Below are 57,671 nucleotides of genomic sequence, written 5' to 3'. Positions count from 1 at the left end.
AGTATCTGGGCAAGGATGTCCGTTCCCCCGGTGTTCGCCCCTGAGCGCATGACAATACCGATGCCGCTGCCCAGCAATACGCCTCCGAAGATGGCGGAAAGCAGGGTGTCCATCCGGTCGACGTAAGGGAGAAATCCTTGGTAATGGGTCAATTGTCCGAACAGACTTACCCAGAAGCTGAGCAACAGGGTTCCAGCCAGACTCTTGAACCCGTAGGTACCGCCGAAGATGGACATCCCGATCAGAAACAGCGGGAAGCTGATCAGCAGCATCACCAGACCGGTATCCCAACCGGTCAGGTGATAGGTGATGGTTGCGATGCCGTTCACCCCTCCACTTGCAATTTTGGCCGGTGTGATGAAGGCGGCGATGGCAAACCCGGCAAGGGCGGTACCCCCGAAAAGATAGAGCGCCTCACGGGTGAGGCGCTTGAACTTAGGTTCGTGCATATTCTCTCCGAATGCACACAGTATTCATCAGTGCACGTACTTGCGCAAGGTCTCTCGCACGGCATGTCTGCCTGCGATCAACTCGGCAAAATATGCCTTGACCAGATCGGCCATGCCGATGCTCTCCAGATTGACCCCGAAAATGGTCTCATCGGCAAGCAGTCCATCCAATGCATCAAACGGTCCTTTGTCCCCGATGGCGATTCCCTGTACATATGCCTGGGATTCGGCGAGGCGTGGGTCAGAGCTTGGGGTGAAACTGTTCAGTTCATCATCAAGGCCCATCAGGTAGCGCAACCACCCGGCGAATACCAGGGGAATGAGCTTCAGGTTCTTAACATCGAGATTGGGATCCGCCAGATATGCCTTGATCGTCTCGCCGAATCGAATGGCCAGCTTCTGGCTGGTGTCGGTGGCGATGCGCTGCGGTGTGTCCGGCATGAACGGGTTGGGGAAGCGTTTGTTCAACACTTCATCAATGAACGCTCGGGGGTCGAGAATCTTCGGGTCGACAACCACGGGCATCCCCTCCACATTTCCGATGACATGGACGAGTTGTTTCAGTTCGGGATCCTGCATCTCATCGCTGATCAACGTATGCCCAAGCAGGCAACCGTAGATGGCCAGAGCAGTGTGCAGGGGATTCAGGCAAGTGGTGACCTTCATTCGCTCGACCTTGTTGACGGTGTCGCGATCGGTGAAGTATACGCCGGCTTGCTCGAGTTTCGGTCTGCCGTTGGAAAACAGGTCCTCGATGACCAGATATTGTGATTCCTCGGCATTGACAAAGGCTGCGGTATAGGTGTTCTTGTCGGTGATGATCAGTTCGGTATCAGCAAACCCATCGGCTTTGAGCATCGCTTCCACCTTGGCATCAGGCCGCGGGGTGATCTTGTCGATCATGGACCAGGGGAAGGTAACCTTTTCGTTCAGATAGGCGCAAAAACCGGTTTTGACCAGATTGTGCTTTTCCCATTCCGTGGCGATGGTGATGACCGCATCATACAGTTTCTGACCGTTGTGCGAGCAGTTGTCCATACTTACCAGGGACAACGGCATGGCGCCCGCCAAATACCGCTCATAGACCAGAGCGGTGAGCTTGGAAAGGAACATGGTCGGCTTGGCCGGACCTTGTGAAAGATCCTGTTCGATGGCAGGATAGAAGGCTCCGTTTCCTCCGCGCAGCGAATACCCTTTCTCGGTGATGGTGAAACTGACCATCTGGAGCGAAGGATTTTTGAATGTCTGCTTGAAGAATTCCCATTCATCGGCGAACTGGGGGTCGCATTTGTAAGCGCCTGCCACTGACGCGATGACTTCCTTGTTGATGCTGCCGTCGCTCTTGAGTGTGACCATCAAGGTAAGGTTGTCATGCTTCTGATAGACCTTGTCGATGATTTGATAATCAAAACCTTCTCCGACGATGATCCCGCTTTTCTCAATGCCTTGGTTGAGCAGTTTCTGCTGCAAGGCGGCGGGGAATACCCGGAAAATATTGCCTGCACCGAAGTGCACCCAACTCGGATGCTCCTTGGTGTGCTTGATCATGGCACTGCGGTCATAGGAGGGGAGGGTGTACCCTTTTTCTTCCCATGCCTGTTTGGATTTCAGTCCTTCATTGCTGAGGTTCATCTCAATACTCCTATAGATTGACGATGCGAGCTTGCAGTCCAGTTTGTACGGACTCCTGCTTGAAATATCCGGGATAGCGTTGGAACATGGATTCGGTTTCCTGAAGCAGTTTGGAGAGATGCTTGTCTTCCAGTCGGAGGATGCTGTCCATCTGCTTGTACCTAAGCGCCTCCACCATCTCCTTGTGTTGGTCGATGATGTTTGCAAGTACGTTCTTCTCGTAGAAGGAGAGAAGCCGGATCCGATGATGATTCCCGCCCTGGGCCTTGATGATCTTCCAGATTCTGGTCATCCCGATGCCTTCGAAGATGATTGAATGAAACAGGTCGTCCGCTTCCAAAAAGGAGACAAAATCGTTCTGTTTCATGCTTTCTGCCTGTTCGCTGATGGTACGTTCCATCCGCTCGTAGTGTTCTTCCCTGGCTTGGTAGATGAATTTCTTGACGGCACTTTCCTCCAGGCTTTTTCTGAGGAATCGCTCCTCCTCGACCTGTCTGAGATTGATCAAGGAGACGCGGGTTCCTTTTTGGGGGAAAATATCGACAAGATTGTCACTGCTGAGGCGCATCAAGGCATCTCGTACAGGGCTCCGACTGACCTGCAACTGCGAAGAAAGCAGTTGCAGGTTCATTTCCTCTCCCGGTTTGAACCGAAGCGAAAGGATCTCGGCTCTGAGTGTCTGATAAATCTCCTCTGAAGCGGTGACACGGACAATAGTGGCCATCTTACTTCCTTTGATCGTTCTTCTGGATCGCTTCATACAGTCCAAGGATGTAGGAAGCTCCGAGAGCGCGGTCATACAGACCATATCCAGGCATCGCCACCTCACCCCAGATCATGCGTCCATGGTCGGGACGGGCGGGGCCTTCGAAGCCGATGTCATAGAGAGCCTTGACGATCTCATAAAGGTCGAAGGAACCATCGCTGGAAAGATGGGCAGCTTCCTCGAACACTCCGCTCTCGAAATGATGCAGGTTGCGGATGTGGGCGAAATGGATGCGGCCGGGAAGAGCGCGGATGATGCCGGGAAGGTCGTTCTTCGGGTTGGTCCCGAATGAACCAGCGCAGAAGGTAAGGCCATTGAACGGTGCATCGACGGCCTTCATGACCTTCAGGATCTTTTCCTTGCTGGTGATGATGCGGGGAAGATTGAATACAGGCCAAGCTGGGTCATCAGGGTGGATGGCCATCTTGATGCCCCATTGCTCACAGGTCGGCTGGATGGCCTTGAGGAAGTAAATCAGGTTGTCGAACAGCTTTTCTTCGCTGACATCCTTGTAGGCATCGAACAGTTCCTTCACCTTCGCCAAACGCTCGGGTTCCCATCCGGGCATCTCAAAGCCCTGGGAGCTGGAATTGGTCCGGTCGAAAAAGGTCTGCGGATCGATGGTGTCGACCACCTTCTGGTCGTATGCCAACACGGTCGAACCGTCACTGCGCATCTTTGCAAGGTCGGTCCTGGTCCAGTCGAAGACCGGCATGAAGTTATAACAAACGGTGGTGATTCCTTCCTTGCCGAGGTTCTCCAAGGATTCGATGTAATTCGCGATGTATTGGTCGCGGTCGGCGTTTCCGATTTTGATTGCATCATGGATGTTGACGCTCTCGATGCCCAGGACCTTCAATCCTGCTGCCTCAACCTCTGCTTTCAGATCCTTGATCCGCTGTTGCGGCCAAACCTGGCCTGCGGGGATATCATACAAAGTGGTGATGACGCCTTCCACACCGGGAATCTGTTTGATCTGCTGAAGGGTTACGGTGTCGTACTTGGAACCGAACCAACGAAGGGACATATGCATCATGACTGGTGCCTCCATAGCTGTTTTGTACTAATACTCTAGCATACTAATATATTAGAAGCAAGAGGGGCATACCCATGCTTTGCACGATGTTTTTACTTATTTGTTCAACGACGGTCGCCCATGATGAGCATGGAAGCGGGGCGGTCAAGCAAGAGTGCACATTCTTTCTTCGTCCGTAACGCCGCACATGGGGCATAGACTGAGATCTGATCGTACATGCACATGGCCACAGCCCTGGCTTTCCGTTGGTCGGGAACCGAGCAAATGAGGCTCTTTGCTTTGAGTATCTGGCGAACCGACATCGTGATGGCTTCGCGTGGCACTTCCTCAAGGGTGGGGAACCATCCTTCGCTTACCTGTTGGCGTCGGCTCCTCTCTTCCAGTTCCACGATGATATACGGGTCGTTGGTCTCGAAATTTGCAGGGGGGTCGTTGAAGCCGATGTGCCCGTTCTCCCCGATTCCCAGGAAGGCAACGTCGATTTCCTTTTCCTTGATCAAGGTGTTCAGGCGTGAAAGCTCCGCATCAAGATCCTCTGCATCACCGATAATCTGGTGGAATGCGCCGAGTTTCTCAACTTTCTGGACGAATCGGTTGTTCAGATAATAGCGAAAACTCGAGGGGTGGGTGTCGGGAATGCCCACATATTCGTTGAGCCCGAATGCCTCAACCTTGCTCCAGTCGAGATCCGCTTTTCCCAGATGGGCATACAGGGAGAACTGGCTCAACCCGGTTGCAACCACAATGTTGGCGGAACCTTTCTTCTCTATCGCTTCCTTGATGAGCGTAATGCCAAGTTTTGCGGCTTGCAGTCCCATATCATGTTTATCTTCGCAAATGGTTATACGCATGGTTGTTTCGCACCTCTTTTTTATTGGTAGTGTATCCGATGAGCCTCTTTGTTTATAGGGGGCTAGAGAAATGCTTGTTCAGAGCTGGGGTGGGAGGCATTCCAGGTCCTGGTCGCCATCAAGAGTTGGCTGCCCATCGGTTGTGCCCCGTATGGCATGAATAGCCGTTGCAGACCCAGATAGTCACCTGCGAGTGTGATGATGATCCTCGGGTAATGCGAACGGGCCATGTGTCTGCAGAATGAATCGAACAACAGACGGAAAAGCCCCATGCCCCGATATTCATTGTTCACCCCGAAGTAGGGTACCTCTACCAGGGATTCGGAAAGCGGCAAATAGGCAAGGAATGCGGCAAGGGTCCCATCCTGCGTTCGTGCAAGATGAAAATGCTGCAATTCTTCGGTTTCCAAGCGCCTGGAAAGCAACATCGCCGCCACCTTGCTTTCCTCGGTACCTTGTTCGAGCTGGGTGAACAGGAAGTCCATCAGGTCCTGGATTTCCTTGGTCGCCTTTCCTTCATAGGTTTCGAAGGTGAAATCCTCAAGCAGGATGTCCTCGGTCAGGTCTTCGTGTTCCAAGGGAAGTTGCTCCAACTCGATCACCCCTTCCTGTTCACGATACCAACGGATTACCTCCCGCTTGAGTTGTTCGTCCTTGAAGGAAAACCACTTGCGTTCAAGCACCGGGTTTTCTGCAATGGTATCCTTGAATTTGCGGAAGACGCCTTTCCCGCTCTGCAGGGCATCGAGCAACCGCTGTCGGTACAGCGGGTTGCGCACACGGTTTGCAAATAATTCCATTAGACGGAAGCCATCGGAGGGTTGCCAATCGGGAAGGGGGAGAAACCGCTGGTCATGTTCATCTTGGCTGATTCCCTCCTTTTCCAAAAATTCCAGTTCGTCCTCTCGGACGACCAAGGCTTCTGCCAGGTCGAGAAAATAGAAGTTGGCCTGATCCTCCATGGAAAAGATGATGGAGCCGAGAAGGTCTTCTGATAACACGGGAAGCCGAGAGGGGGTGTTCATTGATTCCATGCCCCTATGATAGCCTTCATCAATGCATTTGGCTAGAGGAAGTGGAATGCAAGGAAACTTCGACGGGGAAACAAGTTTCAAGGCAACGAACCCCCTTCTCGGTTTACCGCCCCGTTCTCTTGGTTGCCTTGACATAAGCGGTAAAAGATACGAATATATCTGTTGTTGTTTAATACCAGAAATTAGGAGTGTATTCATGAGCATTATTGAATTTATCGAAGCCAGGGAAATCCTTGACTCACGTGGGAATCCCACCGTTGAAGTAGATGTCATTCTTGAGGATGGTTCCATGGGCCGTGCAGCGGTTCCCTCCGGTGCATCCACAGGTGTCCATGAAGCAGTCGAACTGCGGGATGGGGACAAGAGCCGCTATCTGGGCAAAGGTGTGTTGAAGGCTGTAGACAACGTCAACAACATCATCGCTCCTGAGCTTGAGGGCATGGATGCTTTGGATCAGGTCGCCATCGACCGTGCCATGATCGCCCTTGACGGTACTGCAAACAAAGCTAAACTTGGTGCGAATGCCATTTTGGGTGTTTCCATGGCTGTGGCTCGCGCAGCAGCCGATTATCTTGGACTGCCCCTGTACAAGTACCTGGGTGCATATCATGCATGTGTTCTCCCCGTTCCGATGGCCAACATCCTCAACGGCGGTGCACACAGCGACAACAAGGTAGACTTCCAGGAATTCATGGTCATGCCGATCGGAGCTCCTTCCTTCCGCGAAGGTTTGCGCTGGACCGCTGAGGTATTCCACAGTCTCAAGGCTGTCCTCAAGGGTCGCAAGTACAATACTTCCGTAGGTGATGAGGGTGGTTTCGCTCCCGACCTGCAGTCCAACGAAGAGGCTCTTGAGGTCATCATGGAAGCCATCAAGAAGGCTGGTTATACCACCGGACGTGATGGGGACTTCATGATTGCGCTCGATCCCGCTTCCTCTGAGCTCTATGACGAGAAAACCAAGACCTATACCCTCAAGTGGACCACTGGTGAGAAGCTTACCAGCGCTCAGATGGTCGATCTGTGGGAAGACTGGGCGAACCGCTATCCGATCATCTCCCTCGAGGACGGCATGGCTGAGGACGATTGGGAAGGCTGGAAGATGCTTACCGATCGCATCGGCGATCGCGTTCAGCTCGTAGGCGACGACCTGTTTGTCACCAACGTAGAGAGACTGAAGATGGGTCTGGAGAAGGGTGTTGCCAACTCCATCCTGATCAAGGTGAACCAGATCGGTACCCTTACCGAGACCTTCGAAGCCATTGATCTGGCAAAGCGCAACGGCTATACCGCCGTCGTCTCCCACCGCTCCGGCGAGACCGAGGACAACTTCATTGCCGACCTCGTGGTCGCACTGGAGACCGGCGAGATCAAGACCGGCAGCATGAGCCGCTCCGATCGTCTTGCAAAGTACAACCAGCTGCTTCGCATCGAGGACTACCTCGGCGATACGGCCAAGTATGCAGGACGTGACGCATTCCGCGTACTGTAAATTTAGGTACAGCATTCTTTCGGGGCCATCGCAAAAGCGATGGCCCTTTTTCAGTATGACGGGTATGTCATCATTCTTGGGTGAAAGTCCCAAGGGACGTAATTGCCGACGAACACGATAGCGACTTGCAAGTTTCACATCGCGAGGTGCCGGAGAGAAATCGGGGAGAAGACTCGGCTTTGGCTGGAAAGCCGATACTGTTCAATTCTTGTGGGTGCGGTGTGGTAGTACGAGTGATACCAAGGCGATGCTGCACATCAGTTGCACCAAATCGAAGACGGTTCCCACCGGCCGTGTGGTCTGCCAGATCGGCAGGCTTGGGAGCGAGGATCCTTGGTAGTTGCATACCACCGCCACGAAGAGGTTGTTTGCTGCGTGGATGGCCAATGCCGGTTCGAATCCACCCTGTTCCAAACAGAGCAAGGTGACCGACAAGCCGAAGAGCGCATAATAGGCGAGTACAAGGAAGCGGCTGTGTGCCTGCTGTACTTCATGGTTGGAAAGATGCGGAACGGTGAACAGGAATGCGATGAAGAGACTGGTCAGCACCGTGGGTAAAAGACCGCGCTGCAGTCTTGTCCTCAGCAGGACCCTGCTGGGGAGGATGCGGAAGGTGATTTCCTCGCACGTAGTCTGCAAGGGGGTGAACATCAGGATGAGGACGAATAGGAAGACTTTGCTGAGCAACGGATCCGCCGTCTTCGTGTAGTAGTATGGCTGTGTAGTCAGGCCGTAGAGGAGAAAGACTGTCGCCATTCCCGTATAGGCCAGAAATGATCGGGTGAAACGGGAGAAGTTGAATGCATGCTCATCGGTTACCCAGACGATGAAGGGTTGCTTCACCAGAGCATATCTGGCGAGCACAATGCCCAGGGCCATGGCAAGAAAGGGCGCATTGGCAGTCAGGTAGGGAAGATGGAATGGCTGCAGCAATATTGTGAAAGTCGGTCCGAGCGAAAGCCACAAGGTGAGGGCCAAGACTACCGAAAGGGAGCTTGCCAGCGGCGATGCTGCATAGGGTTCCTGAATTTTGCGCTCTTTTTCCATGACGTACGCTCATCGTACACACAATCATGGTATACTGCAATCCATGGGAAGAAACAAACAAACCTACGTACAGCAAGCCTTCGATGAAGGGTGGATCTGTGTATTTCCCACCGAGGTGGCATCCAGATCCCATCTGCTTGACTACGCCCTGCAGAGTGAACAGGGTGCGATCCTCTCCTCCCGAGCCATCTCCTTTGATACCTTCCGTTCGTTTTTTTTGGTGCATCATGCTTCATTGCAACCGGCGAATACTTTGATCCGTCAGCTCTTCATTCAGCAGATTCTCGATCAAAATGTACCTCTGCAATATTTTCTCAGGGATGATTACCCCGAATCGAGGACCAGACTTGCCGGTTCTTTACCCGGCATGTTGCCTGCGCTCAAGGATGCAATACAAGCTCCCGTACTCTCGGTGCTTCCACCGGACTTGCAGCGGGATGTATTGGTGTTGTACCAGCTGTACACCCAGTTTCTCGAGGAACATCAACTTTTCGAACCACGCTTCGAGCAAATCAGGGAACCGGATGATTGGGATGCAACTAAACGGTATTGCATCCTCTTCTCCGACACGATTGCCGAGGCCCGGACGCTGTACGATCAGCTGGGCAAGCCCTCCTATCTGGAGCTTCGGCCGACTCCCTCGGTACAGCGGATTCCGGACATGGAGGTATTCTCCAATCATATCCAGGAGATCAGGACCTGCCTGAGGAGAGTCCGCTCGCTTCTGATGCACCAGGTTCCGGCCCATTCAATCATCATCGGTTGTGCAGCGCCCGATCAGTTGCTCCCGGTTCTGGAGGAGGAAGCCCGCCTGTATGATGTTCCCTTGGTGGTCAGGGAAGGAAAATCTGCACTGGCTTATTCAAGTGGAAGGTTCCTCTCCCTGCTTCAGGAAGTCTATGTACAGCAATTCAGCCTGGAAAGCCTCAAATCGCTGCTGCTTGACCCGAGCATTCCGTATTTGGATCGGGATTTCCATCTTCGTTTCATCCGCAAAGCGGTGGACCGCTCGATCCTCCAGGGTTCCTTGCAGCAAGCCGACCAATTCACCGATCGACTTGCAGACCCTGCTTTGGTGGATTGGTACCGTCGTTTCAAGCTGAGCATCCTCGATATCATCGCTTCAACGCAGGTGGATGAACTCAGGCGAAAGCTGAACCATTTCCAGGATACCTATTTCATTTCCACCCAATGGGTGGGAGTCCAAGGCGAGGATGTCTATGCATTCTGTCTCGATTCCTTGGACCAGATCGAAAAAGCCCTGCAGCAGGTCGACCGGCGTTCCTACCCCCAACTGTATTCCTTCTGGCTTTCCTATCTGAAGACCAGAAGCTATGTTCCGCAGCAAAAGGTCGAAGGAATCTCTGTATACGGTTGGCCGCAGGCCTCCGTATTGAAAACCGAGCACCTGTTTGTATTGGGGTTGGACCAGGAAAGCAGCAGCTGTGTATCCAAACCCCTGTCTTTCCTTCCTTCGTATCTCCAAGGGGAGGTACGCAAGGAAATTGATACCACCAACGCACAGTTTTGCGCCGTCTTTCTCCAAAGTGATGATTTGCACCTTTCCTGCCATTTGGGCCGTTACGAAGCCGAGTTGCTTCCCCCTGCATTCTTCCTTGAGCAGGAGGCGCTGATTGAGCAAAGCGAAAGTCCCAATCTCCATGAGGATCCCTACCTCGCCGAATTATCACTGTATCGGGGAAACCCGATCGGATCCGTACGACGTACGGAATGTCAGAAGCAATGGTTCGAGCAGGCACGGAGCACCTCCCTTTCGATGCGCAACGATGATTACGCCCGTTATCCCATGGCTTGTTCGCCGAAGGAACGGCTTCAGCATGCGCACGGACAAGCCATGCTGATCGATCTGAGTGCAACCGGTCTCGATTGGTTCAGCAGGTGTCCGTATGCCTATCTGTGTCGGTATGTGCTGGGGGTGAGCAGACAGGATTACGATGTGCAGTTGGTAGACCACCGGCAGATCGGGACACTGCTACACCGTGTCTACCAACGGTTTTTCAGCAGCCTTGATGCCTTCGATCCGATGCAACTGCAAGCCTACCGTAAGCAGTTGCACCAGATCTTCACCGAGACCTTGGAAGAGCTGTACGGCAAACAGGGACCGAGACATTCGATCCATATCTGGATCGTTTCCGAATTCTCCGAATTGATCACCCGTATTCTGGAAGAGGAATCGCGATTGTTCCCGTTCGCCCGTTCCATTGGGTTCGAAAAGCAGTTGGAAATGGAGTTTGGGCCCCTGTTCCTTCAGGGAAGAATCGATCGGATCATCGCCCTCGAAGGTTCGCAGCAAGCATTGTATGCGATCATCGACTATAAGAAGAGCGAGGTACCGTTCAAGAAGGTGAAGACAGGCATCAAATCGTATCAGCTGCCGCTGTATCGGCTTTTGGTGGATTCCGTGCTCCAAAAACGGGTTGCGAACGGTTCGTATTACAGCATTAAGGATGCTCGATATTACAGCCTCTGGGATGGTGATGCATCCGAGGAAGCTCTCGTATGCGACCAAGCTCTCGAAGAACAGCTATCCCGCTTTATCGAGGCGGTGGAGACCGGATCCCTGATGGCGACTCCTTCCAAGGAACATTGTGCTGGATGTGAGTACCGTTCGCTTTGCCGAAGGAGATATGCAACCCTATGATCGGATTCGATGAGGTACTTTCCCGTACCGGGACCCAATTGGACGAGAACCAACGTAAGGCGGTCTTTGCCGACACCAACTGTGTCGTCAGAGCCGGTGCAGGCTCCGGCAAGACCACCGTGCTTAGTTATCGGTTCCTTCGGCTGGTCTTGGAAGGCAAGGCACGCTTCGACCAAATCCTGACGCTGACTTTCACCCGCAAAGCAGCAAGAGAAATGCACCAAAGGATTCACCGCCAGCTTCTGCTGTGTAAGGATGATCCCGACATTGCAGCGCAGTTAGCCTCTTTCAGCGAAGCTTCGATCGCCACACTGGACAGCTTCTGCGCAACCATTGTACGGACCAACTGTCTTGCCTATGGGATTGCCCCGGATTTCGTCATTGATGACGAGCAGACGTTGCAGAATATCCGCCTTTGTGCACACGATCTGCTTGATGCGGACCCGATGAGCGAGGGTGCCAGAATCCTGTCCACACTGTATGCTCCCGAAATCCTGGTCGACGAGGTGCTGGTCGATCTGGCCAATCATGCATATCCCTTGGGACATGCCGTACCTGTCGATGCTTCGCTTCGAATCCGAGATGCGGTGAGAGCGCAATATGAAAACTTGCTGCAGCAATTTCTCTCACTTCTGGGCGAGTATGCAGCTTTCACCGAACCCACCAAAGGGGTGCAGGGAGCGAAAGAGGATGCCGTCCTGCTGCTGAAATCCCTTGAAGCGTGCAGAAGCGATGCCCAGTATCTGGAGGTGTTGGGATCCTCGCTTGCATACCGCCGAAGACCCGGGGCGGGGAAGGGACAGGAGCACCAGTATCTCAAAGAGACCCTGGACACTTACTATTCACTTCGCCGATCACTTTCCATCGCCTTGTCGGTCCTCACCGGATTGCATCAGCTTGAAGCGGTGCTGTCCTTTGTTTCCTCCTTCATTGCGGCGGTGCACAATCAGAAGCGTTCTTGTGCAATCCTGACCTTTGCAGACGTTGCCTCTCTTGCAGTCCAGATGCTTTCCACTGATACGACCTTGCGTTCTTTTTTCAAGGCAAAGTACCGCTATATCATGATCGATGAGTTTCAGGACAACAATGCACTGCAGAAAAACCTGTTGTATCTGCTTGCCGAGCGGCGGGACCGAAACCAGGAAGGCATCCCGCAACCCGGTGACTTGGAGCGGGACAAGCTCTTTTTCGTCGGGGATGAGAAACAGTCCATCTATCGGTTCCGTGGTTCTGATGTACGGGTATTCAAGCAACTGGGAAACGAGCTGTCCAAGATCGGCGGTGAATGCTTGGAATTGGAGACCAATTACCGTAGTGAACCGGATTTGATCCGTTGGTACAACGCCTTGTTCCCCACAGTCATGCAGAACAATGGACAATCCTATGAGGCGGATTTTCGTACCTTGGGGCATCGTCAGGCGAAGGAAGGGGTGCAAAGCAGTTGCACACTCTTGATCAAACCGTTTCAAACCAACCGGGAGGAAGGAGAGGGAGAAGAAGCAAGAGACGTCGATGCCGAGGCATATGCAGTGGCATCATTGATCCAAAAGATGCTGTCCACAGACGATTATCTCATCCCGTCAAAGAGCGGTCCGAGACGTCCGCTGAGTAGCGACATTGCCCTGTTGCTTCGGTCCACCAGCAATCAGCTGAGTTTTGAAAAGGCCTTTCGCAGCTTCGATATCCCCTACACGGTGCAGACCGCCCGTTCGCTGATGCTCGAAGCTCCGGCGAACGATCTGTATGCGATGCTGCAACTGGCTCTCTATCCTGATGACAAGCATGCCTATGCAACGGTGTTGCGCTCCCCGTTCTGCAATCTTAGTGATCGAATTCTTGCCGAGGTGCTTGATTGCGCTTTGTTCACCGCCCCGTCTTCGCTTTCAGCTGAGGATTCGCAACGTTTGGCGACCTGTAAGGCGTTCTATACCTCCTTTGTTGCCCAAGTCGGGTCGGCTTCGCTCAGCAGTCTGGTTGATAGGATGTGGTACGACAGTGGGTATTATCTTTCTTTGGTCGCCCATCCCAGATACCAAGTCTACACCGAACATTATACGTTCCTCCATCGGCTGGCCGAGATGCAGCAACAGATGGGAAAGAGTGTCAGCCAATTCCTTGATTTTCTGCGGGAGAATCTTGCGCAGAATGAGAAGATTGAGGATCTGACGGTCATCAAGGAACAGGAACAAGGGGTACAAGTCATGTCGATCCACAAGTCGAAGGGGCTTGAGTTTCCCATCGTTGTGGTTGCCAATACCGGGTCGAAAGGAAGGTCCGGTTCCTCCAATCTTTCGGAATGTGATGGTATCATCACCCCACACTACCTTGATGCAACCTTCTTTGTTTCCGAAACAAAACAGGAAAAAGCCCGCCATGCCGGTCAGTTGTTTGAGCAGGATCAGGAGGCATCGATGGATCGGGCGGAGCTGAAGCGGCTGTTGTACGTCGCGCTCACGCGAGCCGAAACCCATTTGGTGGTAAGCGGATGTTTTGGGAGAGCAAACCGGAGTCTGGATGGGGAAGGTCAGGCCCAAACCCTGTTGTTGATGCTGACCAATGCGTTGGAAATCGATCCCCAGGAACCTGTATTGGGACGAGGGTTTCCCCGGCTTCAGATCATCGAGGGCATAAGCGAGCAGATGCTGTACGGTTCAGCCGAGCAACTTAGGCTGAATATCGAAGAACAGAGTTGGTATGAAGCCGAGTGTCTCGACTATGATCTGAGGCCGATCAGGTATGCGGTTACCGCTTTGCATCCGCTCGAGGAACAAGGCCTGGCACCCAACCTCAGATTATACCAAAGCGATGAAATCCTCAGTCGATACGCCGATGCCCAAACCGCCGGCTTCGGGACATTCGTCCATTCCTTGTGTGAAGAACAGGTGCTGGGAAAAGAAATACCCGATCCTTCGGCATTCCTGCCCGAAGCACTTGCATCCGTCCTGACCAAGCAGGAATTGACGGTTCTTGTCCGTGATGCCATGCTGTTATGTAGGCAACTGATTGACAGCGCTTGGTATAAAAAGGAAATCCTGCCGTATACGAAGGCGTGCGAAGTAGCGTTCCTGAGTGCCGTCGAGCAGGAAGGCAGGAAGGTGGTGGCCGAAGGCTCCATCGATGTATTGGTGGATCGGGGCGATCATCTTTTCGTGATAGATTTCAAGACCGACCGAAGAAAAGAACCGGAGATGCACCGTTTCCAAGTGCAAACCTATATGGACGCAATGTTTAAAATCCATCGCCGCAAGGTGCTCGGATGTGTCCTTTATCTTCGGGATCCGGAACATCCTGTGGTCTGGGAGCAAGGAGAATACCTATGATACGGATACCGTTCGAACAGATGCAGCAAGTGTTTGTCCAAGTTTTGACCAAACGCGGGATGAGCGACTCTGATGCCCAGCTGTGCAGCTACCTGATCGCCGAGACTTCCTTGGAAGGAGTCTATACCCATGGCGCAAACCGCTTTCCCGCCTTGGTCAGAAATATTGACGAGGGCTACGTGGATGTACATACGCATGCCGAGATGGTGTATCGGTTTGGGGCAATAGAACGGTGGGATGGAAAACGCGGAGTGGGCAATCTCAATGCCTATGCTTGCATGCAGCGATCCATCGCACTCTCCAAGGAACACGGCATCGGCTGTGTGGCGCTTGCCAACACCACCCACTGGATGCGACCGGGTACCTACGGTCTGCTTGCAGCAGAACAGGATTGCATCGGAATCCTGTGGACGAACACCCTGCCGTTGATGAGTGCCTGGGGTGGGGTGGATGCAAAACTGGGAAACAACCCGCTGGTGCTTGCGGTCCCGGCACAAGAAGGGCCTGTTTTGGTGGATGCGGCGATGAGTTTGTTCAGCTATGGGAAATTGGAAACCTATGCCCGTGAACAGAAACCGCTTCCGGTTCCTGGCGGGTATGACAGTGAAGGGCGGTTGACCACTGATGCCCAGTCTATTCTGGAAACCAAGCGTCCCCTTCCCATCGGATTCTGGAAAGGAACCAGCCTTGCGCTCGCCTTGGATTTGATCGCGGCAACTCTTTCCGGTGGACGGACCACCCGCTCCATCGGCACCTTGGGCAAGGAAGGGGAGGTAAGCCAGGTCTTCCTGGCTTTTGACCTCTCTCATTTCCCTGACCGGGATCGATTGGAACAAGAGATAGCGGCGAGCTTGGCGGACTTGAGGCAATCGGTGCTCGCCGATCCTTCGATACCGGTGCGTTTTCCCGGTGAACGGCGAAAAGAGATCCGAAAAGAGAATCTTGCGCGGGGAATCGAGGTGGATCCAAACGTCTGGAATGAAATTCTCAATCTTCTCTAGCGATAGGCGAACAGCGGGGGGAAGATGAGTACTACGATGAGAAACCACACCCCATAGACCAGGAAAAACCGTGCCATCAGGGAATCGGTCGGTTTGTTTCTGCTCAGTTGGAATGCAAGGAAGGCCAGATTCAGGGCAAGCAGCAGGTTTTCTCCGAGCACTGCGGCTCGGTTGGGGCTGAAACCATAAGCGAAGAGCCGTGTCCCGAGTGCAAAGAGCGCAAAGAGATCGACCAATAATGCCAGGATCGAGGAGATGGCAAGGATGATAGGGAAGCGGGGTGTTTGGCTTGCTTGTGCATAAAAGATCATCAGGACGACGAGGACGAGCAGTCCATCGACGGTGAACAGAAGATTGCGGTTCTCTCCCATCGTTGAGGATCCTAACAGAGCAGAAACGAGGAAAGCAAGCATCAAGAGATCAAGTGGGACCAAGAAGAGACGGGAGAGTAGTCTGGTGAATGCTTTGGTATGCGGTACCACAGTCCGTTTCAAGGCAAGCGCCGTCAAGGGCAGAAGCGGGAGTATTCCGGTAAGCACAAAGGTCGCCAGACGTTTATTGATCGAAAGGCCGATGGATTCGAACAGCAAGGTTGCAACCAGTTGGAGTGTTCCGACTGCACAGGCAAGCAGGAATGCGAGCAAAGCTGTTTCCCCGACTTCCTGGAGGTGCAGAAGCAACTGTTTCTCCCGGGAAGATTCGTGTTGCAAAAAGGCGGAGAGCAGGATACAGAGGAAGGGAAGATGCAGTACCGTCAACGTCCCTGTCTGCTTCCCCTGCTTGAATTGCAGGTTCACCACCAATGCCAGAATAACCAAGGTGAGGATGAAACGGATCACTGATTTGCTCGGTTTTCCTTCATGATAGATGGATAGCATCGGAAAAATCAGGAAGCTCGCCTCAAGTGCGTAGTATACGGCAGTGCTATCAGTGAAGGGGTACCCGAACAATTGCGGGAGTTGGGAGAGTCCGAGCTGCAGGAGAAGCAGAAATGCGAGCAACCGACCTTTTTCCTGAAGCTTCACCGTTGGTTTTCCCAAAGTGAATGAGCAGCCCATGCGGGACAGGGAGACCAATACAGCCTCCTGGGGGGGAAGCAGACTCTCAAGTGATGTCTTGATTGCTTGTTGTTGTGCCAGTTTCGATTCCCTGGCTTGATCATCCAAGCCGGATTCAGTCAGATGCGCTTCCCATTGGTTCTGCAAATCTTCCATACAGACCTCCGATTTTGTATGATACTCCTGAAAATCAGGAACGCAAAGGTCCTGTGCATTTTCCTTGTCACACAAGTATAGACTCTTCTATGATGGAATACAGGAGAAATGGCTTGAAATTCCTCATCATCCTTGCTTTCAAGAATCTTACTCGATACAAGCGACGTACGCTCATCACCTGTTCGGCCATAGCCTTCGGCTTGATGCTCTTCTTGCTCTTTGATTCTTTGATCATCGGAATGCAGAAGGAGTCGGAGCGGAATTTGCGGGACTATGAGACCGGGTATCTGCGTCTGTATGCGAACGATTACTATGCACAACGTCTTTCCAGGCCGTTGGATATCGCAATCGAACAGCCGGATGTGTTGGTCCAAACCCTGGCGGATGCCGGGTACCGGGCATCCAAGCGGGTTGTCTTTCTTGCCGACATGATACTTTCCAGTTCTGATTTCGGTGAGGACGGGAATATGAACGTCGAAGTGACTGCGGTGGATTTCCCCCAGGACTTCAAGGTTTTCAGCTTCAAGAATACGCTGATGGAAGGCAGGTTTCCGTCACCCAATGCCAATGAGGTGGTCATCGGATCATGGTTTGCCCAGGATATCGGGGCGAAGGTAGGGTATACCATCTCCCTGGTGACCCGGGGCAACGGGGGCTTCTATCAGGTCATGGACCTGCAGATCGTCGGGATTCTCAACTGCCCGAATCCAAATGTCAACCGATCACTGCTGATGATGGACTACCGTACTGCAGATTATTATCTGGCACTTGACGGCTCTGCCACCGAGATTGATGTCGCCCTCTCCTCATTGGCCGACTTGGAGCATGCGGCAAAACAAATCCAACTTCTGGCTCCCGATTGCACGCTCATGACCTGGAAGGAGCTTGCTTCCGATTATTTTGCATTCGCTGCAGCTGATGAAGGTTCTGCCGATCTGATGCTGGTCATCGTATTCATCATTACGGTTGTAGGGATCTCGAACACCATGCTCATGGCAGTCCAGGAACGTTTTCGGGAGCTGGGCATGATGCGCGCGCTGGGGATGCGTGATGGTTCCTTGTATCTGGCATTTCTCCTTGAGGCGGGAGGAATCGGATTGATCGGATCTGTTGCGGGAATGCTCCTTGCCTCGTTCTTCAACGTCTTTTTGGTGACCTATGGCTTGGATTTCTCGTTCCTCATGCGCAGTATGGATATGGGATATCGGGTTTCCGGCATCATGAAGGGTGTCTGGTCTTTCAAATCATACCTTCTGACTCTGTTGACCGGTATGTTCCTGCCGATGCTCATCGCCTATTTCCCGACCCGTCGGGCATTGCGCCTGAATATTCCGGACTGCCTGCATCATCAATAAGAGGGAAATGGCAGGGAAAGGGGAAAAAGAAAACGGGCTGGTTCTGCAACCAGCCCGGAACAATGACGTTACAAACTCAATAGGTACCGTACAACGGACCGAAGGTGGAGCAAGCTCTGAAGTCTGCACCTTCCTTGTCCATGCCGAGCATCGACCAGGCACTGGGACGGAAGATCTGCTCCTCGGGTACGTTGTGCATGCACACAGGGATGCGCAGCATCGAACAGAGGGTGATCAGATCGGCACCGAAGTGTCCATAACTGAGTGCGCCATGATTGGCACCCCAGTTCGCCATCACCGAGTACACATCCTTGAACGGGCCTTCCTTGCCATCGGTGCGGGGAACAAACCAAGTGGTCGGCCAGGTTTGGTCTGTGCGTTTGTTGATGATATCGAATACCTTCTCAGGAACCTCACAGGTCCATCCTTCTGCCAGCTGAAGCACAGGACCGACGCCTTTTACCAGATTGATGCGAACCATGGTCAGCGGCATGCCCCCTTCACTGAGGAAGGTCGAGCTGAACCCGCCGCCGCGGAAATATCCGCAGTTTGCGACACTGAAACGGGTGTTCTCCAACGTCTTCTTGACATCTTCATCCGTGATGTCCCAGTAGTGTTTCATCTCGCTTTCACCCTTGGCGTTCTTCATTTGGCCTGCGGCATCGAGCGTGGTCGCTCCACTGTTGATCAAATGGATGAATCCTCCCTCGGCGAGTCCTTCTGGCTTCCAGCCGGTCACCCGTTCCACCGATTCCGGACTCCAATAGGTGCGCACGTCACTGAAGATTGCTGCACGATTGGTGAGCAGTTTGCAGAAGAGCATGCTGATCCCGTTCAAATGGTCGTTCTCGGTGGCCATGATGTACGGTTCACGGATGCCATTCCAGTCGAAGCTGGTGGTGAGCATGGTTTCCATGAAGTCACCATTGGGCCAGTGGTCGGTCCATTGGCGCTGGCCTTGGAATCCTGAGAGCAATGCATTGTGTCCCAGCGACTCTTCGCGGAATCCTGCTTCCTCCAGCTTCGGGTTTCCCACCATCAGATCGCGGCCGATCATGACCATCTTGGTGCAGTACTCCCAGTCCTTTTTCAGCTGTTCCTCGCTTCTTCGATACTCTGGGGCATTGGCGACATCCTCTGCCTGGATGCAGTTTTTCCGTACCCATGCAATGGCTTTTTCATACTCTTGCTTGTCGTAGATTTCCTCGGCGATGCGTCGTTCGATTTCGCACATGTCCACGACCTCGGTCCGCATGCCCAGGTAATCCTGCAACAGATCCTGGTCGACCAAGGATCCAGCGATTCCCATCGCCATTCCACCGATGGAGAGGTAGCTCTTGCCCCGCATGGTGGCTACCGCCAATGCAGCGCGGGCAAAGCGAAGGATCTTCTCTGCAACATCGGATGGGATGGTGGTGTCGCTGTTGTCCTGGACATCACGCCCATAGATGCCGAATGCAGGAAGCCCTTTCTGGGTGTGGGCGGCGAGTACTGCCGCCAGATATACCGCGCCAGGGCGTTCGGTTCCGTTGAAACCCCAGACTGCTTTGACGGTCATGGGGTCCATATCGAAGGTTTCGGTCCCATAACACCAGCAGGGGGTTACGGTGAGGGTTACGGCGACTCCTTCCCTGGAGAACTTCTCAGCACAGTCTGCACTCTCCCGGACTCCTCCGATGGTGCTGTCTGCGATGACACATTCCACAGCTTCCCCGGTTCCGTGAAACACATGGTCACTGATCAACTTGGCGGCTGCTTTCGCCATGTTCATGGTCTGGTCTTCCAAAGACTCCCTGACTCCTCGCTGTCTTCCGTCGATGACCGGTCTGATCCCGATCTTCGGCAGACTGGAAGCATACCGCTTCTCAGGCCCGACGTTTTTCATTTCAGAACTATTTGCCATATCGTCCCCCTTGGTATATGATAGCAAATGTAATCGTTTACATCATGTGCAGTATCGCACACGATCAGCGTAAATGCAATCCATTTTACCAAGGAGCCGGCAATGCTGAAAACCATTCCTGCGATTTTGAGTCCTGAGTTGTTGAAGATTCTCATGGAGATGGGCCATGGGGATGAACTGGTCATCGGTGATGGCAACTTTCCCGCTGCATCCTTGCATGAGCGGGTGGTGCGTCTCGATGGTCATGGGGTTGAGGAGATTCTGGCTGCCATTCTCCAACTTTTCCCCTTGGATACCTATGCCCCCAACACATTCCTGATGGAAAAGGTTCCCGGTGATGGAGTGGAGACTCCGATCTGGGCTTCATACGAGCAGATTGCAAAACAGGGAGATCCCGGTTTCAAGGGATTTACCATGGTTGAACGCTATGCATTCTATGAAAAGAGCCGAAAAGCGTATGCCATCGTCGCCACCGGGGAAAAGGCGTTGTATGCAAATATCATCCTCAAGAAAGGGGTGGTGAAGTAATCACTCCTTGGGAGTGGTCCACAGCTGCTTGTACTGTCTTGGGCTCATCTGCATATGGCTTCTGAATTGGCGGGCGAAATAGTTGGCGTCGGAAAATCCGGTTTTTTCGCTGATCCGCTCAATGCTCAGGCTTGTCGTCAAAAGGAGTGTCGAGGCGTAGGCGATGCGCCGGTGGATGTGAAAATCCACCGGCGACCAACCGGTTGACAGCTTGAATTGACGGTTCAGCGTGCTTGAGCTCATATTGGAATACTGTACCAATTCCTCAAGTGAGAGGCTGCGGTCAAGATTCTGCTCCATATAGGATATGATGTGCTCAAGACGCTGGTCATGTTGAAAGGCACCGCTCTTGCGGGAGCTGTGAAAGCGGCTGATGAGGATCAGCAACTGCAACAGCTTTGCATAGGCCAAGGTGCCGGCTCCATTGTTGTAGTCCTGATGCTGGGATTCCTTCTTGATGGCGCCCACCAGTGCGATGATTTCGGATAGCTGATGGCAGTTGAGCCGGACCAAGGGAATTTCCCCGTTGGGTTGGAGGAATACATCCTGGAACCCTGCGACATCGCTGAGATCGGTAAGATTACGGTACAGCGCCTGCTCACCGATCAGTACGTTGTACAAGACCAGGTTCTCGATATCGGCATATCCATGATACGTTCCCGGTTTTATGAAAAAGACCATGCCTTCCTGCAGGTGGCGGTTTCCTTTGGAAAGCAGGTGGGTTCCCGTCCCCGATACTACGACTACCAATTCATAGAAATCATGGCTATGCAAAGAAAAAGGTATCTCCGGGTCCCGGAGCAGGACCTTGAGGGGGAGTCTGTTTTCCTGAAAGAACATGGCAGAGGGCAGGGTGAATCTTGACATGATAAAATCGTGCTAGAAATTGATTATTCTGTCAAGGTAAATATTGAAAAAGATGACACACTTATAGATATAAAGCGGTAGTGTATGTATAGGAGGCCCCCTCATGACACAGTATGAACTCGCCAAACAAATATATGCGCAGTATGGGATCGACACCGAGGCGGTGCTCGACCAGCTTGCGAACGTTCCGATATCCATCCATTGCTGGCAAGGTGATGATGTGGGTGGGTTCGAACGGCCGGACGCCCAATTGGCCGGCGGCGGAATCCAGGCCGTAGGCAATTATCCGGGCAAGGCGAAATCCATCGCCCAATTGCGCCAGGACTTGGAGAAAGTATTAACCTTGGTTCCCGGTAAGCATCGATTGAATCTGCATGCAAGTTATGGAGAATTCGGTGATGCCTTTGTTGATCGTGACCAAATCGAGGAATCACATTACCAAGGATGGATCGACTGGGGCAGGAAAGTAGGGCTGGCCTTGGATTTCAACGGGACATTCTTCAGTCACCCGCTGGCGGACGACGGCTACACCTTGGCAAGCAAGGATGAGCGGATCCGCAGATTCTGGATCGAACATGCCAAGCGTTGCCGCAGGATTGCATCGTATATCGGGGAACAGCAGGGCAGTCCCTGCATTCTGGATACCTGGATCCCCGACGGTGCAAAAAACCTTACCGTGGACAAGTTCGGTTATCGCGCGATCCTCAAGGAAAGCCTTGATGAGATTTTTGAAACCGAATATCCTGCCGACTTCATGCGCGACGCTCTGGAAACCAAGCTTTTTGGCATCGGAAGTGAGTCCTTCGTCGTCGGTTCCCATGAGTTCTATATGAATTACGCCGCCCGTAACAACAAGATGCTTTGCATCGATATGGGACATTTCCATACCGAAGAGGATATTTCAGACAAACTCTCGGCTATTCTCCTCTTTGATGATGAGCTGTTGCTGCATGTGAGTCGACCGATGCACTGGGACAGTGATCATGTGGTTCTGTTCAACGACAAGATCCGGATGGTCGCCGAGGAACTGGTTCGCAGCGGCAAGTTGGATTCAGTGCATATCGGTCTGGATTTCTTTGATGCGTCGATCAACCGCATCGGAGCATGGGTTACCGGGGTACGTTCGATGCGAAAGGCGTTGTTGTTTGCATTGCTCGAACCCATCGAGACATTGATCGAGTACGAGGAGTCGGGCAACGGGTATGCGACCATGGCTTTGCTTGAACAACAGAGCCTGTTGCCGTTCGGCTTCGTGTGGGATGAATTCTGCAATCGTCACCATGTGCCGATGGAGCATGATTTGATCGACTTGATCAGCGAGTATGAAGAGACGGTATTGAAGGAGCGATCATGAGCCTGGACGCTTTGTTGGAACATTCCCGGCGTTATGGGAAGGATCCCGCTTTCGTTTTGCTGGGAGGTGGCAACACCTCCTTCAAGGATGGGAGGGTGATGTATGTGAAAGCCAGCGGGCATGCCCTTGGGACGATCAAGGAAGATGGGTTTGTCCGCATGGATCTCGACAAACTGCATGAAATCTGGCAGAAGCAATACAGTGATGACGACGAGATCAGGGAGGAAGAGGTACTCAAGGATATGATGGCCTGCCGGCTTGCCGGCGAATCGGCTCGTCCTTCGGTGGAAGCTCTGTTGCATGCCCTGCTCCCCTTCACCTATGTCATACATCTTCACCCGGCAATCGTAAATGGTCTTACCTGCGCACAGAATGGTGAGCAGATGGTCCATACCTTGTTCAGTGATGCACTCTGGGTCGAATTGGTGAAACCTGGTTTTATCCTTGCCAATATTGTGCGTACCCGCTTGAACGCGCATCAAAGGGAAACCGGCAAGGTGTATTCTCTGATTTTCCTGCAGAACCATGGGATTTTTGTGGGTGGTGAGACGCTTGAAGAGATCCAAGCCACCTATGAGTCCTTGATGCGGACCATCGAGGCAAGGCTGGTGCGCAAACCCGATTTCTCCGAAGTTCCTGTTGATGAAACTTCAGTTTCCCCGATCAAGACGGTTTTGCAGTCGATGTGCAATGAAGATGTGCTTTTTTCCCAGACCAAGGAATATGAGCGATATTTGGTTGACGAACAGCATTTTGCAAAAATAGCCTCCTCGTTCACTCCCGACCATATCGTGTACGCCGGATTCAAGCCTCTGTGGGTGGAAGAGACGCGCGATGTGGCAAATGCTTTCAGGGAATATGAACGGCAGAACGGGGTGAAGCCGAAGATCGTGTGTGTCCAGAACCTCGGGGTGTTTTCCCTTGGTTCGAAGCCGCTGTCCTTGTTTCGTGACACGGTGGCGATCAGTACGTATGCAGAAAGTTTCGGAGGCCCCCGATTCATGGATGACGCGATGATCTCCTTCATCAGGACTTGGGAAGTGGAGAAGTATCGCTCGCAGGTTGCCGCGACCTAGGGTTTCGGAGTATTCTCGCCGCATGGATTTCATTCGGATCAATGAACGATGCAATCGGGCCATGCCGTTGCTTACTCCCTTGGGTGTTGTTCTGGGGCTTTTGATAGGTTCAAGGCTTGCCGCATTCAAGGGTACCAGCACCCTTATATTCGCACTCATTACATTCATCGGTGCGTTGGGGATGAGTTTCGCCCAGTTCGTCGAGGTGCTCAAGCGGGCGCGTTCGCTCCTGTTGGTCCTGTTTGTTGCGCATATTGTGCTGCCGGTGGTAATCAAGATGCTCGCCCTGTTGGTGTTTCCCCATGATCCCGAGATTGTCACCGGATTCATTCTGCTCTCCTCCATCCCGATTGCGGTCACTTCCTTTATCTGGAGTTCCATTTTCTCGGGCAACGGCCCGCTCTCTCTTTCCCTTATCCTGATTGATACGTTGCTTTCCCCGATATTGACTCCGTTCACTGTACGATTGCTTTCCGCAGCCTCTGTCAATCTGGATACGCGGGGGATGATCGCTTCCTTGGTTTGGATGATCGTGCTTCCTTCCTTGTTGGGAATGGCTTTCAACCAATATAAACCCCGCCTTGCAAAACAGGCCACCGTGTACCTGAATCCAGTGACCAAGTTGTTCATGATCGCAGTGGTGGTCATCAATGTTGGCTCGCTTACCGATTCCCTGTCGCTCTCCTTGGTCTACATCCCCTTGATCCTGGTCAATCTGATGGCGATGGCGCTCAGTTTCGCCCTCATCTACGTGTTTGCACGGTTTGTGCTCAAAGAAGACTTTGCTTCCATTGTTTCGATGACCTTTGCCGGCGGTATGCGCAACATCAGTGCAGCATTGGTGCTTGCCACCACCTTTTTTTCTGCGAATACCGCGCTTCCGGTGGTCTTGGGCATTTTGTTCCAACAAACGTTCGTAGGATTTCTGGGTCCGTTGTTTTTCCCACGCAAGCGTCGTTGATGGAGTTTTGGATTTTCTTTTTCTATCGGAATCCTTTCGTTTTCCTGCAAAATGCGCTCTGAATCGCTGTCATGACAAAATCGTGCTAAAAAATGATTATTCAGTCATTGCAGAATTGGAAAAAGCTGTCACACTTATAGCTAAGGAATGTGCGGTACGACCTTCTGGTTGTACCAACGGAGGTATGTCACATTCGCTTTTCGTGCTGTTTGATCCTGGCATGCCCAGGTACAAATAGATTCCGCATCGTCGGAAGGATGTTTCAAAAGGAGTGTTTGCTATGAAGAAAGCGTTGTTGTTTGTACTCATCGCTGGCTTGGTGTTCTCAAGTGCATTCGCACAGGGAACCAAGGAGCAGGCCACTGCAAAGGCAGAGAAGGAGATTGTCATTCTCGTAAAGAGCATGGGAAATGGATTCTTTGATGCCGTGTACAAGGGCAGTCAGGAAGCCGCCGGTGAACTCGGTGGTATCAAGACCACCTATATGGGCCCCCCGCAGGCTACCGCTGAGGGACAGATTGAGATCATCGAATCCTTGATCGCCCAGAGAGTCGATGGAATCGCCATCAGCGCCAATGACGCCGATGCCCTGATTCCTGTCACCAAGAAGGCCATGGCCGCCGGCATCAAGGTAATCAGCTTTGACTCCGGTATCAACGTAGGCGGACGCATCGTCGACCTGCTGCCCAGCAATGCCGAATTGATCGGCCGCCAGCAGATCCAACTCGCCGCTGAATTGACCAATTACACCGGTGACGTTGCCGTTCTGTCCGCTTCCGCTCAGGCCACCAACCAGAACCTCTGGATCAGCTGGATGAAGGAAGAGATCAAGGACGCCAAATATGCCAAGATGAAGTTGGTTGAAGTCGTTTATGGCGATGATGCCCCGGACAAGAGCTATCGTGAGGCTGTTTCCCTGATGCAGAAGTATCCCAACCTGAAGGCGATCATTTGCCCGACGACCGTTGGTCTGCTTGCCACCGCCCAGGCGGTGAAAGATGCCGGAAAGACCGGCGTTGTGGAAGTAACCGGTCTTGGTCTTCCTTCCGAGATGAAGGGCTACATCCTCGACGGTACCTGCCGCCAGATGGCTCTGTGGAACCCGATCGACCTCGGATACACCTCCACCTACATTCTCAATGCCTTGATCGACGGCACCTCCAAGGGCACTGTCGGGGAAGTCATTCCCGCCGGCCGCATGAAGTCTGTTAAAGTTGAGAAAGACGGTCTGATCTATATGAGCACCCCGTATGTCTTCAACAAGGACAACATCGAGCAGTTTGCCGCCATTTTCTAAAATCCCATGTACATCGGGCTCCCGTCTTCATGGCGGGAGCCTTCGGTTTTGACACCTAAGGAGGAACAATGCAACAGGCATTGTTGGAAGTACACAACCTAACCAAGATATTTCCCGGCATCCGTGCCTTGGATGATGTACACCTGTCCTTGCGTAGCGGGGAAGTGCATGCATTGATCGGGGAGAATGGGGCAGGGAAATCCACACTGGTGAAGATCTTGACCGGCGTTTACATCCCTACCAGCGGTACGTTGACGTTTGAAGGGAAGGAACTTTCCTTCAAGAACGCCATCGATGCCCAACAGGCCGGTATCGTGGCGATCCATCAGGAAGCTTCGATGTTTCCCGAACTCAGTGTCACCGAGAATATTTTCATGGGGCACCATCTTCGCAGTCCAAAGACGCACACCTTGGATTGGAAGACGATGACCGAACAGACACGTGCATTGCTCAAGCGTATGCAGCTGGACATCGATCCCGACACGTTGGTCAAGAACCTGAGTGTTGCGAAACGGCACATGGTTGAGATTACGAAGGCCCTGTCCCTGGATGCCAAACTGGTCATCATGGATGAACCGACCAGTGCCTTGACCAATCGTGAGGTCGAGGACCTCTTCCGTATTGTCCGCACGCTTAAGGAACAAGGAAAGGCCATCTTGTTCATTTCCCATAAGTTTGATGAGATTTTTACCATTTGTGACTATTACACGGTATTCCGTGATGGACAATACATCGGGGAGGGCTTGGTTGGGGAAAGTAATGAAGACCAGATCATCCAAATGATGATCGGCCGTTCGATCAGCCAACTCTATCCCGAACACCAAAGCAAATCCGGCAAGCAGATTCTCAAAGTAGAGAATCTCTGCCAATTGGGCGCTTTCAAGAACATTTCCTTCACCCTCCATGAAGGAGAGATCCTCGGATTGTTCGGCTTGGTGGGCGCCGGTCGCAGCGAAGTCGTCCGTACCCTATTCGGCATCGATAAGGCTAGCTCGGGTACCATGTATCTGGAAGACAAGCCGTTCAGTCCCAAGAGTGCGGAAGACAGTATGCACCGCGGCATCGCATTGGTTCCTGAGGACCGCCAGAAGCAGGGTTTGGTTCTCAAGCTGAGTCTTACGCACAACATATCCCTTCCCATGCTTAAGTTTCTTTCTTGGAAAGGGATGGTTACCAGAAGAAAGCAGGAAAAGACCTACGTGGAGAACCATGGAAACCAGATGGAGATCAAAGCGGCCGGATATTATGTGGATGCAGAAACGCTTTCAGGGGGGAACCAACAGAAAGTTGTTCTGGCAAAATGGATCGGAACCAATCCCAAGATTCTGATTCTGGATGAACCGACCAAAGGCATTGATGTTGCAACAAAGGCCGCCGTACACCAATTCGTCTGCGAAATGGCTGAGAAAGGTGTCGCAGTCATCCTTATATCCAGTGAACTGCCCGAGATTCTGGGAATGAGTGATCGTATTCTGGTCATGCATGAAGGCTACCAGACCGCTATTCTCGATGCAAAGCAGGCAAGTGCCGAAACGGTCATGCGTTCTGCCATTGCGACGATTCCGATGGAGGCTCGTCATGCTTGATATTTCCGTTTCCTCATTTGCCAAGAAAGCGATGCAACGCAGGGAAGCAACCTTGGTGTTGCTTTTGGTGGTGTTGTTGGTCCCGATTTCCATCCGATCGCCGAATTTTCTTTCCGTCAAAAACATTTCGACCATACTCAATGACATGGCTATTCTGGCCATAGTGGCGATCGGAGAGTTCTACGTCATTCTTTCCAACGGCATCGACTTGTCCGTTGGTTCGATCATCGCCTTCACCGGTATGGCCTGCGGCATGGTCAATGAATCCTATCCCCAGGTACCGCCAGCCATGTTGCTGTTGATCGGACTGGGCATCGGCTTCTTGATGGGGCTGCTCAACGGCGTTTTGGTAGCCTATGGCAAGATTCCACCGATCATCACGACCCTGGGTACCGTGAATATCTATCGGGGATTCACCTTTTTGCTGAGCAAGGGAACCTGGGTTACCGCCCATGAGATGACCAGCTCCTATATTGCTTTCCCCCGCAGTTCCTTCCTGGGGATATCCTACCTGCTTTGGATCGCCTTCATCGTGATTGCCGTCTTCTATTATTTCAGTCGGTTCACGCGAACCGGACGGGAAGTCTATGCCATCGGAGGAAATCCCACCGCGGCAAAATTCGTCGGGGTTAGTGAGAACCGTATCAGGGTGGTGGTCTTCTTGATCAGCGGTACTTTGTGCGGCCTCTCCGGAGCACTCTGGACCGCCCGCTATGCTTCGGCCGTCAACGAGATGGCCACGGGGTTTGAGATGCAGGCCGTCGCCGCCTGCGTTCTCGGCGGTGTGAATTTTGCCGGAGGCTCAGGTGGTATCATCGGAGTGGTGTTGGGAACCCTTTTTCTGGGTGTAATCACCAATGCACTGCCGGTCATCTATCTCTCGGTATTCTGGCAGACCTTTGTCGAGGGTTTGATCATCCTGGTCGCCTTGGCGTTGAACACTTTGTCCGACCAGCGGAAGAATACCAGACTACTTGCACAGAGGAGAGGCTAGGCTATGGCTGAGAAAAGCGAATTGGTGGCCAAGAGCCGCCTCATCAATGAAATGTCGATCAAGCACCGTCTGGTGGAGTTCTTTACCAAATGGGAAGTGCTGTTGGTCATCATCATCACCTTGGTCTTCGTCTTCTTCACCTTCAGAACCCCGTATTTCCTCGATTGGTTCAATTTGATGAATGCAACCTTCCAATTCTCGGAAAAAGCAATCATGGCGCTTCCGATGATCTTCATCATCATGTGCGGAGATATCGATATCTCCATAGCTTCCATCATCGCCCTGTGTGCCTACGTCGTGGGTACCGCAGCAGAAGGGGGTGCTTCGATTCCCACCTTGATTCTACTTTCCCTGTTGGTCGGAACGGCTGCCGGATTGTTCAATGGATTGATGATCACCACCCTGAATATGCCGGCCATCGCCGTAACCTTGGCTACACAGTCGATCTTTCGCGGTATCTCCATCGGACTGCTGGGTGATCAGGCACGTACATCCTTTCCCAAGGATTTTGGGTTCTTCGGACAGAATTTCATCTCTGGAACGATCATTCCCTTTGAGTTCGTCTTATATCTGGTCCTGATGTTGGTATTTTCCTTCATTCTGCACAAAACCACCTATGGAAGGCATTTGTACGCAATCGGAAACAGTCCGGAGGCGGCCCGCTTCTCCGGGGTTAATGTGAAGTTCGTGCGTGTGCTGAATTTTACCTTGACCGGTATGTTCTGCGGTTTGACCGCAATCCTGCTAGCCAGCCGAATCCTTTCGGTCCGATCCAACATCGCCACCGGTTGGGATCTGGAGATCATCACCCTCGTGGTGCTCGGCGGAGTGGCCATTACCGGAGGCCGAGGTACAGTGTTCGGGGTGTTCATCGGTTCCCTGTTGGTCGGGTACCTGAAATTCGGTATGGGTCTGCTCAAGTTCAGCGGCACCTTGATGACCATTGTCATCGGCTCGCTTTTGATCATCGCCGTATTGCTGCCACGTCTGCTTGACCTGTACAAGGCGAATCGAAAGCTCAAGCTCCAGGCACAACGATAGGGAGGGTCTCATGCGACAGGCGTTTGTCATGCAATTGAAGAAAGGGTATGAAGCGGAGTATCAGAAGCGACATGCCGCCATCTGGCCGGAATTGAAAGCCTTGCTTAAGGAAAGCGGGGTTTCGGACTATTCGATTTTCCTCGAACGGGAAACCGGCAAGCTCTTTGCCGTACAGCAGGTAACGGGATCTTCCGGCAGTCAGGACCTGGGAGACAATCCAATCGTTCAGCGATGGTGGGCTTATATGGCGGACATCATGGAAACGCATGCCGACCTTTCTCCGATCTCGCTTCCACTGGAGGAAGTCTTTCACATGGATTGAGCGCTTTCCTTTCATTTTCCCTTGATATGATCGGAAAAGTATTATACAATCGAAAGCGTTACGAAAGTGAATTGAAAGTAGGAGCGATTCGGATGTTAGGCCTTTCCCCTCGGGAGGAGAAAATCCTCCAATTGCTGCGTAGCGGTGAAGAGTACCCGGTAACCCGGCTCAGCAACGAGCTGGGTGTTTCTGCGGTTACCATCCGAGGTGATCTGCGGGATTTGGATGCCAAGGGCTTGGTGGTACGTTCCCATGGCAGGGTGGTGGTGGCTTCATCTCCCCAGGCGGCCTTTCGTGACGGTTCCAATACCGCCCAGAAGGAGTTGATTGCAAAAAGCGCAGCTGCCTTGGTCAAGGACAACGATTGCATCATGATCACCAATGGTTCCACCTGTTCTTTGATCCCCCGCCATCTCTTCGGCAAACGGAACGTCAAGGTGGTGACCAACTCAACCCTCATCTTACCGTATGCACGAGCCAACGCCCAATTGAACATCACCCTCGTAGGGGGTGAGTATCGTCCGCAAGCGGAAGCTCTTGTGGGGCCTGCCGCCATCAGCCAGATTGAGAATTATCATGTTTCGACTGCATTCTTTGGAACCGACGGGTTCACGTTGGAACATGGCTTGACCACCTCATTGGTGGAGAATGCACAGGTGGTCCAACGCATGTGCGGCCAAGCCACCCGGAGAGTACTTTGCGTCGATTCCTCCAAGGTGGGGAATCGGGGTTTTGTCCGGATTATGCCGGTTACCGAGATAGATACCATTGTCACCGACAGTGGATTTCCTGATGACCTGATCGCCCAGCTCGAGGAGCTCGGTGTCGAGGTCATCATTGCACAGTAGAGGAGTATACAGATGGCACAACAGGTTGTGATGCCCAAGCAGGGAAACTCGGTGGAGTCCTGCATCATCGTGGAATGGAAGGTCAAGGTTGGGGATGCGGTGAGCAGCGGAGACGTATTATGCTCGGCAGAAACGGACAAGTCCACCATTGATGTTGAATCAACCGCAGACGGTGTGCTGCTTGCCCGCCTGTTCGAGGAAGGGGATGACGTTCCGGTCATGGTTCCCATCGCCGTCGTCGGGGAAAAGGGTGAACAGGTGGAACTCGAGCAACCCGTTGAGGTGCAACCAGAACCGCAGCAAGTCGCCGATACAGTTGTTGCACCGCAACCGGTGGTCGCCGTACACGTACCAGATGCTCACGGTGCCAGCCCCCGAGCCAAGCATTTGTCCGAGAAGTTGGGCGTCCCGCTTTCCCAGGTTTCACCAAGCGGTCCGAAAGGTCGAATCATCGAACGTGACGTCCGTGCCCTGGAAGGGCAACCGCTGTCTCCGCTTGCCAAGGAGCAGGCTTTGGCCCAAGGCCTTGTTGTTCCCAAGAGCGGCAGCGGCATCGGTGGGCGTGTGCTTGCTTCCGATCTGAAGCAGGTGAAGGCCCCGGTTGTACAAAGTGCACCGATGGGTGCGGAAGAAACAAATGATATTCCTGTCAAGGGAATCCGCAAGGTCACCGCAAGACGGATGATGGAGTCGATGCACTCGACCTGTCAGCTTACCCTGCATGCCTATGCAGACGCTCGTGCCCTGAAACGCCTTCGAGCGGGATTCAAGGCCTCCAAACCAGAATTGGGGTTGGCTGGCATTACGATCAATGATCTGGTGCTGTTCGCCGTTTCCCGGACCTTGGTACAGTTTCCTGTTTTCAATGCACACTTCCTCGGGGATGTGATCCGAAGATTCGGTCATGTGCATCTTGGGGTGGCAACCGATACCGCAAAGGGGCTTTTGGTCCCGGTGGTGCGCAACAGCGATCTGCTCAGCCTGCGTCAACTGTCTGAACAGACCAAGGCGATGATTGCAAAGTGCAAGGATGGGACGGTCCAACCGGATGAGTTGAGCGGTTCCACCTTCACCGTCAGCAACGTCGGCTCGTTTGGCATCGAGGCATTCACCCCGGTGCTCAATGTTCCTGAGGTTGCCATTCTCGGAGTCGGAGCGATCACCCTCAAGCCGGTTGCCGATGGTGAGGACGAGGTATCGTTCATTGAGCATATCGGTCTTTCCTTGACGATGGACCATCAGGCGGTCGATGGGGCTGATGCAGCCCGTTTCCTCCGTGCTTTGATGGACAACATTGCTTCGATCGATCTGTTGCTTGCTTTGTAAGGAGAAGGGATTCATGGAGAGCTTTGATCTGATTGTAATCGGCAGCGGCCCTGGCGGGTATGTTGCCGCCGAACGGGCGGGAGCGCTGGGAAAGACGGTCCTGCTGATAGAAAAGGAACAGTATGGGGGGGTGTGCACCAATCACGGTTGTATTCCCACCAAAAGCCTGCTCAACAGTGCAAAACTGTACGTGCACGCCAAGGAAGCAGCGCAATTCGGTGTACAAACCGAATCGGTATCCTTCAATCTGGCCGATGCCATGGCTTGGAAGGAAGAGACCATCAAGACCCTGCGCAGCGGTATCGAATTCCTGATGAAGTCCAATAAGGTGCAGACGCTTTTCGGGGAAGCCCTGGTGCTTGATGCGCATCATGTCCAGGTGGGGGAGACGGTGTATGAAACTTCGTACCTCATCCTTGCCACCGGTTCCTCATCGGTTGTTCCCCCGATCCCCGGATCCCGGCTTGATCACGTACTCACCAGTGATGGGATTCTCGAACTCAAGGAGATTCCCGCTTCCTTGGTGATCATCGGCGGCGGGGTCATCGGCATCGAGTTCGCTTCATTCTTCTCCATGATCGGGACCAAGGTCACCGTGATCGAGATGATGAGCGAGATCCTTCCGATGATGGATGCTGAATTTGCCAAACTCATGCGTCGCGAGTTGAAAGCGGTTGATTTCCATCTTGGATGCAAGGTTGAGGAAATCACTGCTGAGGCGGTGCTCTATACCGATGCCAAGGGACAGAAACAATCGGTTCAGGCATCGCTGGTATTGATGAGCGTCGGACGCAGGCCCAATACCCAGGGGCTGGAGAAGCTCGGTCTGGATATCGAGAGAAGGGGTGTGGTGGTCAATGACCGCATGCAGACCAACCTGGCCACCGTCTATGCGATTGGGGACGTGAACGGGAGATCCTTGCTTGCCCATAGTGCCAGCCGGATGGCCGAGGTTGCGGTTTCCAACATCTTCGGTTCGAAAGCGATGCATATGCGCTATCATGCCATTCCTTGGGCGGTCTACGGCAATCCCGAAGCCGCCGGATGCGGTCTGACCGAGACCGAAGCCGGAAAACTTGGCATCCCGGTCCGTAGCCAGACGGTGCAGATGCGCTCCAACGGCCGGTTCTTGGCCGAGCACGGCAAGAAAGGCGCGGGATTGGTGAAGGTCATCTGCCATGCCGAAACTTCGGTAATTCTCGGCATCCATTTGCTCGGGCCCTACAGCAGTGAAATGATTTGGGGGGCGGCAGCGTTGATAGAAGCTGAATTGAGAGTTCAGGATGTGAAGGAAATTGTATTCCCTCATCCGAGTGTGTCCGAGTTGATCAAGGACGCATGTTTCGCACTCGACCATACCTTGTAAGGAGATAGCATAAATGTCTAAGTCAATAGCCTTTGATCCGGCAACGTTGCGGGAGCAGCAGATGCTCAAGACCCCCTCGATTCCGGTGAACCAATATCAGAGCGATTTCAAGAAAGAATTGAAGCGTTACGGAAAGGATCGGTTGGTCCGTGTCTACTATGACATGCTTTTGATCCGCAAGTTCGAGACCATGCTCGACACCATCAAGAAGGAAGGCGTCTACAAAGGGGTGACCTACAACCACAAGGGACCGGCGCATCTTTCGGCTGGACAGGAAAGTGCAGCAGTAGGACAGGCGATGGTTCTGGGTCCTGAAGATCAGATCTTCGGATCCCACCGCAGTCATGGTGAGATTCTGGCAAAAAGCATGAGCGCCATCTACAAGATGGAGGACGCCGAGCTGCTTTCCGTCATGGAACAATTCATGGATGGACAGACCTACCAAGTGGTCAAGGAGCATTTCCCGGGCAAGAATGTCCGTGATTTGGCGGAAAATTTCGTCCTTTATGGTGCCTTGGCAGAAATCTATGCAAAAAAGACAGGTTTCTCTGCAGGACTCGGTGGTTCGATGCATACCTTCTTCAAGCCGTTCGGCAGCATGCCCAACAACGCGATAGTCGGAGGTTCCTGCACAATTGCCGTAGGAGCTGCATTGTACAAGAAGATCAATCGGAAGAAGGGGATCGTCATCGCCAATATCGGTGATGGTGCCCTGGCCCGCGGCCCTGTCTACGAGGGCCTGGTTCTTTCTTCCATGGACCAATACAAAACGCTTTGGGATGACAACCCCGGATATCCGCCGTTCATGCTCAATTGCTTCGATAATCTCTACGCCATGGGCGGCCAGCCGATCGGAGAGACGATGGGATACCAAGTGGCGGCCAGGGTTGGGGCAGGCATCAATGAGTATTCGATGCATACCGAACGTGTCGACGGCTTCAACCCGCTTGCGGTCGCTGATGCAACTGAACGCAAGAAGGAGTTGTTGCTCAAGGGTGAGGGCCCTGCATTCCTCGATACCTTGACCTACCGGTACAGCGGACATAGTCCCAGTGATGCCATGACCTATCGTACCAAGGAGGAGATGGAGGCGTTCCGCAACCAAGATCCGATTGTGGCATATGGCAACTATCTGATAGAAAACAAATTGGTTGATCAAGCAGAGTTGGATGGCTATGATGCCGCTCTTGAGGAGAAAATGCTCAGGACGTTGCAGATCACCGTTGATCCGAAACTCAGCCCGATGGTCGACGAAGCTTTCGTTGAGTCGGTCATGTTTTCCAATGACAGCGTCGAAAAGCTCGGTGATGCACAGCCCGCTTTGCTGCAGAAGCTGGAAGACAATCCTCGTGTGCAGCAAATCGCAAAACGCAGTCGTTATGCCTATGATGAAAACGGAAAGGAATTGCCGTCGGCTCGGCAATACCAATACCGTGATGCCGTGTTTGAAGCAATGGTCCATCGCTTCACGATTGACCCGACCATGATCGCATACGGCGAGGATCATCGTGATTGGGGTGGGGCGTTTGCCTGTTACCGAGGTCTGACCGAGTTGCTTCCTCCTTCCCGCTTTTTCAATTCCCCGATTGCTGAGTCTGCGATCGTCGGTTCGGGAGTCGGGTATGCCATGGCCGGAGGCCGTGCGGTTGTGGAGCTGATGTATTGTGATTTCCTGGGTTGTGCCGGCGATGAAGTGTTCAACCAGATGCCCAAATGGCAGGCAATGAGCGCCGGTGTGCTGAAGATGCCGCTGGTTCTCCGTGTCTCGGTAGGCAACAAGTATGGTGCCCAGCATTCCCAGGAATGGACCAGCATGGTTGCGTCGGTACCGGGCTTGAAGGCCATGTACCCGGCGACTCCCTACGATGTGAAGGGTATGCTCAACTATGCACTGCGGGGAACCGATCCGGTCGTATTCTTCGAGAGTCAGAAGCTTTACGGCATCGGGGAGATGTTCGTCAAGGAAGGAGTGCCGGAAGGCTATTATGAGATTGCAGAGGGAGAACCGGTGATCCGCAGGGAAGGCAAGGATGTCACATTGATCGCCTTGGGGCCTTCTCTCTATACCGCGATCAAGGCCGCCGACAAGCTCTCCGACCTGGGGCTTTCTGCAGAGGTCATCGATTTGAGGTGGATCAATCCGCTCAAATATGAGCTGCTCATTGAATCGGTGAAGAAGACCGGTCGTTGCGTCTTTGTAACTGACAGCGCCGAGCGCGGCAGTTACCTTCACACGGTAGCATCCAACCTCAACCGCCTTGCCTTCGACTATCTGGATGCGCCTCCGGTGGTTGTCGGGTCGAAGAACTGGATCACCCCGCCTGCTGAAATGGAAGAGTATTATTTTGCACAGGCGTCCAGTGTCCTGGATGCAATCCATGAGCAGATCCTTCCCTTGAACGGTTATACCGTACAGCATAACTTCACCGACGGTGAGTTCTTCCGAACCAGCCGTAGGGGTGTATGAGACGAGAAGGGAGCGCGCATGGATACCCAGAAACTGGAACAACAGCTCAATGACGGGAATCTTGCTGTCCGCCTGATGGCGAGCAGCAAGCTTGGGGCCTTGATCAAGGAAGGACAGTTGGTTAGAACCGCCTCCGAGGAGGTGAACAACCATGTGCACACCACCTATTCCTTCAGTCCGTATGAACCCTCTGCGGCAGCGTATGCCGCATGGAAAGCCGGGTTGGGAATTGTGGGGAGCATCGACCATGACAGCATCGGGGCGGCCGAGGAAATGCTCATTGCAAGCCGGAACATCGGCCTTGCGAGTACGGTCGGATTCGAGCTGCGGGTCAGTTTTCTCGATACTCCGCTTGCCGATCGGAAACTCAACAATCCTGACAGCAAGGGTATCGTTTACATGTGCGTCCACGGGGTGCCCAAGCACCAGATTTCTGCAGTAACGGAATTCCTCAGGCCCGTGCAATTGGTGCGCAATGAGCGCAACAAGGCACAGGTCGAGGCGTTGCAGGCACTGGTGGGACGATATGGGTTCGATCTTGATTTCGAACGTGATGTTCTTCCCCTGTCCCGGTTTGCACAGGGTGGTTCGGTGACCGAACGGCATATCCTGTACGCCATGGCCAATCAATGCATCGATATGTTCGGAAAGGGTGAGAAGCTGGTTGGATTCCTCCAGAAATCGCTGGGTCTTTCACTTCCGAACAAGGTGCAATCCTGGTTGCTCGATGAGCACAACCCCCACTACGCCTATGACCTGCTGGGGGTGTTCAAAAGCACGTTCCTTCCCCGGTTCTTCATTCAGCCGGGTAGGGACGAGTGCCTGGATGTACGCAAGGTGGTCGATTTCTCCAACAGCATCGGAGCCATTGCCGCCTATGCCTACCTAGGCGATGTAGCAGAGAGCGTGACCGGTGACAAGAAGGCTGAGCAGTTCGAGGACAGCTTCCTTCCTGAGTTGATGGATCTGTTGGTGGATATAAAGTTTCCTGCGATCACCTACATGCCACCACGCAATACGAAGGAGCAGATGCTCAGATTGCAGGCCCTGGCCAAGGAGCGTGGTCTGATGGAGATCAGCGGAGTCGACATCAACAGCAGCCGGCAGAGCATGAACTGCCCGCAGTTGCTCGATCCAACTGCTCGTCATCTGATCGACTCGGCATGGGCGTTGGTTGCCCATGAGAAACTTTCATCCGAACAACCGGAACTCGGTCTGTTCCATCCGCTGAATCCGCTTGCCGGCAAATCGCTTGACCAGCGTCTTGCCTTCTATGCCTCCTTGGGGAGACGCATGGACAGTCGGAATCCGTATGCTATCATTGAAACATTCAACAAGGAGTTGTCATGACGACGTTTACTGATCGTTTGATGTTTGAAATACCTGCAATCCTGCGGGGGCTGACCTTCGATGGACAGAAAGGGTTGTTTGTGCACAAAGTCGAAGGCCGGAAGGTCGATCTGAACCTTTCCGGAGTCCAATGCGGTGATTCGATCGAGCAGGCGGCGGGTAAATGGAAGCAGATTCTGGATGCATACCTTGTTGATCGTCAGCTCTATCCTTCGGTCATCGGCATCGAAGGTACGTCACTGCAGTTCGGCCTTGGAACCAACTATGATGAAGCCTGCCGCGCTGAAGGGGTGAGCAAACTGCCTTCCCTTCCTCCTTCCCGGGACCGCAACGATGTGGTGCGGGATAAGATCGCTTTGGTGACCGGTGGAGCCCAGGGCTTCGGGGAAGGAATGGTACGCTCTTTGGTTGAGCATGGCGCATTCGTCTTCATTGCCGACATGAATCAGGAAGGTGCGAAGAAGCTTGCCGATGAACTGAATTGGGAAGCTTGCATAACCGTCGCGCTGCCCTTGGCGGTGAATGTGACCGACGAGACTTCCGTTTCCGCCATGATCGATGCGGTTGCTGTACAGACCGGTGGCCTTGACCTGTTGGTATCCAATGCGGGTGTGCTTCGTGCTGGATCGGTCAAATCGATGCCGCTGAAGGATTTCCAATTCGTCACCAATGTCGATTACACCGGATTCTTCATCTGCACCAAGTTCACCGCAAACCTCCTTGCCCTGCAGAATGCTCCATCCGGTGCATACTTTACCGACATCATCGCCATTTCCAGCAAGTCAGGTTTGCAGGGGTCAAACAAGAATGGTGCCTATGCCGGTGCAAAATTCGGGACCATCGGCCTTACTCAGAGCTTTGCGATGGAGTTGGTCGAGGATAATATCAAAGTGAATGCCGTCTGTCCGGGCAACTTCCTTGATGGTCCGCTTTGGTCGGACCCCGAGAAAGGATTGTTCGTCCAGTATCTGGAGGCTGGGAAGGTCCCCGGGGCGAAGACGGTTGCGGATGTGCGACGGTTCTATGAATCGAAGGTCCCCATGAATCGCGGTTGTCGAACCGAGGATGTCATGAAGGCGATCCTCTACATAGTCGAACAGATCTACGAGACAGGCCAGGCGGTCCCGGTGACCGGCGGCCAGGTCATGCTGAATTAGGAGAAAGACATGAAAACACGTGCTATCCGCCTGTATGGCGTCAATGATCTCCGTCTTGAGGAGTTTGAGCTTCCCCCGATCGCAGATGACGAGATTCTTGCAAAGGTCATCACCAACAGCATCTGCATGAGCGACCATAAGGCTGCCGAGCAGGGTGCGAATCATAAGAGGATTCCCAAGGATGTGGACAAGAACCCCATCATTCTGGGACATGAGTTCTGCGGGGAAATCGTTGAGGTGGGGAAGAAATGGCAGGATTCCTTCAAGGTGGGTTCCCGTTTCTCCATCCAACCCGCCCTGAACTACCAAGGTACGCTCGATGCCCCGGGATATTCCTTCCGGTACATTGGAGGCGACTCGACCTATGTGGTCATCCCTCATCAGGTGATGGAGCTCAACTGCCTGCTCCCCTATGACGGGGATGCCTTCTTCCTCGGCAGTCTGGCCGAACCGGTCTCCTGCGTGGTGGGAACCTTCCATGCAATGTACCACACCACCAATGGGTCGTATGTCCATCAAATGGGCATCGTGGAAGGCGGAACCATGGCGATTTTGGCTGGAGTGGGGCCGATGGGGCTGTCCTCCATCGATTATGCGATCCACAATCCGCAACGCAAACCCGGCAGGTTGGTCGTCACCGACATTGACGATGCCCGGCTCAAGCGGGCCGAACAACTGTACAGCGTGGAGGATGCCAAGGCCAATGGAGTAGAGTTGATCTACTTGAATACCAAGCTTGTGGACGATGCCGTCGCCAAACTCATGGAGCTTTCCGAAGGCCATGGCTATGATGATATATTGGTCATGGCCCCGGTGAAACCGCTCGTCGAGCAAGCGGATGCCATTTTGGCAAAAGACGGATGCCTGAACTTCTTCGCCGGACCGAACAAGACCGATTTCTCGGCCATGCTCAATTTCTACAATGTCCATTATGCATCCACCCACATTGTTGGAACCAGCGGCGGCAACACCGACGACATGCGCGAGTCGTTGTCCCTCATGGAGAAGGGATTGATCAACCCGGCGGCGATGGTCACCCACATCGGCGGGCTTCCCGCCGTTCCCCAGGCGGTAATCAATCTTCCCAATATCCCGGGTGGGAAGAAAATGATGTACACCCATTTGGATTTCCCATTGACAGCGCTTTCCGACCTGCCGGAATTGGGGAAGACCAACGCGGTGTTCGCCGAGCTTGCCAAACTGGTTGAGAAGCACAACGGACTATGGTCGGCCGAGGCCGAGGCATATCTTTTGGCCAACTGCAAACAGCGCGTCAAGGAGTAAGGATGAACAAGCATATTGCCATCGACTTGGGAGCTTCCAATGGTCGGGTTCTGGTTGGGGACCTGACTGAATTCGAGGTTGTCCATCGCTTTGTCACCCATAATGACCAGATTCTGGGAAGTTTCTATTGGAACCTGCAGAGTCTGTTCAGTGAAATAAAGGTGGGGCTGAAGAAAGCTTTCTCCCAATACGGAGATCAGATTCGTTCGATCGGAATCGACACCTGGGGTGTCGACTATGTGCTCACCGATGAGACAGGGAGCCTGGTCTCCTTGTGCTATCATTATCGGGATGGCAGAACCGATGGACTGATCAGTGTTGTCTCGGAGAAGCTCGGTGGCAAAATGCGCATCTATGAACGGACAGGGATTGCCTTCCAGCCGTTCAATACGCTCTATCAACTCGCTGCCATGCAACGTGATCGGGGCGCTGCATTGGCGAGCGCCCGTCACTATCTCTCCGTCCCCGATCTGCTGGCCTATTGGCTGACCGGTGTGATGAAGAACGAACGGAGCCATGCTTCCACCACCCAACTTTATGATCCGAGGACAGGTGATTGGGCGTGGGATCTGATTGACGACATGCAATTCGACCGTAGATTGTTCGGTCCCATCGTCGACAGTGGCACGATCCTCGGGTCTTTGACCGGTGAAGTTGCCCACGAAGTGGGTGCCGATGGTTCGGCTCTGGTCATCGCCAGTGCCGCACATGATACCGCCAGTGCAGTGGCTGCGGTTCCTGCAAGCAGGGACGAGACACCGTTGTACATTTCAAGCGGGACGTGGTCGTTGCTGGGGGTGGAATTGCCGGCTCCTCGTACCGACCGGTCGGCTATGGAGAGCGGGTTCACCAATGAGGTGGCCGCCAGTTCCCAGATCCGATTTCTGAAGAACATCATGGGCATGTGGATCCAGCAGGAATGCGTCCGTCATTGGGAACGGGAGGAGAACCGGGAGATCAGTTGGAAGGATCTTGATGCAGAAACCCTGTTATGCCAAACGTACCAAGGATACATTGACCCTTCGGATGTTCGTTTTCTCAAACCCAACAGCTATGACAACCTGATGGTCGACCGAATCAATGTCTGGTGCGATGAGCATGCGTTGAAGCGTCCTTCCTCCAAGGGCGAATACATGGTTGCCATCTATCGGGGATTGGCAAAAGCATATGCCAAGGCGATCAAGGATCTTGAAGGGGTGCTCAATCTGCACTTCACCTCGCTGTACATCATCGGCGGCGGGTGTAAGAATGAGATCCTCGACCAGTGGACCGCCCAGGAGACCGGTTTGACCGTCTATGCCGGACCGGTGGAAGCCACCGCTTTGGGGAACTTGGTCGTCCAAGCTTGGGCCTGCAAGGAACTAAAGGATTTGCAGGAAGGACGGGATCTGATCAGATCCCGACAGAAGGTGAAAGTCTTCCAACCGTAACAGGTCCATCTTTCAGAAAGAGCCAACCCACACCCATGGGTTGGCTCAATTTTTCAAGCAAATTGTAAAGGTTTACAGTCAACCAAAGGTATAGAAATAGTAAAATATACATACCATAGGTATAGAATAATAAAAAACTTGTAAACGTTTACATTTTTTCGTTGACAAATGGAAAATCCGATGGGAAGATACACTAGCAGTACGATAGGTGACAGAAGCTTTCTTGGTTTTCTGTGATTCGTAATCTAGCCAGCCAGGAGGCAGAATCCTGGTAACAAGTAAAGGAGTATTCAAATGAAAAAATTGGTAGCCATGGTACTCGTGCTATCGCTCGTCTTCTCCGTAGCGTTTGCCCAGGGTTCTTCCGAAGCAAAAAGCGGTACGGTCAAGATCGGTGCATTGATCCGTAACCTGAATGAGCAGTTCGTAAAAGACTATGCAGACAACCTCCGCAAGCTTGCAAGCGAGAAGGGTGTGGAATTGAACCTGCAGGACGCCCAAGGCGATGTGGCCCGTCAGCTTGACCAGCTCAACACCTTGATCACCCAGGGATACAAGTACTTCGTGATCATCCCGCAGGATACCAGCGCAACCGAGCAGATGGCCCAGCAGATCAAGGCAGCTGGTGGCGGAGCTTCCTTCTCCAACATCCAGCCTTCCGTTGCAGCCCTGAAGGTCGGCAAGGATTTCTATCTTGCTTCCTCTCCTGAATTGGTTGCTGGTCAGTACCAGGCACAGATTGTCGACGAGTACTTCACCAAATACCCTGAAAAGGCACCCGGCAAGGTCCTGAACATCCTCTATCTGGAAGGACAGCTTGGTCACCCGGCTCAGATCAGTCGTGAAGCTGGTTTCATCGACACCCTCAAGAGCCTTGGATACACGGTGAACTTCATTGCCAAGGACACCGCCGACTGGTCACCCGATAAGGCACAGGAAAAGATGGACACCTGGCTTGCCGCACACAACGGAAAGTTCAACTTGGTTGTTGCACAGAACGATGGTATGGCACTTGGTGCAGTTGAGTCCTTGATCACCAACGGTTTGGTCGACAACGATCCTTCCGATGGAACGATCCTTTCCTATCCGGTCATCGGTATCGACGCCACCGCTGATGCTTTGAACTCCATGGACCAGAACAAGCTCTATGCGACCGTTCTGCAAGACTCCGTCGGTCAGAGCAGCACCGCCTTCGAGCTGGCCTACACCATGGCAACCAAGGGAACCGCCTACGGCATGACCGCTTGGGGTATTGCTCCTGCAACCAAGGTGATCAGCGAAGCTCCTGCCAATGACCCGGCAGTCATCGAACAGTGCTATCTGGTACCCTTCAAGCCGGTTACCAAAGCCAACTACAAGGAATTCATGTAAATGATCTCAGTCTCCTGCCGATTTCCGGCAGGAGGCACTTCACCAACGCCGTCTGAGGAGATGAGGATGCAAATGGACACAACCTTCGCCCTGGAAATGGAATCAATCACCAAGGTATTTCCCGGGGTTAGGGCATTGGATGATGTTACCTTACGGGTACGCCCCGGTACGGTACATGCTCTGATGGGAGAGAATGGAGCGGGCAAATCGACGTTGATGAAGTGCTTGTTCGGTATCTACAAGGAAGATGGGGGAACGATCAAGCTCAATGGTCAGGTCTGTCATTTCAAGGACTCCCACGATGCCTTGAAAAACGGGGTGTCAATGATTCATCAGGAGCTTTCCAATGTTCCCGAGCGCTCCGTAGCTGAGAATATTTTTTTGGGCCGGGAACCCTTGAAGAAAACAGGGCTCATCGACCACAAGAAGATGAATGAGGAGACCAGCGTCCTGTTGAAACGGCTTGACATCGACATCAAGCCCGAACGAAGGATCGGCTCGCTCTCCATATCGATGCAGCAGACTTGTGAGATCGCCAAGGCGGTCTCCTATAATTCCTCGATCGTCGTCATGGACGAACCCACCAGTTCCCTGACTGACAACGAGGTCGAGCATCTGTTCCGCATCATCCGACAACTGAAGCAGCAAAATGTTGCGATCATCTATATTTCGCACAAGATGGAGGAGATATTCACTATCGCCGACGAGGTCAGTGTCATGCGCGATGGAAGGATGATCGGCAGCTATCTTGCCTCAGAACTGACCAATGACCGTCTGATTTCCTTGATGGTCGGCCGCGATGCCAACCTCCGCTTCCCTTCCGTTGCGAGTACGATCGGGGAAGTGCTGTTGAAGGTGGAGAATCTCACTTCACCCAACCCCCGTTCGTTCCAGGATGTGAGTTTCGATCTCCATCGCGGGGAAATCCTGGGAATCGGTGGATTGGTGGGGGCTCAACGCACCGAATTGATGGAAGCCCTGTTCGGGGTGAGGGCGATACAAAGCGGGAAGATCTGGATTGAGGGAGAAGAGATGACCAACATCACTCCCCGCAAGGCGATCGACCATGGAATGGGCATGATCACCGAGGATAGGCGAGGCAGCGGCATTTTCCCATTGATGAACATCAGCGCCAATACCTCGATCGCCTCATTGTCCGAATATCTGAACAAACTGCATTTGCTGAAGCATAAGCATCTGAACGAAGAATCAAAGCGTTACAACGAAGCGTTGCGGACAAAGACCCCGACGATGGAAACCCTCATCCAGAATCTTTCAGGAGGAAACCAGCAGAAGGTGATCATCAGCCGATGGCTTATGACCCTGCCGGACATCCTGATCATGGATGAACCGACCCGAGGGATTGATGTAGGGGCAAAATTCGAGATTTACCAGATCATGGGCCAACTGGTTGAACAGGGGAAGGCCGTCATCATGGTATCCTCCGAAATGCCCGAGCTGATCGGTATGTCGAATCGGGTCATGGTCCTGTGCAGCGGACGCTGTACAGGAATTCTGGACAAGCAGGAATGCACCCAGGAAAACATCATGCGTCTTGCAACGAAATTCATGTAACGAAGAGGAAGATATGGAAACGAAACAACTGCTCACAAACAGCAAGAAACTAGCGAGCCAATACACCACCTGGGTTACCTTTGTGGGTCTGTTGCTGCTTCTGTCCATCCTTACCAAAGGGAGCGCACTGAGATGGAACAGCATCCGAAACCTGTTGATCGCCGAATCGGTGCGATCCTTTGCAGCGTTGGGCGTCGGGATGATCATCATCACCAAGGGCATCGACCTTTCCATCGGATATGTGGTCTGTCTGACCGCCAGTGTTGCCGCCTCGTTCGCTCAGAATCCTGATTATTCCTCGGCAATCTATGCCGGGCAAACCTTTCCCATCATCATTCCGATCCTGGCAGCAACTGCCGCCGGCGGGTTGTTCGGGTTGTTCAACGGATACTTGATCGCCTACGGGAAGCTTCCTCCCTTCATCGCCACCCTCGGCTCCATGTCCATAGCCAAAGGTCTGCAGCTCATCTATACCAAGGCGGCGGTTGTCGGCTCGCTGAACCAGAACTTCAAGAACATCAGCCAGGGAAGTGTAGGACCGATTCCCAACCTCATCATCTATGTGGTCATTGCTGCCTTCATCGTCTGGGTGTTGTTACGGCACACCCGCCAAGGCACTCACTTCTATGCGATCGGTGGTAATGCTCAGGCAGCACGTGTGTCCGGCATCAATGTCGAACGGGATTTGATGATGGTTTACTTCTATGCCGGACTGTTGTACGGCATCGCCGGAACCCTGTTGGCCAGCCGTCTTGGTCTTGCCAACTCCCTGACAGCCAACGGCATGGAACTGGATGCCATCGCGGCGGTCACCGTGGGCGGAGTCTCCCAGAATGGTGGCGTCGGTTCGGTGGGCGGCATGATGGTCGGTGTGTTCACCATGGGTTTGATCAACTACGGAATGTCCTTCCTTGGTGTCGACAGTTACTACCAACAATTGGTAAAAGGCTTTATCATCATAGTCGCGGTTTACTTCGATATGAAGAAGTATGCACGCCGTAGCTAGGAAGGAAACATAGGGCATGGGAAAACGAGAGACAGCCACCATCAAGGACGTTGCCAAGTTGGCTGGCGTCTCCATCGCCACGGTAAGCAGGGTGCTGAACAAGCTTGAGGTGGTCAATCCCGAAACCGAACGAAAGGTGCTCTCGGCAGTCACCATGCTACATTACCAACGAAATGCCGTAGCTCGTTCCCTCAAGCTGAAGGAGACCAAGAGTATCGGCATCATGGTGCCTGAGATTTCCAATACGTTTTTCACCGAGATCGTCGAGCAGTTGGAAAAACTGCTCGGCCCGCTCGGCTATGCCTTGTTGCTTTGCAGTTCGGAGAATTCAGTCACCGAGGAACGGCGCAAGTTGTCGCTGCTGTTGGAGCGCAATGTCGATGCCCTGCTGGTCATTCCCGTCAGTGACATTGGTGATCATTTCGCTTCCCCTGCCTTGGAACATACCCCGTTGGTCATGCTCGACCGAAAGATCGAAGGGCTCATTTGCGACGTAGTGCTTACCGATAACCGCAAGGGGGCCTATGACGTTACCAATGCCTTGATCAGAGAAGGGCGAAAACGAATCGGCTTCCTTGGGGGGGACAATCATGTACATACATCGGTGGAGCGCCTGCATGGATATCTTGATGCCATGCGCGAGAACCATCTTGAGGTTGAGCGTGACTTCATTCTTTTGGGTGGGATGACGCAAAAAGCTGGATATACCTTGATGGAACAAGCGCTTCAGTTGGAAAACTGTCCGGATGCCTTTTTCATCGTAAATGATATGGTACATATCGGAGCGACAAGCTATCTCATCAGCCAGGCGAATCGCGAAAGACGGAATAGGATGGTTTTTTCCACCTTCGATTATCTGTATTACGCACCCCTTCTCAAATTCTGTCACTATGCCGTCGCCCAACCCTTGGATATGATAGGGGAAACAGCTGCCCAGCTATTGGTGAAAAGACTGGAAGGCGATCGACAGGATTTTCCTTCCACGATCATCCTTGAACCGAACATCCATGTAATGGAAGAGAATGGGGGAGTGATGACCGATGAGAAGTGCAAAGCTTCCCGCTCGCGCCTCACTCCCCGAAACAACAGAGTCTTCAGTTAGGAAGTTCCTCGTCGAAGCATACGGCAACCTTTCCACAGGCTCCGCTGGCCATCAGGGCATAGGCTTCGTCGGCTTTCTCCAAGGGGAAGCGGTGGGTGATCAAATCCTGGGGATGGATGTTCCAACGTACCAGGCGTTCCACCAAATCCTCCATTTTCCAAATGCTGGTAACCCAGCTTCCATAGATGGTTTTCTGGTCGTGCAACAAATCCTCGCTGGGATGGAAGTGAACCGTACCTCCTTCACCGACAAATGCAATCTTGCCCCATTTGCGGGTTGCCTTGATGGCTGTCTCCCGCCCAGGGTCGCTGGCTGAACAGTCGAAGGCTCGTTCAACGCCGTGACCGCCGGTAACCGCCTTGATTTGGGCGACGTTGTCTTCACTGGGGGTGAATACATGATCGACCAAACCGAGTTTCTTTGCCAACTCAATGCGGGCACTCTGGCTTTCAATGCCGATCAGGCAATTCGCACCCATAGCCTTTGCAAGCATCAGGGCCGCCAGACCGACCGGACCAAGCCCTACGACCAGCACCGCATCGTTGCCGCTTACTCCCACCTTTTCGATGGCTTCATACACCGTACCGAATCCACAGGCGACCTGGGCGCCGTCAGCGTAGGTCAATTCATCGGGAAGCAATACCAGATCCTTCTCGTCGCAGAGTATATATTCGGCCATGCCGCCATCCCGCTGCCACCCGTAGGCGGCCCGCTGGTCGCTGGTGCAGCTGATCATAAACCCCTGGCGGCATTCATGGCATACTCCACAGCCGCTGATATGGTAGACGATGACCCGGTCCCCTTTCTTGAAACGCTTCAGACCCTGGCCTTCCTCGACGATCTGGCCGCAGGGTTCGTGACCGGCGATAACATTCTGATACCCTTCCGGTCCCTTGCCCAGATGTTCACGATAGATCGCCCGGATGTCGCTTCCACAGATGGTGGAGCACTTCATCTTGACCAATACCTGCCCATGCCCCGGCTTGGGGATGGGAAACGTTGAGAAGGCAACGGTGCTGTTGCCGGGAAGCTTTGCTCCCTTCATCATGCGTTGTTCCATCTTATTCCTCCTAGTTCTTATAGCGATCGGGACAGGCAATGGTCCCGTTTTCGTCCCATAGATCGTGCCATGACTCGGCTTCCTCCCAGAGGAATACCTGTCCTTTGATCAACCGGTTGTTGCAATCGGCCTCTCTGAGCAATGCAAGTTCCTCATCGGTAAGCGGGTCATTCTGTATGCTTTCGAAATTGCTGCGCAGATTCCGCTCTTTCGTGGATTGCGGGATCGGCACGATGCCGTTCCCCCGGGCCCACTTCAGGCAGATGGCAGCGGGATGACAATTGTGTTTCTTGGCAAGTTCGACGACGAGCGGGTGCTCCATGTCTACCACATCCTCATTCGTCATATCACGTTCCGGACGATGGGGACTGCCCAGCGGGCTGTACCCGATGGGAATGATTCCCTGCTCCGTAACGAAGGAGAGCAACTGCGGCTGCTGGAAACACGGATGAAGTTCCATCTCATTCACGGTCGGTCTGATCGAACAAGAAGCAAGTACCAGCTGCAGCTTCGCCTTGCTCATATTGCTGGTCCCGATGTGGCGGACCAAGCCGTCGCGCACCAAATCCTCCATAGCCGACCAAGTTTCCATATACTCTTCATGGATATACGGCCTTGCATCCGGACTGCGGCTGGATACATCACACATCGGCGGGTGGTAATTCGGGAAGGGCCAGTGCACCAGATATAGATCCAGATAGTCAAGTTGGAGATCCTTGAGGGATCGTTTGACAGATTCCTTGACGCGTTTTCGTCCATGGCTGTCATTCCAGACTTTGCTGGTAATCCATAGGTCACTGCGGCCGATTCCGCAGTTTTTCAATACGTTTCCGATTTCACGTTCATTTCCATAGACGCTTGCGCAGTCGATGTTCCGATACCCGATCTGCAGCGCCAATTCAACAGAGTGGGCCATCTCTTCACTGCTTACATGATCGGAACCGAACGTCCCTACTCCAATGACCGGCAACTTTGCCTGTGTACTTGTAATAGTAATGGTTTCAGGTTGCATTGCATTCTCTCCTCTTGAGTACAGCATACGAGGTATCAGAAAACCTGCAATGCTTGATATGCGAATAAATACTATCGTTTTGCGCATTTTGTGATATACTGCCTCCATGATTCAGATCGGATTAAAACTCAGATTCCAGGATAGCTATGATATGGCAGTCGCCGCGGGAGTAGTCCAATACGCCCGCAAGAAGAGCGACTGGCAGGTACGCGGGCAAGGCCCTTGGTTTTTCTCGCTGGATATGGAGGAACTGAGCAGCTGCGATGCCTTGATCGCTCGTATCGAGGATGATGAACAGGCGTTGTTCTACGCTTCCTTGGGGATTCCCGTAGTGGATATTGCCGGTTCCTCCTCGCTGAAACTGTTCTGCCAGGTTCGTAACGATGACTATCAGACCGGAGTGAGTGCAGGATCGTATCTGAAGGATTTGGGAAGCAAGCAGATGGCATGGTGTGGGGTTGACCAGGTTCACTGGGCGCGTGAGCGGTTCATCGGCTTTTTAAGCAGTACCAGCATCAGGGCCGACCAGGTCGAATCCTTTTCACGGCCGCTGGCTTGGTGGCGTCAGCTGTATGAGCGGTCAGAGGAATTGGAAGCATGGCTGGCTGGGCTAAAAAAACCGGTTTCCATTTTCTGTTGCAACGATTTGTCTGCCATGAAAGTGGAATTGGCCTGCCAACGTCTGGCCATCAAGATACCTGAGCAGGTGATGGTGCTTGGGGTGGACAATGAGACATTGTTGTGCGAACTGGCCAGTCCTTCCATTTCCAGCATCCAGCCCGATTGCCGGCAGATCGGCTATCAGGCATCGGCGATGCTCGATGCCATACTCAGTTCCAAAATCAGCGGTATACACATCCAACGGATCGCCCCGGGAAAGGTTACCGAACGGGAAAGTACCCTGTTCGCCCAGTATGAGGATGAGCATATAGCCCAGGCGCTCCGGCTCATCAAGGCTGAAGCGGTCAGGGGTTTGTGTGCCAAGGATGTTGCCGATCAAGCGGGCATTTGCCGTAGAGCTTTGGAAATGCGTTTCCGAAAGTACCGCAATCGGTCGATCTGGGAGGAAATCACCCATGAGAAACTCGAGCAAGCCTGCTTGATGCTCATGCAAAGCGAGCTGAGTGTGGATTCCGTCCGTGAAGCCTGTGGATTCGGATCAATCCATCGGTTCTACAATCTCTTCAAACGGGCATATGGATGCACCCCCACTGCATACCGAATGCAACTACAGCCTTGAGCCTGCTTCCCCTCCGCTTGCGTTTGTGGCATGATACAGGAGCGAGGTAACCTATGGAACTCATGCTTGATACAGCCAATTTGCAGGAAATCGAGAAAGGCCTTGCCATCTATCCCATCAGTGGGGTGACCAGCAATCCTTCGATCATCAAAGCGGAGGGTGGAGTCGAATTCTTCGCCCACATGCACAAGATACGTGAGCTCATCGGCGAGGAGCGCAGCCTTCATGTGCAGGTCATCGCTCAGGACACCCAAGGCATTCTAGCCGAGGCCGAGAAAATCCTTGATAAGCTGGGAAGCACCACGTATATCAAAATTCCGGTCACGGAGGCGGGGCTCCAAGCCATACGCATCCTTTCTGAACGAGGTGTCAACGTCACGGCCACCGCCATATACACCACCTTGCAGGGCATGCTGGCGATGCTCAGTGGTGCCCGGTACCTTGCCGTCTATTACAACCGGATGCTGAACATCGACATTGATGCCGCCAAGGTCATCAAGGAATTGAGTTCCTTGCTCTGGGCAAACAGCGGCAACTGCCAGGTATTGGCTGCCAGCTTCAAGAACATCAGCGAGATTACCACAGCCTATGCCAATGGAGCCAGTTGCTGTACGGTTCCCTATTCCCTGCTTGCGACCGGTCTGGCGATGCCGTCCATCACCAAGGCGGTGCATGATTTCTCCGCCAACTGGGAAGAGGTGTATGGTAAGCGAACGCTCTTGGATCTCTAAGGAAACGTCATTTCTTGCACTGTCGCACAACGCATATGCGGTTCGGGTAGAAAGCGACGGATATATGCATCCCACTCGTTTCAGCCTCAGCGATGAGCGTGTATTTACCACCCATCCCCTGTATCGCGCGATGGCAAGAACCAGTGCATCAATCTGTCTTCGTTTTACTGCGCTCAGTGATGGAAGCATATTGCTCAAACGAGTTTCGCAATCCTTGCTCCCCAAGCCGGGTCAGCAGGTGCTCGATCTTGCTTCTCTTTATGGAAAGCCCTTGGATCTCTTTGAAACGATCGATCTTGAGATTGATGGGGGAGAGATGCTCTTCCTGCCGTTGCAGACCAAGTTGATCAGCTTCAAGTCGGGGCAGGCAATCGCTTTGCACCTTCCCCTCCATCATCAGATGACTGTCCGCATCGAAGGACAGGTGGCTCCGGTTCCCAAATATGGGAACACCTTGTTGTGTCTCGGTGATTCCATCATCCAAGGAGTGGGGATTCATCATCCTTCGCAATCGCTGTGCACACAGCTGAGTGCCCTGTTGCACAGAGAGGTGGTGAATCAGGGATTGAGCGGGACGTTGCTCAATCCCGATTTGGTCCAGCCGTGGACCGGCGGCTCACCGGTTCGTACGATTCTGATGCATTTCGGCACCAATGACTGGATGATCCGACCCAGCCTGGAAGCCGTAAAGGATCAACTGTGTCGCGTTTTGGACAGAATCTCTGACCTGTATCAAGATTGCCCGGTTGTAGTGCTTACGCCCTTGTGGCGTTCCGACGCAGGACAAAGGCGGCAAGCGGGGACGTTTTCCGAATTGACCGAAGCGATCACAAGCACCGCACAGTCATTTGCCCAGGTACAAGTCATTGATGGACGAACGGTTTCCCTGCGTGAGAGCTTCGATGATGGGTTTCTGCACCCGAATCAGGAAGCCGTCACGCATTTGGCCGCCGCATTGGCACTTCAGTTGGCGTAGGTCTGTTCAAGAAATTGCACTGCTTGTGCAATCTTGTCCAGCGCCTCTCGTACATGACAACGTTGCGTTCCATAATTGAACCGTACAAAGTTGCGGTAGGCATCGCCGCCAAACCAAGTCCCATCGTTCATGGCAAGACCGGCTCGTTGGCCGAAGAAGCGGGAGAGTAGTCCGCCCGAAGGACTCTGTGAGGGGTCATACAACTCTGGGTGCGCCTGTTCATCCCGTTCCACCAAATCCAGAATGGCGCTGCAGTCAAACAGCCCGATGAAGGAAGCCTTGGGGCGGATGAACACGAGTGAAGGGAGATATTCGGTCAGATACTCCTCAATGAGTTGTGTGTTCCCCTGCAGATAAGCCAACAAATCCTTCAACCAGAGATCACCATGTTGGTAACAGGTTTGGGCCAAGGTGATGGCGAAGGTGGAATTCTCAGCGATGAAAAGCTGGCCGAGGCGGCTTTTGAAGGCGTTCCTTAGTGCCTCATCGGTGAACAGGGTAACCGAGTAATGTTCACCCGCCATGTTGAAGGTTTTTGATGGGGCCATGCAGACCACTGCGTCGGCTCCTGTTTCCCTGGCTGTCTCCAGCAGGCTGTGGTGATCGACGAAGCTCAAATCGGCATGGATTTCGTCACTGATGAGTGGAATCTGATGCGCTTTGGCGATCGTGCATAGTCTTGTGAGGTCTTCCTTGGAGAATGAGAGTCCGCTCGGATTGTGCGGTGAACAGAATACAAGCAACTTGGCCTTTTGAGCACATTCTTCAAGAGTTTCCCAATCGAGTTGGAATTGATGGGCAACCGGGTCATAGGCAAGCGGCCAAGGGATCAGGGTACGATGCAATTGGTTCACAATCCTGACAAAGGGTTGATAGGCCGGCAGCGGAATGATGATCCCGTCTCCTTCCTTGGTAAGCAGTTCGGTGAGGATGGCAATACTGCTCAGCACTCCCTGACTGATGACGACCTCTTTTGGTGAGAGCATGAGGTTGTGCCTGCGTTCGGCCCATCCACAGAAAATTTGCCGTTGGTTGGGGGCGAACGGGTAGCCGAATACAGCATGCTCGGCGAGCGTCCGGGCTTGCTGGGCCACTTCATCAGCTACAGTAAAGTCCATGTCAGCGACCCAGAAGGGTTGAGCTTCCGGATTGCCACAGATATTCTTGATCGCAGAAGGATTCCATTTCACTGAGAGGGAGGCCCGACGATCGACCTCCTGATCAAAATCGTAATGCATCAGGTTCTATACTCCATATGATAGGTTGAACGTGTATTGGGGTAGCGCCCCGGCTTGACACGGTAGGTGAATTCGATGGCTTGGGCAGGGCAGCGGTGATAGCATCCGAGGCAACCGGTACATGCCCGGTCGAAGCTCGGTTTTCCTTCCTGCATCTCGATATTGTCGGATGGGCACATCCGGTAGCACAGCCCGCAAGAGGTACAGGCATCGGTGACCCTAAAGTCTAGAGCGCCATCCATGAACGCACGATGGATCGGCAGCATGAAATGGTTGATGGCCAGCCGGGAGAAGGGAGGGCGCAGGGGGAGGCGCAATTTCTCAGCCTTGATATCCAAAGCAATACCCTTGAGTTTTGTCTCGGCTTTGCCATACAGTTCATCCACCTTCTGTTCGGAGGGGGCTGCCAATAACTTGACATACCCGTCTGGCATCGTCAAATGGTTGGCATAACTGACCAACGCCCCGGCCTCACGAAGCAACGTTTCCATGGCTTGGAACGTATACGCCCCGAATTTGTAGCGGGTCGACACCAAAAAGAGGTATTTAATCGGGCTCAAATCCTGTTTTGCAAAGATTTCCTGGATGAAATGCGATACAAGATTCGGTGGGAATCCTTTGTAGACCGGAAACACGAATCCCACTTGCTCGGTCATCTCGATGGGTTGCCCATCCATCAGGGAGGGGATCATGCGCACCTCACTATCCCCCAGTTCCTCTGCAAGCCGTTTGGCTATATAGTAGCTGTTTCCCGTACCGGTAAAACAGAATAGGGTGGTTCTCATGCAAGTCCCTCTGGTTCAAACGAAGCAAGGATCCTGCACACTGCATCCGTATCCTCATCGTTGAGATCGAGGTTGGTGACCAATCGGATGTTCTGTCCTTCGGTGTTGGCCAGGACGCCTTTGGAAGCAAGTTGCCGAACCACTTCCTGGGCACCCAGGGAAGGGACGGTAAAAAAGAGGATGTTGGTCTGCACCCCGTCCATGTCCACATCAGCCCAACCGGTTTTCGCCAAGGTCTTGGCGATGGCTTTGGCATGTTCATGGTCCTCTGAAAGCCGGTTCACCTGACGTTCAAGTGCATACAACCCTGCCGCTGCGAGGATTCCGGTCTGACGCATACCGCCTCCGAGCATCTTGCGGACGGTCAAAGCCTTGTTGATGAAGGCTGCATCACCGCAAAGCATGCTTCCCACCGGTGCCCCCAGACCTTTTGACAGACAGAATGTGAGCGTATCGACATATTTTGCATAGGTTTTGACCGGTATGCCGGTTGCAACCTGTGCATTGAAAACCCTTGCTCCATCCATGTGCACCTTCAGGTCGTGGGTAGAAGCGAAATCCCTGATCCCTTCCAGATTCTCCAATGGATAGCAATATCCCCCGATGGTGTTCTCCACCTCTATGAGAGTGGTGGTGGCCATGTCGTATGCACCTGATTTTACCTTACCCGCGAAATCGGTTGCACTGAGCACGCCTCTGGGAGCGTCTATGGCGATGGGGAGCACTCCCGCTATGGCAGCGACTGATCCGATTTCATGCTGAATGATATGGCTGTTGGCTGCAGTGAGCACTTCATTGCTCCTGCCTCCGTTTATATACAGGCTGATCAAATTGCCCATGCTTCCCGATGATACAAACAATGCCTTTTCCTTGCCGGTCAACTCGGCGGCATAGTGTTCCAATCTATTGGTCGTAGGATCTTCCCGATATACATCATCTCCTACCTCAGCGTCAGCCATAGCCTTGCGCATGGCATCAGTCGGCTTTGTAATCGTATCACTTCGTAAATCATATCGCTTCATCGTTGACTCCTTTGTGCTTCGGTAAAACTATAGCGAACCTGAACCGTTCAGTCCAGCAAAAAGAAGATCCCCAGGACAAGCCTGGGGATCGGAACGTTTGATCGGTACAAACTACTTGAGGTAGATGTCCTTGACCGGATGGTAGTCCATGGTGTTGGTGTGCCAACCGCCCCACTTGTTGGTATCGATCATGTTGATCGTTACGTAGTAGTAGAGAGGCATGACAGCTTCATCCTGGTTGATCATGATGTCCTCAGCAGTTCTCAACACGCCGTAGCGGTCGGCCCCTGCGGGCATTCTTGCTGCTTCGTTGATCAAGACATCATAGACATCATTGCTGTACTTTCCGCCGTTCATACCGGCGCCGGTGATGAACATGTCGAGGAAGGTGTTCGGATCCTGGTAGTCACCAACCCATCCGGCGCGAGCGACCTGGAAGTTGCCCTGGTTACGGTTGGAGAGGTAGGTCTGCCATTCCTGGTTCTCAAGCACTACGTTGATGCCGAGGTTGTTCTTCCATTCCTGCTGGATGAACTCAGCAATCTGCTTGTGACCTTCGTTCGTGTTGTACAGGATGGAGACGGTCGGGAATCCGGCGCCATTGGGATAGCCAGCCTGAGCAAGCAAATCCTGAGCAGCGGCGATTGCGTCGTCCATGTTGTCATACGGGAACGGAAGGGCGTCATAGCCAGCCATCGGAGGCACGATGCCCCAGGCAGGAATCTGTCCAGCCTTGGTTACGCCGTCGACCAGAGCCTGGCGGTCAACCGCCAAAGCGAGAGCCTGACGGACAAGCGGGTTGTTCATCGGGGCTTTCTGAGTCTGGAAGACATAGTAGTAGGTGGAAAGCTGCGGAGCAGACTGGAAGTCGTCACGCATGGAAGCAGCGGTCAGCTGATCTGGGGGAACGTTGGTTGCCCAGTCAATCTCACCATTGAGGTACATGTTGTAGTTGGTGGTATCGCTGTCGGAGGAGTAGAAGATGACCTTGTCAAGCTTTACGTTGTCCTTGTCCCAGTATTTGTCGTTCTTGGATACGGTAAGGGAGGTCTGTGCAACACGGTCGGTAAGTACGAACGGGCCGTTGCCTACGAAGTTGGCGGGATCGGTCCAAGCAGAACCGTACTTCTCGATGGTGTGCTTCGGAACGATTGCGAAACTGTAGTGGGTAAGAGCATCGACGGCGTACGGCAGAGGTCCAATGAGGTCCATCTGGAAGGTGTAGTCATCAAGAGCGCGAATACCGACAGCCTCAGGGCCGGCTTTTCCGGCATTGAACTCAGATGCGCCTTTGAGGAACATGCAGGGGAACCATGCGTACGGTCCGGCAGTAGCGGGATCGAGTTCTCTCAGCCAGCTGTACACGACATCCTGGGCGGTGATGGGAACACCATCAGACCAGACTGCGTTCTTACGAAGCTTGAAGGTATACTGGGTTCCATCAGCATTGGCGGTCCAGCTTTCAGCAACGCCGGGGACCGCAAGAGCAGTCTTGGGATCGTTGGCTACCAAGCCTTCGAAGAGAGCTTCGAAAATTCTATGCTCGGGAACACCCTGGATGAGAGCGGGGTCCAGAGATTCGGGCTCAGCACCATTGGTGATGCGGAACACGGTTTCTGCCTTGGCGGGAGCTGCGGGAGCCGGGGCAGGAGCTGCGGGAGCCGGAGCCGGAGCCGGAGCGGGGGTAGCAGCAACAGCAGGAGCGGGAGCCGGAGCGGCCGGAGCGGGAGCTGCGGGAGCCGGCGTCGTAGTTGCGGCCGGAGCAGGAGCTTCTTTCTTTCCACAGGAAATAAAGAGGCCGCTTACCAGCAGGACGCAAAGCATGATAGCCAGAAATTTCTTCATAGACATATCTCCTTGTAAATCTAAGTGTAAACGTTCAACTTAGCTTAAATCACATTAAACCATGAATCAAGAGAAAACGCAAATGGGTTTACAGCAAATGTCGCCTGGAATGCATACAAATTGCTCATTCTATGCATACAATGCATATCTTGGGTCAAGGGGTGATGGCATGACCTTTCCCGTCTCCTATAGTATACTGGTATGGCGAGGTAAGCATGGTACGACATACAACCTATATCCATACACACGGGATCTCCTACGCAGTGACCCGTTCGTTCCATATAATCTGTGCGCTGTTTGCCCTGTTCTTGTTTTGGGGCTTGGCATTGAATGCTTCGGAAGGGGTTCCAATTCTCAGTATGATCCACATTGTCCTGTTGTTCTTGTTGTCACTGGCAGGAGCTGTGTATCGAGACAGCTGGGATTTCGACACTGAGATGAATACGGTGACCAGCACGTATGGCTTCGCCTGGATGTGCAAGCGTGAACAGTATGCCTTTGATGAAGTTGAACGGCTGGAGCTGACACATTTCGTCCGGGGCCGTAGAGAAAACGACGCGAAACCCACCAAACGCAAATTCCGCGCAATGATCGTATTCAGTCTCCGTCTGACTGACGACCAGCTGAAAACCATCGAGATCATCGCCGAAAAAACCTCCGGCGGCAGAACCGAATCGGCTATGCAGGCCATCGGGGCGGTAAGCGGACTTCCTCTCTATGTCGATCGACCGCGGGATATGGATCTGAACGTTTCCTACAAGGATCTGTAAAATGAAAACAGCCACCCAATCGCTTGGGTGGCTGACTTGTCATGTGTTTGCTTTCTTTGCCGCATCCGCTTGGGCTTGTTCCATCGTAATCTTGCTGTAATCCTGTTTGTCATACAGCCAGCAGGCCACTTGATGGTCGGCCTCCATCTCGAACATCGGAGGCAGATGGCAGGAACACCAAGGCATCTTCTTCGGACAGCGGTCATAGAAATAACAGCCGTTGCGTTCCTTGTCCGGGGACGGCACGTCGCCGGTAAGGATGATACGCTGTCGTTCCCGCTCCACTTTCGGATCGGGGATTGGTGCCGCACTGAGCAGTGCCGTCGTATAGGGGTGCAAAGGGTTGTCATACAATTTCACCGCGTTGCTGATCTCTACGATTTTTCCCAGATACATGACCGCTACACGGGTGGAAATGTGCTGGATGACCGCCAGGTCGTGCGCAATGAAGATGTAAGTCAGGCCGAATTCCTTCTGCAGATCATCCAGGAGATTCAAGATCTGCGACTGGATGGAAACATCCAAGGCCGATACCGGTTCATCAGCGAGAATGATTTTCGGATTCAAGGCCAAGGCTCTGGCGATCCCGATTCTCTGTCTCTGTCCACCGCTGAACTCATGCGGATACCGGTTCTTGAACGCCTTGTTCAGTCCGACCCGTTCCATGAGCTCTTCCACTTGTTTTTCGATTTCCATCACAGACAATGGGGTTTCCAAAAGATGGCGATTGTTGTAGATCACCAACGGTTCAGCGATGATCGAACGGACGGTCATACGGGGATCAAGGGAAGCATACGGGTCCTGGAAGATCATCTGCATATCCCGTCTGGCCAACAGCATCGTCTTGTAGTCAGCCGTGGTCAATTCAACACCATTGAATACGACGCTTCCGCTGGTCGGCTTGTAGAGCTGGCTGATGGAA

47 protein-coding genes (1 of these 47 running past the window's edge) are annotated in these 57,671 nt (G+C 53.1%); 30 read left to right on the top strand and 17 right to left on the bottom strand.

What is annotated here, in order from left to right; all coding sequences use genetic code 11:
* The 6 genes from AB7C91_RS07660 to AB7C91_RS07635 form a co-directional block, all read right to left on the bottom strand.
* A protein-coding gene (locus AB7C91_RS07660; RefSeq protein WP_332448110.1) for a YitT family protein crosses the window boundary here: on the bottom strand, positions 1-449 show its beginning. It extends 481 nt beyond the left edge of the window; only the first 449 of its 930 coding nucleotides appear in the window; it begins with the start codon at positions 447-449; the stop codon falls past the left edge of the window.
* Positions 450-476: 27 nt separating this feature from the next.
* Complete coding sequence (locus AB7C91_RS07655; protein WP_332448111.1) at positions 477-2,081, bottom strand: mannitol dehydrogenase family protein; 1,605 nt, start codon at positions 2,079-2,081, stop codon at positions 477-479.
* Between the two features lie 10 nt (positions 2,082-2,091).
* Positions 2,092-2,805: a GntR family transcriptional regulator gene (locus AB7C91_RS07650; RefSeq protein ID WP_332448112.1), complete on the bottom strand. Its 714-nt coding sequence runs from the start codon at positions 2,803-2,805 to the stop codon at positions 2,092-2,094.
* Between the two features lies 1 nt (position 2,806).
* The gene (uxuA, locus tag AB7C91_RS07645; protein WP_332448228.1) at positions 2,807-3,880 is read right to left on the bottom strand and encodes a mannonate dehydratase; all 1,074 of its coding nucleotides are present in this window, start codon (positions 3,878-3,880) and stop codon (positions 2,807-2,809) included.
* A gap of 107 nt (positions 3,881-3,987) precedes the next feature.
* Positions 3,988-4,734, bottom strand: a complete 747-nt coding sequence (locus AB7C91_RS07640) for a glucosamine-6-phosphate deaminase (protein WP_332448113.1) — start codon at positions 4,732-4,734, stop codon at positions 3,988-3,990.
* 62 nt (positions 4,735-4,796) lie between these two features.
* Entirely contained in the window at positions 4,797-5,768 is a 972-nt protein-coding gene (locus AB7C91_RS07635) for a UPF0158 family protein (protein WP_428590329.1), read from the bottom strand.
* A gap of 196 nt (positions 5,769-5,964) precedes the next feature.
* On the opposite strand from AB7C91_RS07635, the gene eno reads away from it, so the two are divergent.
* The gene (gene eno / locus AB7C91_RS07630; RefSeq protein WP_332448115.1) at positions 5,965-7,260 is read left to right on the top strand and encodes a phosphopyruvate hydratase; all 1,296 of its coding nucleotides are present in this window, start codon (positions 5,965-5,967) and stop codon (positions 7,258-7,260) included.
* A 201-nt stretch (positions 7,261-7,461) separates the two neighbouring features.
* Here eno and AB7C91_RS07625 read toward each other — a convergent pair whose 3' ends face one another.
* Positions 7,462-8,307, bottom strand: a complete 846-nt coding sequence (locus AB7C91_RS07625) for a CPBP family glutamic-type intramembrane protease (protein ID WP_428590324.1) — start codon at positions 8,305-8,307, stop codon at positions 7,462-7,464.
* A gap of 43 nt (positions 8,308-8,350) precedes the next feature.
* Between AB7C91_RS07625 and AB7C91_RS07620 the strand changes: the two genes are divergently transcribed.
* The 3 genes from AB7C91_RS07620 to yiaK are packed head-to-tail and all read left to right on the top strand — an operon-like array spanning position 8,351 to position 15,290.
* Positions 8,351-10,969: a PD-(D/E)XK nuclease family protein gene (locus tag AB7C91_RS07620; RefSeq protein WP_428590321.1), complete on the top strand. Its 2,619-nt coding sequence runs from the start codon at positions 8,351-8,353 to the stop codon at positions 10,967-10,969.
* On the top strand, positions 10,966-14,289 hold the full coding sequence (locus AB7C91_RS07615) for a UvrD-helicase domain-containing protein (RefSeq protein ID WP_428590318.1): 3,324 nt from the start codon (positions 10,966-10,968) through the stop codon (positions 14,287-14,289). The genes AB7C91_RS07620 and AB7C91_RS07615 overlap by 4 nt, the downstream gene beginning before the upstream one ends.
* On the top strand, positions 14,286-15,290 hold the full coding sequence (gene yiaK / locus AB7C91_RS07610) for a 3-dehydro-L-gulonate 2-dehydrogenase (RefSeq protein WP_428590315.1): 1,005 nt from the start codon (positions 14,286-14,288) through the stop codon (positions 15,288-15,290). The genes AB7C91_RS07615 and yiaK overlap by 4 nt, the downstream gene beginning before the upstream one ends.
* Here yiaK and AB7C91_RS07605 read toward each other — a convergent pair.
* On the bottom strand, positions 15,287-16,504 hold the full coding sequence (locus tag AB7C91_RS07605; RefSeq protein WP_428590313.1) for a hypothetical protein: 1,218 nt from the start codon (positions 16,502-16,504) through the stop codon (positions 15,287-15,289). The two genes, yiaK and AB7C91_RS07605, sit on opposite strands and share 4 nt — an antisense overlap.
* Positions 16,505-16,617: 113 nt before the next feature.
* Here AB7C91_RS07605 and AB7C91_RS07600 point away from each other — a divergent pair, with 113 nt between their 5' ends.
* On the top strand, positions 16,618-17,859 hold the full coding sequence (locus AB7C91_RS07600; protein WP_332448121.1) for an ABC transporter permease: 1,242 nt from the start codon (positions 16,618-16,620) through the stop codon (positions 17,857-17,859).
* Positions 17,860-17,935: 76 nt separating this feature from the next.
* Here AB7C91_RS07600 and AB7C91_RS07595 read toward each other — a convergent pair whose 3' ends face one another.
* On the bottom strand, positions 17,936-19,762 hold the full coding sequence (locus tag AB7C91_RS07595) for an L-fucose isomerase (protein ID WP_428590310.1): 1,827 nt from the start codon (positions 19,760-19,762) through the stop codon (positions 17,936-17,938).
* A gap of 102 nt (positions 19,763-19,864) precedes the next feature.
* Between AB7C91_RS07595 and fucU the strand changes: the two genes are divergently transcribed.
* The gene (fucU, locus tag AB7C91_RS07590) at positions 19,865-20,290 is read left to right on the top strand and encodes an L-fucose mutarotase (RefSeq protein WP_332448123.1); all 426 of its coding nucleotides are present in this window, start codon (positions 19,865-19,867) and stop codon (positions 20,288-20,290) included.
* On the opposite strand, the gene AB7C91_RS07585 is transcribed toward fucU, so the two are convergent.
* The gene (locus tag AB7C91_RS07585; protein WP_332448124.1) at positions 20,291-21,157 is read right to left on the bottom strand and encodes a helix-turn-helix domain-containing protein; all 867 of its coding nucleotides are present in this window, start codon (positions 21,155-21,157) and stop codon (positions 20,291-20,293) included.
* 103 nt (positions 21,158-21,260) lie between these two features.
* On the opposite strand from AB7C91_RS07585, the gene AB7C91_RS07580 reads away from it, so the two are divergent.
* The 20 genes from AB7C91_RS07580 to AB7C91_RS07485 all read left to right on the top strand — a co-directional run bounded on the left by AB7C91_RS07580 (position 21,261) and on the right by AB7C91_RS07485 (position 46,070).
* Positions 21,261-22,511 carry an L-rhamnose isomerase gene (locus tag AB7C91_RS07580; protein ID WP_332448125.1) on the top strand — a complete coding sequence of 417 codons (1,251 nt, stop codon included), beginning with the start codon at positions 21,261-21,263 and terminating at the stop codon, positions 22,509-22,511.
* Complete coding sequence (locus tag AB7C91_RS07575; protein WP_428590305.1) at positions 22,508-23,587, top strand: class II aldolase/adducin family protein; 1,080 nt, start codon at positions 22,508-22,510, stop codon at positions 23,585-23,587. Before AB7C91_RS07580 ends, AB7C91_RS07575 begins: the two co-directional genes overlap by 4 nt.
* 22 nt (positions 23,588-23,609) lie before the next feature.
* A complete protein-coding gene (locus tag AB7C91_RS07570) occupies positions 23,610-24,548 on the top strand; it encodes a bile acid:sodium symporter family protein (RefSeq protein WP_332448127.1) in 939 nt (312 codons plus the stop codon).
* Positions 24,549-24,828: 280 nt separating this feature from the next.
* Positions 24,829-25,845: a rhamnose ABC transporter substrate-binding protein gene (gene rhaS / locus AB7C91_RS07565; RefSeq protein WP_332448128.1), complete on the top strand. Its 1,017-nt coding sequence runs from the start codon at positions 24,829-24,831 to the stop codon at positions 25,843-25,845.
* Positions 25,846-25,913: 68 nt separating this feature from the next.
* A complete protein-coding gene (locus AB7C91_RS07560) occupies positions 25,914-27,431 on the top strand; it encodes a sugar ABC transporter ATP-binding protein (RefSeq protein ID WP_332448129.1) in 1,518 nt (505 codons plus the stop codon).
* Positions 27,424-28,425, top strand: a complete 1,002-nt coding sequence (locus AB7C91_RS07555; RefSeq protein ID WP_332448130.1) for an ABC transporter permease — start codon at positions 27,424-27,426, stop codon at positions 28,423-28,425. Before AB7C91_RS07560 ends, AB7C91_RS07555 begins: the two co-directional genes overlap by 8 nt.
* A gap of 3 nt (positions 28,426-28,428) precedes the next feature.
* Positions 28,429-29,466, top strand: a complete 1,038-nt coding sequence (locus AB7C91_RS07550) for an ABC transporter permease (protein ID WP_332448131.1) — start codon at positions 28,429-28,431, stop codon at positions 29,464-29,466.
* 10 nt (positions 29,467-29,476) lie between these two features.
* On the top strand, positions 29,477-29,788 hold the full coding sequence (gene rhaM, locus AB7C91_RS07545; protein WP_428590298.1) for an L-rhamnose mutarotase: 312 nt from the start codon (positions 29,477-29,479) through the stop codon (positions 29,786-29,788).
* A gap of 26 nt (positions 29,789-29,814) precedes the next feature.
* Entirely contained in the window at positions 29,815-30,636 is an 822-nt protein-coding gene (locus AB7C91_RS07540) for a DeoR/GlpR family DNA-binding transcription regulator (protein ID WP_428590295.1), read from the top strand.
* Positions 30,637-30,648: 12 nt separating this feature from the next.
* A complete protein-coding gene (locus AB7C91_RS07535) occupies positions 30,649-31,962 on the top strand; it encodes a dihydrolipoamide acetyltransferase family protein (protein WP_428590292.1) in 1,314 nt (437 codons plus the stop codon).
* Positions 31,963-31,975: 13 nt separating this feature from the next.
* Positions 31,976-33,328, top strand: coding sequence for a dihydrolipoyl dehydrogenase (gene lpdA, locus AB7C91_RS07530; RefSeq protein WP_332448135.1), 1,353 nt, complete (start codon positions 31,976-31,978; stop codon positions 33,326-33,328).
* Positions 33,329-33,341: 13 nt separating this feature from the next.
* On the top strand, positions 33,342-35,795 hold the full coding sequence (locus AB7C91_RS07525; RefSeq protein ID WP_428590288.1) for an alpha-ketoacid dehydrogenase subunit alpha/beta: 2,454 nt from the start codon (positions 33,342-33,344) through the stop codon (positions 35,793-35,795).
* An 18-nt stretch (positions 35,796-35,813) separates the two neighbouring features.
* Positions 35,814-37,145, top strand: coding sequence for a PHP domain-containing protein (locus tag AB7C91_RS07520; protein WP_332448137.1), 1,332 nt, complete (start codon positions 35,814-35,816; stop codon positions 37,143-37,145).
* Positions 37,142-38,302, top strand: coding sequence for an SDR family NAD(P)-dependent oxidoreductase (locus AB7C91_RS07515; protein ID WP_428590285.1), 1,161 nt, complete (start codon positions 37,142-37,144; stop codon positions 38,300-38,302). Before AB7C91_RS07520 ends, AB7C91_RS07515 begins: the two co-directional genes overlap by 4 nt.
* Positions 38,303-38,311: 9 nt before the next feature.
* Positions 38,312-39,586 (top strand): zinc-binding dehydrogenase, encoded by a 1,275-nt coding sequence (locus tag AB7C91_RS07510; protein ID WP_332448139.1) that lies wholly within the window; start codon positions 38,312-38,314, stop codon positions 39,584-39,586.
* A gap of 2 nt (positions 39,587-39,588) precedes the next feature.
* Positions 39,589-41,016 (top strand): rhamnulokinase family protein, encoded by a 1,428-nt coding sequence (locus tag AB7C91_RS07505; protein ID WP_332448140.1) that lies wholly within the window; start codon positions 39,589-39,591, stop codon positions 41,014-41,016.
* 294 nt (positions 41,017-41,310) lie between these two features.
* Positions 41,311-42,387 carry a substrate-binding domain-containing protein gene (locus AB7C91_RS07500; RefSeq protein WP_332448141.1) on the top strand — a complete coding sequence of 359 codons (1,077 nt, stop codon included), beginning with the start codon at positions 41,311-41,313 and terminating at the stop codon, positions 42,385-42,387.
* Positions 42,388-42,459: 72 nt separating this feature from the next.
* Positions 42,460-43,962, top strand: a complete 1,503-nt coding sequence (locus tag AB7C91_RS07495) for a sugar ABC transporter ATP-binding protein (protein WP_332448229.1) — start codon at positions 42,460-42,462, stop codon at positions 43,960-43,962.
* A 13-nt stretch (positions 43,963-43,975) separates the two neighbouring features.
* Positions 43,976-44,968, top strand: coding sequence for an ABC transporter permease (locus tag AB7C91_RS07490; protein WP_332448142.1), 993 nt, complete (start codon positions 43,976-43,978; stop codon positions 44,966-44,968).
* A gap of 16 nt (positions 44,969-44,984) precedes the next feature.
* Positions 44,985-46,070 (top strand): LacI family DNA-binding transcriptional regulator, encoded by a 1,086-nt coding sequence (locus AB7C91_RS07485; RefSeq protein WP_332448143.1) that lies wholly within the window; start codon positions 44,985-44,987, stop codon positions 46,068-46,070.
* On the opposite strand, the gene AB7C91_RS07480 is transcribed toward AB7C91_RS07485, so the two are convergent.
* The gene (locus AB7C91_RS07480) at positions 46,063-47,130 is read right to left on the bottom strand and encodes a zinc-binding dehydrogenase (protein WP_332448144.1); all 1,068 of its coding nucleotides are present in this window, start codon (positions 47,128-47,130) and stop codon (positions 46,063-46,065) included. The genes AB7C91_RS07485 and AB7C91_RS07480 overlap by 8 nt on opposite strands.
* A 10-nt stretch (positions 47,131-47,140) precedes the next feature.
* Positions 47,141-48,142: an aldo/keto reductase gene (locus tag AB7C91_RS07475; protein WP_428590278.1), complete on the bottom strand. Its 1,002-nt coding sequence runs from the start codon at positions 48,140-48,142 to the stop codon at positions 47,141-47,143.
* A 106-nt stretch (positions 48,143-48,248) separates the two neighbouring features.
* On the opposite strand from AB7C91_RS07475, the gene AB7C91_RS07470 reads away from it, so the two are divergent.
* Genes AB7C91_RS07470 through AB7C91_RS07460 form a run of 3 tightly spaced genes read left to right on the top strand, consistent with a single transcriptional unit; the run spans position 48,249 to position 51,089 of the window.
* The gene (locus AB7C91_RS07470) at positions 48,249-49,382 is read left to right on the top strand and encodes a XylR family transcriptional regulator (RefSeq protein ID WP_428590275.1); all 1,134 of its coding nucleotides are present in this window, start codon (positions 48,249-48,251) and stop codon (positions 49,380-49,382) included.
* Positions 49,383-49,435: 53 nt separating this feature from the next.
* Complete coding sequence (locus AB7C91_RS07465) at positions 49,436-50,113, top strand: fructose-6-phosphate aldolase (protein WP_332448147.1); 678 nt, start codon at positions 49,436-49,438, stop codon at positions 50,111-50,113.
* Entirely contained in the window at positions 50,085-51,089 is a 1,005-nt protein-coding gene (locus AB7C91_RS07460) for an SGNH/GDSL hydrolase family protein (protein WP_332448148.1), read from the top strand. The genes AB7C91_RS07465 and AB7C91_RS07460 overlap by 29 nt, the downstream gene beginning before the upstream one ends.
* Here the strand turns inward: AB7C91_RS07460 and AB7C91_RS07455 are convergent.
* The 4 genes from AB7C91_RS07455 to AB7C91_RS07440 all read right to left on the bottom strand — a co-directional run bounded on the left by AB7C91_RS07455 (position 51,077) and on the right by AB7C91_RS07440 (position 55,979).
* A complete protein-coding gene (locus AB7C91_RS07455) occupies positions 51,077-52,327 on the bottom strand; it encodes a MalY/PatB family protein (protein WP_428590270.1) in 1,251 nt (416 codons plus the stop codon). The two genes, AB7C91_RS07460 and AB7C91_RS07455, sit on opposite strands and share 13 nt — an antisense overlap.
* On the bottom strand, positions 52,327-53,112 hold the full coding sequence (locus tag AB7C91_RS07450; RefSeq protein ID WP_428590267.1) for an EFR1 family ferrodoxin: 786 nt from the start codon (positions 53,110-53,112) through the stop codon (positions 52,327-52,329). Before AB7C91_RS07450 ends, AB7C91_RS07455 begins: the two co-directional genes overlap by 1 nt.
* Positions 53,109-54,134 carry a low-specificity L-threonine aldolase gene (ltaE, locus tag AB7C91_RS07445; RefSeq protein WP_332448151.1) on the bottom strand — a complete coding sequence of 342 codons (1,026 nt, stop codon included), beginning with the start codon at positions 54,132-54,134 and terminating at the stop codon, positions 53,109-53,111. The genes AB7C91_RS07450 and ltaE overlap by 4 nt, the downstream gene beginning before the upstream one ends.
* A 111-nt stretch (positions 54,135-54,245) precedes the next feature.
* Positions 54,246-55,979 carry a peptide ABC transporter substrate-binding protein gene (locus tag AB7C91_RS07440; protein WP_332448152.1) on the bottom strand — a complete coding sequence of 578 codons (1,734 nt, stop codon included), beginning with the start codon at positions 55,977-55,979 and terminating at the stop codon, positions 54,246-54,248.
* Between the two features lie 215 nt (positions 55,980-56,194).
* Between AB7C91_RS07440 and AB7C91_RS07435 the strand changes: the two genes are divergently transcribed.
* On the top strand, positions 56,195-56,749 hold the full coding sequence (locus AB7C91_RS07435) for a hypothetical protein (RefSeq protein WP_332448153.1): 555 nt from the start codon (positions 56,195-56,197) through the stop codon (positions 56,747-56,749).
* A 39-nt stretch (positions 56,750-56,788) separates the two neighbouring features.
* On the opposite strand, the gene AB7C91_RS07430 is transcribed toward AB7C91_RS07435, so the two are convergent.
* On the bottom strand, positions 56,789-57,671 hold an 883-nt coding region (locus AB7C91_RS07430; RefSeq protein WP_428590262.1), incomplete at its 5' end, for an ABC transporter ATP-binding protein.

Origin of the sequence: Sphaerochaeta sp. (genome assembly GCF_050256055.1) — a bacterium.
GTDB lineage: Bacteria > Spirochaetota > Spirochaetia > Sphaerochaetales > Sphaerochaetaceae > Sphaerochaeta.
The sequence above is the reverse complement of the archived record's forward strand: the minus strand, read 5'-3'. Positions and strand labels throughout refer to the sequence as shown.

Bases quoted from the DNA above. Each gene is read 5' to 3' on its own strand.
- AB7C91_RS07460 (WP_332448148.1), top strand. From the start codon at position 50,085: ATGGTAAGCGAACGCTCTTGGATCTCTAAGGAAACGTCATTTCTTGCA.
- AB7C91_RS07595 (WP_428590310.1), bottom strand. From the start codon at position 19,762: ATGGCAAATAGTTCTGAAATGAAAAACGTCGGGCCTGAGAAGCGGTAT.
- AB7C91_RS07575 (WP_428590305.1), top strand. From the start codon at position 22,508: ATGAGCCTGGACGCTTTGTTGGAACATTCCCGGCGTTATGGGAAGGAT.
- AB7C91_RS07555 (WP_332448130.1), top strand. From the start codon at position 27,424: ATGCTTGATATTTCCGTTTCCTCATTTGCCAAGAAAGCGATGCAACGC.
- uxuA (WP_332448228.1), bottom strand. From the start codon at position 3,880: ATGCATATGTCCCTTCGTTGGTTCGGTTCCAAGTACGACACCGTAACC.
- AB7C91_RS07560 (WP_332448129.1), top strand. From the start codon at position 25,914: ATGCAACAGGCATTGTTGGAAGTACACAACCTAACCAAGATATTTCCC.
- AB7C91_RS07520 (WP_332448137.1), top strand. From the start codon at position 35,814: ATGGATACCCAGAAACTGGAACAACAGCTCAATGACGGGAATCTTGCT.
- AB7C91_RS07435 (WP_332448153.1), top strand. From the start codon at position 56,195: ATGGTACGACATACAACCTATATCCATACACACGGGATCTCCTACGCA.
- AB7C91_RS07480 (WP_332448144.1), bottom strand. From the start codon at position 47,130: ATGGAACAACGCATGATGAAGGGAGCAAAGCTTCCCGGCAACAGCACC.
- rhaM (WP_428590298.1), top strand. From the start codon at position 29,477: ATGCGACAGGCGTTTGTCATGCAATTGAAGAAAGGGTATGAAGCGGAG.
- AB7C91_RS07635 (WP_428590329.1), bottom strand. From the start codon at position 5,768: ATGGAATCAATGAACACCCCCTCTCGGCTTCCCGTGTTATCAGAAGAC.
- AB7C91_RS07500 (WP_332448141.1), top strand. From the start codon at position 41,311: ATGAAAAAATTGGTAGCCATGGTACTCGTGCTATCGCTCGTCTTCTCC.
- AB7C91_RS07550 (WP_332448131.1), top strand. From the start codon at position 28,429: ATGGCTGAGAAAAGCGAATTGGTGGCCAAGAGCCGCCTCATCAATGAA.
- AB7C91_RS07605 (WP_428590313.1), bottom strand. From the start codon at position 16,504: ATGGAAGATTTGCAGAACCAATGGGAAGCGCATCTGACTGAATCCGGC.
- yiaK (WP_428590315.1), top strand. From the start codon at position 14,286: ATGATACGGATACCGTTCGAACAGATGCAGCAAGTGTTTGTCCAAGTT.
- AB7C91_RS07475 (WP_428590278.1), bottom strand. From the start codon at position 48,142: ATGCAACCTGAAACCATTACTATTACAAGTACACAGGCAAAGTTGCCG.
- AB7C91_RS07450 (WP_428590267.1), bottom strand. From the start codon at position 53,112: ATGAGAACCACCCTATTCTGTTTTACCGGTACGGGAAACAGCTACTAT.
- AB7C91_RS07620 (WP_428590321.1), top strand. From the start codon at position 8,351: ATGGGAAGAAACAAACAAACCTACGTACAGCAAGCCTTCGATGAAGGG.
- AB7C91_RS07490 (WP_332448142.1), top strand. From the start codon at position 43,976: ATGGAAACGAAACAACTGCTCACAAACAGCAAGAAACTAGCGAGCCAA.
- AB7C91_RS07465 (WP_332448147.1), top strand. From the start codon at position 49,436: ATGGAACTCATGCTTGATACAGCCAATTTGCAGGAAATCGAGAAAGGC.
- ltaE (WP_332448151.1), bottom strand. From the start codon at position 54,134: ATGAAGCGATATGATTTACGAAGTGATACGATTACAAAGCCGACTGAT.
- AB7C91_RS07570 (WP_332448127.1), top strand. From the start codon at position 23,610: ATGGATTTCATTCGGATCAATGAACGATGCAATCGGGCCATGCCGTTG.
- AB7C91_RS07580 (WP_332448125.1), top strand. From the start codon at position 21,261: ATGACACAGTATGAACTCGCCAAACAAATATATGCGCAGTATGGGATC.
- AB7C91_RS07455 (WP_428590270.1), bottom strand. From the start codon at position 52,327: ATGCATTACGATTTTGATCAGGAGGTCGATCGTCGGGCCTCCCTCTCA.
- AB7C91_RS07470 (WP_428590275.1), top strand. From the start codon at position 48,249: ATGATTCAGATCGGATTAAAACTCAGATTCCAGGATAGCTATGATATG.
- AB7C91_RS07650 (WP_332448112.1), bottom strand. From the start codon at position 2,805: ATGGCCACTATTGTCCGTGTCACCGCTTCAGAGGAGATTTATCAGACA.
- AB7C91_RS07540 (WP_428590295.1), top strand. From the start codon at position 29,815: ATGATCGGAAAAGTATTATACAATCGAAAGCGTTACGAAAGTGAATTG.
- fucU (WP_332448123.1), top strand. From the start codon at position 19,865: ATGCTGAAAACCATTCCTGCGATTTTGAGTCCTGAGTTGTTGAAGATT.
- AB7C91_RS07525 (WP_428590288.1), top strand. From the start codon at position 33,342: ATGTCTAAGTCAATAGCCTTTGATCCGGCAACGTTGCGGGAGCAGCAG.
- AB7C91_RS07505 (WP_332448140.1), top strand. From the start codon at position 39,589: ATGAACAAGCATATTGCCATCGACTTGGGAGCTTCCAATGGTCGGGTT.
- AB7C91_RS07495 (WP_332448229.1), top strand. From the start codon at position 42,460: ATGGACACAACCTTCGCCCTGGAAATGGAATCAATCACCAAGGTATTT.
- AB7C91_RS07535 (WP_428590292.1), top strand. From the start codon at position 30,649: ATGGCACAACAGGTTGTGATGCCCAAGCAGGGAAACTCGGTGGAGTCC.
- AB7C91_RS07625 (WP_428590324.1), bottom strand. From the start codon at position 8,307: ATGGAAAAAGAGCGCAAAATTCAGGAACCCTATGCAGCATCGCCGCTG.
- AB7C91_RS07640 (WP_332448113.1), bottom strand. From the start codon at position 4,734: ATGCGTATAACCATTTGCGAAGATAAACATGATATGGGACTGCAAGCC.
- lpdA (WP_332448135.1), top strand. From the start codon at position 31,976: ATGGAGAGCTTTGATCTGATTGTAATCGGCAGCGGCCCTGGCGGGTAT.
- AB7C91_RS07485 (WP_332448143.1), top strand. From the start codon at position 44,985: ATGGGAAAACGAGAGACAGCCACCATCAAGGACGTTGCCAAGTTGGCT.
- AB7C91_RS07440 (WP_332448152.1), bottom strand. From the start codon at position 55,979: ATGAAGAAATTTCTGGCTATCATGCTTTGCGTCCTGCTGGTAAGCGGC.
- AB7C91_RS07615 (WP_428590318.1), top strand. From the start codon at position 10,966: ATGATCGGATTCGATGAGGTACTTTCCCGTACCGGGACCCAATTGGAC.
- AB7C91_RS07585 (WP_332448124.1), bottom strand. From the start codon at position 21,157: ATGTCAAGATTCACCCTGCCCTCTGCCATGTTCTTTCAGGAAAACAGA.
- AB7C91_RS07655 (WP_332448111.1), bottom strand. From the start codon at position 2,081: ATGAACCTCAGCAATGAAGGACTGAAATCCAAACAGGCATGGGAAGAA.
- eno (WP_332448115.1), top strand. From the start codon at position 5,965: ATGAGCATTATTGAATTTATCGAAGCCAGGGAAATCCTTGACTCACGT.
- rhaS (WP_332448128.1), top strand. From the start codon at position 24,829: ATGAAGAAAGCGTTGTTGTTTGTACTCATCGCTGGCTTGGTGTTCTCA.
- AB7C91_RS07510 (WP_332448139.1), top strand. From the start codon at position 38,312: ATGAAAACACGTGCTATCCGCCTGTATGGCGTCAATGATCTCCGTCTT.
- AB7C91_RS07515 (WP_428590285.1), top strand. From the start codon at position 37,142: ATGACGACGTTTACTGATCGTTTGATGTTTGAAATACCTGCAATCCTG.